Origin of the sequence: Comamonas granuli NBRC 101663 (assembly GCF_000739995.1) — a bacterium.
GTDB classification, from domain to species: Bacteria; Pseudomonadota; Gammaproteobacteria; order Burkholderiales; family Burkholderiaceae_C; genus Simplicispira; species Simplicispira granuli.
The window spans coordinates 54,991-112,176 of sequence record NZ_BBJX01000008.1 but is presented as its reverse complement, the minus strand read 5'-3'; the positions used below and the strand labels follow the sequence as shown (position 1 = coordinate 112,176).

At 70.1% G+C, this 57,186-nt stretch carries 43 protein-coding genes and 1 tRNA gene (2 of these 44 cut by a window edge); 23 read left to right on the top strand and 21 right to left on the bottom strand.

Annotated features, from left to right (window positions below; all coding sequences use genetic code 11):
- Both CGR01S_RS10070 and purN read right to left on the bottom strand, forming a co-directional pair.
- On the bottom strand, positions 1–1,713 hold the 5' portion of the coding sequence (locus CGR01S_RS10070) for a M48 family metallopeptidase (protein WP_042426110.1). It extends 141 nt beyond the left edge of the window; only the first 1,713 of its 1,854 coding nucleotides appear in the window; the start codon lies at positions 1,711–1,713; its stop codon lies beyond the left edge, outside the window.
- Positions 1,714–1,847: 134 nt separating this feature from the next.
- Positions 1,848–2,429, bottom strand: coding sequence for a phosphoribosylglycinamide formyltransferase (purN, locus tag CGR01S_RS10065; RefSeq protein WP_042426108.1), 582 nt, complete (start codon positions 2,427–2,429; stop codon positions 1,848–1,850).
- Positions 2,430–2,449: 20 nt separating this feature from the next.
- On the opposite strand from purN, the gene CGR01S_RS10060 reads away from it, so the two are divergent.
- Genes CGR01S_RS10060 through CGR01S_RS10050 form a run of 3 tightly spaced genes read left to right on the top strand, consistent with a single transcriptional unit; the run spans position 2,450 to position 5,550 of the window.
- Positions 2,450–3,163 (top strand): YceH family protein, encoded by a 714-nt coding sequence (locus CGR01S_RS10060; protein ID WP_042426106.1) that lies wholly within the window; start codon positions 2,450–2,452, stop codon positions 3,161–3,163.
- Positions 3,164–3,208: 45 nt separating this feature from the next.
- Positions 3,209–4,390: an acyl-CoA dehydrogenase family protein gene (locus CGR01S_RS10055; protein ID WP_042426104.1), complete on the top strand. Its 1,182-nt coding sequence runs from the start codon at positions 3,209–3,211 to the stop codon at positions 4,388–4,390.
- Between the two features lie 44 nt (positions 4,391–4,434).
- The gene (locus CGR01S_RS10050; RefSeq protein WP_042426101.1) at positions 4,435–5,550 is read left to right on the top strand and encodes an acyl-CoA dehydrogenase family protein; all 1,116 of its coding nucleotides are present in this window, start codon (positions 4,435–4,437) and stop codon (positions 5,548–5,550) included.
- A 78-nt stretch (positions 5,551–5,628) separates the two neighbouring features.
- On the opposite strand, the gene CGR01S_RS10045 is transcribed toward CGR01S_RS10050, so the two are convergent.
- Positions 5,629–6,186: an HNH endonuclease gene (locus tag CGR01S_RS10045; RefSeq protein ID WP_042426098.1), complete on the bottom strand. Its 558-nt coding sequence runs from the start codon at positions 6,184–6,186 to the stop codon at positions 5,629–5,631.
- Between the two features lie 173 nt (positions 6,187–6,359).
- Here CGR01S_RS10045 and CGR01S_RS10040 point away from each other — a divergent pair, with 173 nt between their 5' ends.
- The 4 genes from CGR01S_RS10040 (at position 6,360) to CGR01S_RS10025 (ending at position 12,746) form a co-directional block, all read left to right on the top strand.
- Positions 6,360–7,394 carry a bifunctional riboflavin kinase/FAD synthetase gene (locus CGR01S_RS10040; protein ID WP_042426094.1) on the top strand — a complete coding sequence of 345 codons (1,035 nt, stop codon included), beginning with the start codon at positions 6,360–6,362 and terminating at the stop codon, positions 7,392–7,394.
- A 98-nt stretch (positions 7,395–7,492) separates the two neighbouring features.
- Complete coding sequence (gene ileS, locus CGR01S_RS10035) at positions 7,493–10,375, top strand: isoleucine--tRNA ligase (RefSeq protein ID WP_042426092.1); 2,883 nt, start codon at positions 7,493–7,495, stop codon at positions 10,373–10,375.
- 2 nt (positions 10,376–10,377) lie between these two features.
- Positions 10,378–10,899, top strand: a complete 522-nt coding sequence (gene lspA, locus CGR01S_RS10030; protein WP_042426090.1) for a signal peptidase II — start codon at positions 10,378–10,380, stop codon at positions 10,897–10,899.
- Between the two features lie 155 nt (positions 10,900–11,054).
- Positions 11,055–12,746, top strand: coding sequence for a Na/Pi cotransporter family protein (locus CGR01S_RS10025; protein WP_042426086.1), 1,692 nt, complete (start codon positions 11,055–11,057; stop codon positions 12,744–12,746).
- A gap of 9 nt (positions 12,747–12,755) precedes the next feature.
- Here the strand turns inward: CGR01S_RS10025 and tsaD are convergent, their stop codons facing one another.
- Positions 12,756–13,811: a tRNA (adenosine(37)-N6)-threonylcarbamoyltransferase complex transferase subunit TsaD gene (tsaD, locus tag CGR01S_RS10020; RefSeq protein WP_042426083.1), complete on the bottom strand. Its 1,056-nt coding sequence runs from the start codon at positions 13,809–13,811 to the stop codon at positions 12,756–12,758.
- A gap of 63 nt (positions 13,812–13,874) precedes the next feature.
- Positions 13,875–15,551, bottom strand: coding sequence for a methyl-accepting chemotaxis protein (locus CGR01S_RS10015; RefSeq protein WP_042426078.1), 1,677 nt, complete (start codon positions 15,549–15,551; stop codon positions 13,875–13,877).
- A gap of 139 nt (positions 15,552–15,690) precedes the next feature.
- Between CGR01S_RS10015 and hpnD the strand changes: the two genes are divergently transcribed.
- A complete protein-coding gene (gene hpnD, locus CGR01S_RS10010; protein ID WP_042426075.1) occupies positions 15,691–16,530 on the top strand; it encodes a presqualene diphosphate synthase HpnD in 840 nt (279 codons plus the stop codon).
- 11 nt (positions 16,531–16,541) lie between these two features.
- The gene (hpnE, locus tag CGR01S_RS10005) at positions 16,542–17,852 is read left to right on the top strand and encodes a hydroxysqualene dehydroxylase HpnE (protein ID WP_042426072.1); all 1,311 of its coding nucleotides are present in this window, start codon (positions 16,542–16,544) and stop codon (positions 17,850–17,852) included.
- A gap of 38 nt (positions 17,853–17,890) precedes the next feature.
- Here the strand turns inward: hpnE and CGR01S_RS10000 are convergent, their stop codons facing one another.
- Positions 17,891–18,799 carry a class I SAM-dependent methyltransferase gene (locus CGR01S_RS10000; protein WP_042426069.1) on the bottom strand — a complete coding sequence of 303 codons (909 nt, stop codon included), beginning with the start codon at positions 18,797–18,799 and terminating at the stop codon, positions 17,891–17,893.
- A gap of 53 nt (positions 18,800–18,852) precedes the next feature.
- Between CGR01S_RS10000 and CGR01S_RS09995 the strand changes: the two genes are divergently transcribed.
- Positions 18,853–19,584, top strand: coding sequence for a ComF family protein (locus tag CGR01S_RS09995; protein ID WP_042426329.1), 732 nt, complete (start codon positions 18,853–18,855; stop codon positions 19,582–19,584).
- Positions 19,585–19,597: 13 nt separating this feature from the next.
- On the top strand, positions 19,598–20,068 hold the full coding sequence (gene trmL / locus CGR01S_RS09990) for a tRNA (uridine(34)/cytosine(34)/5-carboxymethylaminomethyluridine(34)-2'-O)-methyltransferase TrmL (protein WP_042426066.1): 471 nt from the start codon (positions 19,598–19,600) through the stop codon (positions 20,066–20,068).
- A gap of 3 nt (positions 20,069–20,071) precedes the next feature.
- On the opposite strand, the gene CGR01S_RS09985 is transcribed toward trmL, so the two are convergent.
- From CGR01S_RS09985 to CGR01S_RS09970, 4 genes are all read right to left on the bottom strand, one after another.
- The gene (locus CGR01S_RS09985; RefSeq protein ID WP_042426062.1) at positions 20,072–21,019 is read right to left on the bottom strand and encodes a LysR family transcriptional regulator; all 948 of its coding nucleotides are present in this window, start codon (positions 21,017–21,019) and stop codon (positions 20,072–20,074) included.
- Positions 21,020–21,057: 38 nt separating this feature from the next.
- Complete coding sequence (locus CGR01S_RS09980; protein WP_042426058.1) at positions 21,058–21,522, bottom strand: MaoC family dehydratase; 465 nt, start codon at positions 21,520–21,522, stop codon at positions 21,058–21,060.
- 54 nt (positions 21,523–21,576) lie between these two features.
- Positions 21,577–22,194, bottom strand: coding sequence for a nucleotide-binding protein (locus CGR01S_RS09975; RefSeq protein ID WP_042426055.1), 618 nt, complete (start codon positions 22,192–22,194; stop codon positions 21,577–21,579).
- 92 nt (positions 22,195–22,286) lie between these two features.
- Positions 22,287–22,925 (bottom strand): LysE family transporter, encoded by a 639-nt coding sequence (locus tag CGR01S_RS09970; RefSeq protein ID WP_042426052.1) that lies wholly within the window; start codon positions 22,923–22,925, stop codon positions 22,287–22,289.
- An 84-nt stretch (positions 22,926–23,009) separates the two neighbouring features.
- Here CGR01S_RS09970 and CGR01S_RS09965 point away from each other — a divergent pair, with 84 nt between their 5' ends.
- Positions 23,010–23,444 carry a DUF1841 family protein gene (locus CGR01S_RS09965; protein ID WP_042426049.1) on the top strand — a complete coding sequence of 145 codons (435 nt, stop codon included), beginning with the start codon at positions 23,010–23,012 and terminating at the stop codon, positions 23,442–23,444.
- A 185-nt stretch (positions 23,445–23,629) separates the two neighbouring features.
- On the opposite strand, the gene CGR01S_RS09960 is transcribed toward CGR01S_RS09965, so the two are convergent.
- The gene (locus CGR01S_RS09960) at positions 23,630–24,292 is read right to left on the bottom strand and encodes a c-type cytochrome (protein WP_042426046.1); all 663 of its coding nucleotides are present in this window, start codon (positions 24,290–24,292) and stop codon (positions 23,630–23,632) included.
- A 119-nt stretch (positions 24,293–24,411) separates the two neighbouring features.
- On the opposite strand from CGR01S_RS09960, the gene CGR01S_RS09955 reads away from it, so the two are divergent.
- From CGR01S_RS09955 to CGR01S_RS09925, 7 genes are all read left to right on the top strand, one after another.
- On the top strand, positions 24,412–25,266 hold the full coding sequence (locus CGR01S_RS09955; RefSeq protein WP_042426043.1) for an AAA family ATPase: 855 nt from the start codon (positions 24,412–24,414) through the stop codon (positions 25,264–25,266).
- Between the two features lie 100 nt (positions 25,267–25,366).
- Positions 25,367–25,597 carry a hypothetical protein gene (locus tag CGR01S_RS09950; protein ID WP_042426040.1) on the top strand — a complete coding sequence of 77 codons (231 nt, stop codon included), beginning with the start codon at positions 25,367–25,369 and terminating at the stop codon, positions 25,595–25,597.
- A 5-nt stretch (positions 25,598–25,602) separates the two neighbouring features.
- On the top strand, positions 25,603–26,220 hold the full coding sequence (locus tag CGR01S_RS09945; protein WP_042426037.1) for a GNAT family N-acetyltransferase: 618 nt from the start codon (positions 25,603–25,605) through the stop codon (positions 26,218–26,220).
- A gap of 3 nt (positions 26,221–26,223) precedes the next feature.
- A complete protein-coding gene (locus CGR01S_RS09940) occupies positions 26,224–27,411 on the top strand; it encodes a vWA domain-containing protein (protein WP_042426034.1) in 1,188 nt (395 codons plus the stop codon).
- A 5-nt stretch (positions 27,412–27,416) separates the two neighbouring features.
- Positions 27,417–29,279, top strand: coding sequence for an autotransporter assembly complex protein TamA (locus tag CGR01S_RS09935; RefSeq protein WP_042426030.1), 1,863 nt, complete (start codon positions 27,417–27,419; stop codon positions 29,277–29,279).
- A gap of 107 nt (positions 29,280–29,386) precedes the next feature.
- Positions 29,387–33,289 carry a translocation/assembly module TamB domain-containing protein gene (locus CGR01S_RS09930; protein ID WP_042426027.1) on the top strand — a complete coding sequence of 1,301 codons (3,903 nt, stop codon included), beginning with the start codon at positions 29,387–29,389 and terminating at the stop codon, positions 33,287–33,289.
- Between the two features lie 111 nt (positions 33,290–33,400).
- A tRNA-Arg gene (locus CGR01S_RS09925) sits at positions 33,401–33,475 on the top strand.
- A 97-nt stretch (positions 33,476–33,572) separates the two neighbouring features.
- Here the strand turns inward: CGR01S_RS09925 and CGR01S_RS09920 are convergent.
- The 4 genes from CGR01S_RS09920 to CGR01S_RS09905 all read right to left on the bottom strand — a co-directional run bounded on the left by CGR01S_RS09920 (position 33,573) and on the right by CGR01S_RS09905 (position 39,446).
- Positions 33,573–34,667, bottom strand: a complete 1,095-nt coding sequence (locus tag CGR01S_RS09920; protein ID WP_042426024.1) for a M48 family metalloprotease — start codon at positions 34,665–34,667, stop codon at positions 33,573–33,575.
- 26 nt (positions 34,668–34,693) lie between these two features.
- Positions 34,694–35,287 (bottom strand): LemA family protein, encoded by a 594-nt coding sequence (locus CGR01S_RS09915; RefSeq protein ID WP_042426021.1) that lies wholly within the window; start codon positions 35,285–35,287, stop codon positions 34,694–34,696.
- Between the two features lie 146 nt (positions 35,288–35,433).
- Positions 35,434–37,953: an ABC transporter permease gene (locus tag CGR01S_RS09910; protein ID WP_042426326.1), complete on the bottom strand. Its 2,520-nt coding sequence runs from the start codon at positions 37,951–37,953 to the stop codon at positions 35,434–35,436.
- A 5-nt stretch (positions 37,954–37,958) separates the two neighbouring features.
- Positions 37,959–39,446, bottom strand: coding sequence for an ABC transporter substrate-binding protein (locus tag CGR01S_RS09905; protein ID WP_369345549.1), 1,488 nt, complete (start codon positions 39,444–39,446; stop codon positions 37,959–37,961).
- A 124-nt stretch (positions 39,447–39,570) separates the two neighbouring features.
- On the opposite strand from CGR01S_RS09905, the gene CGR01S_RS09900 reads away from it, so the two are divergent.
- Positions 39,571–41,592: a sensor domain-containing diguanylate cyclase gene (locus CGR01S_RS09900; protein WP_042426018.1), complete on the top strand. Its 2,022-nt coding sequence runs from the start codon at positions 39,571–39,573 to the stop codon at positions 41,590–41,592.
- An 18-nt stretch (positions 41,593–41,610) separates the two neighbouring features.
- On the opposite strand, the gene apbC is transcribed toward CGR01S_RS09900, so the two are convergent.
- Positions 41,611–42,702 (bottom strand): iron-sulfur cluster carrier protein ApbC, encoded by a 1,092-nt coding sequence (apbC, locus tag CGR01S_RS09895; protein ID WP_042426015.1) that lies wholly within the window; start codon positions 42,700–42,702, stop codon positions 41,611–41,613.
- A 157-nt stretch (positions 42,703–42,859) separates the two neighbouring features.
- Here apbC and CGR01S_RS09890 point away from each other — a divergent pair, with 157 nt between their 5' ends.
- Positions 42,860–44,107 carry a patatin-like phospholipase family protein gene (locus CGR01S_RS09890; protein ID WP_042426321.1) on the top strand — a complete coding sequence of 416 codons (1,248 nt, stop codon included), beginning with the start codon at positions 42,860–42,862 and terminating at the stop codon, positions 44,105–44,107.
- Between the two features lie 128 nt (positions 44,108–44,235).
- Positions 44,236–46,317 (top strand): methionine--tRNA ligase, encoded by a 2,082-nt coding sequence (gene metG / locus CGR01S_RS09885; RefSeq protein WP_042426012.1) that lies wholly within the window; start codon positions 44,236–44,238, stop codon positions 46,315–46,317.
- A 45-nt stretch (positions 46,318–46,362) separates the two neighbouring features.
- Here metG and CGR01S_RS09880 read toward each other — a convergent pair whose 3' ends face one another.
- Entirely contained in the window at positions 46,363–50,103 is a 3,741-nt protein-coding gene (locus tag CGR01S_RS09880; protein ID WP_042426010.1) for a hypothetical protein, read from the bottom strand.
- A 166-nt stretch (positions 50,104–50,269) separates the two neighbouring features.
- Positions 50,270–52,087: an O-linked N-acetylglucosamine transferase, SPINDLY family protein gene (locus tag CGR01S_RS09875; RefSeq protein ID WP_042426007.1), complete on the bottom strand. Its 1,818-nt coding sequence runs from the start codon at positions 52,085–52,087 to the stop codon at positions 50,270–50,272.
- 195 nt (positions 52,088–52,282) lie between these two features.
- Between CGR01S_RS09875 and CGR01S_RS09870 the strand changes: the two genes are divergently transcribed.
- The gene (locus CGR01S_RS09870) at positions 52,283–53,953 is read left to right on the top strand and encodes a SulP family inorganic anion transporter (RefSeq protein ID WP_042426317.1); all 1,671 of its coding nucleotides are present in this window, start codon (positions 52,283–52,285) and stop codon (positions 53,951–53,953) included.
- Here CGR01S_RS09870 and CGR01S_RS09865 read toward each other — a convergent pair.
- The 3 genes from CGR01S_RS09865 to CGR01S_RS09855 all read right to left on the bottom strand — a co-directional run.
- Entirely contained in the window at positions 53,939–55,543 is a 1,605-nt protein-coding gene (locus tag CGR01S_RS09865) for a methyl-accepting chemotaxis protein (protein WP_052382537.1), read from the bottom strand. The two genes, CGR01S_RS09870 and CGR01S_RS09865, sit on opposite strands and share 15 nt — an antisense overlap.
- A gap of 93 nt (positions 55,544–55,636) precedes the next feature.
- On the bottom strand, positions 55,637–56,749 hold the full coding sequence (locus CGR01S_RS09860; protein ID WP_042426005.1) for an ABC transporter substrate-binding protein: 1,113 nt from the start codon (positions 56,747–56,749) through the stop codon (positions 55,637–55,639).
- Positions 56,750–56,751: 2 nt separating this feature from the next.
- Positions 56,752–57,186, bottom strand: the final stretch of a protein-coding gene (locus tag CGR01S_RS09855) for a TRAP transporter large permease (protein WP_042426003.1). 849 nt of this gene lie beyond the right edge of the window; only the last 435 of its 1,284 coding nucleotides appear in the window; its start codon lies off the right edge, out of view — the gene reads right to left on this strand; the stop codon is at positions 56,752–56,754.

Below are 57,186 nucleotides of genomic sequence, written 5' to 3'. Positions count from 1 at the left end.
CTCCAGCCCAGGCAGGTCCAGGAACAACAGGTAGGCGCGCCGCCGCGGGAACTCGCGCAGGTGCTTGCGCACCAGCCAGGCGCGCGCCACCGGCCGGTGGCGCGCGAGCTGGACCTGCAGCTCAGCCTGCTCGAAGGCGCTCAGATCGTGGCGCACGGCGCGCGTGAAGAAGGCCGTGGCCGCCAGTTCCTCGCCCGCGCGCTCCTCGGCCTCCTGGGCACGCTCCAGGCGCTTGCGCCACTGCTTGTAGGCGCCAGCGTCGTGTTCCATGCCGGGGCGTGCGGTCTCCAGCTCGGCCAGTGCGGTGCGCGCCGCCCACCAGCGGCTGTCGCCGTCGCCGTCCCAGAGCTGGTCCAGGTACTGGAGCTTGCCCTGGCGGTCTGCGTCGGGCAGGCAGGGCTCCAGACCGCGCAAGGCACCGGCATGCCCGGGGCTGCGCTGCAGGGCCTGCTCGTACAGGGGGCGCACGTCGGCACGCGGATCGAGCTGGAGCGACAGGCGCGCCTGCTCCACCAGCGCGTCGGCGCTGCTGTGCGCCTGGGCCGCGCAGAGCTGGTGCACGCGCTCGCGCACCTGCGCCAGCCAGGCGTGGTGCCGCTTCCATTCGCTGGCGTGGTCGCGGCACCACTGCTTGTCGAAATGCGCGATCCAGCGCTTGGCATCGCTGCCCAGCAACTCCAGCGCGCTGCCTTGCGACCAATCCGGCAGAAGGGGCGCCACCTCCAGCGCCTCGATGCGCTCGCGCAGGCCGGGGTGGGTGTCGTCCACGCTGCCCAGACGCTTGAGGGCCTGGCGCAGCGCGTCGTTGGCGAAGGCCTGCTCGGGCATGCGCGCCAGGCGCCTGCGCAGCGAGCGGTACGGCCCCACGGGCAGGGGCTGCGCGGCCGCCTTGCTCCAGTGGCGCGCCCAGAAATGGCGCTCCATCCAGGCGCTGCGCACCTCGATTTCCACCCAGGCCGCAGCCACCACCTCGCGGCCCACCAGGCGCCCGGCGATGCGGTCCGCCTCGTACTCGTCCTGGCGCGCCAGTGCGAAGCTGCGTGCGGCAAAGCGCGGCAAATACCAGCGCATGAAGGCGTTGGACGCCGCCGCCACGATGCCGCCGTCCTCGCGCAGGCCCTGGTGCATGCGCAGCCAGGCTATGCGGGTGCGGTAGATCCAGGCGGCAAAGCGCCCATGGCCGCCGCGCAAATGGCCGTATTCGTGGCCCAGCACGGCCAGCAGGCGCGGGCGGTCCAGCGCCATGAACAGCGGCAGGCCGATGGTGAGGTGGTTGACCGCGCCGCCCAGCAGGCCGTAGCGCGGCTGCTGGCGGATGCAGGCGTTGAACGCGCCGTCCAGGTAGACATGGTGGATGTGCGGGCCCTGGATCTTGCGGCGGATGCGCTCGAGCGCCTCGAACAGGGCGGGCGCGTCCAGCGCCGTGATCTCCACGCCCTCGGGCGGGGCGCTGCGCAGCCACAGCGCCTGCAGGCTGGTCCACAGCAGCGCCAGGCCGCCGATGAGCGCCAGCACCAGCCCGAACCTGAAGCGCCCCTGCAGCAAGGGCGGCAAGGCCCAGGCGAGCATGCCCAGGGCCAGCAGCAGGCCGCCCAGCACCCAGGCGTAGCCCAGGGCTGCAAAGGCCGCCACGCGCCAGCGGTAGGCGCGGCTGTTTTCGGCGCTGGCAATCTCGCTCATGCGCACCAGATGGACGAAATCGGCCTGATCCACGCTCCTGCCCTCCAAGACGCTTGCCGGGCATCCATGCTAACCGGCCCCCACCCCCTGGCGGCCGCGCGCGCCGTCCGCGGCAGTATGGAGAGGACGAAAAATGGCTTGAGCGCCCGTCCAGCCAGCGCTGCAAGCTACATGGTTGATAGCAAATTGGCCACGGCGCGCGGGTAGATCACATGCTCCTGCGTGAGCACCCGGGCCGCCAGGGTGGCGGCCGTGTCGCCCGGCAGCACGGGAACCACGGCCTGCTCGACGATGGGGCCCACGTCCAGCTCGGCCGTGACCTGGTGCACCGTGCAGCCGGCGAACTTGCAGCCCGCGTCCAGGGCGCGCTGGTGCGTGTGCAGCCCGGTGAAGGCGGGCAGCAGCGAAGGATGAATGTTGAGCAGCCGCCCCGCGTAATGCGCCACGAAGCCCGGCGAGAGGATGCGCATGAAGCCGGCCAGCACGACGACGGCGGGGTCGTACCGGTCTATGACCTGCTGCAGCGCGGTGTCGAAGGCCTCGCGGCTGGCAAAGCCCTGGTGCTCCAGCACCTCGGTGGCGACGCCGTGCTCGCGCGCGAACACCAGCCCCTTGGCGTCGGCCTTGTTGCTCACCACGGCCGCCACGCGCGCGCCCAGGCGCTGGCCCCAGTGCTGCTGCTCGGCCGCGCGCACGATGGCCGCCATGTTGGAGCCGCCGCCAGAGATCAAAATCACGATGTTCTTCATTTGCCGCGATTATCCCTGCCATGCCTTTTGACCCCGCATCCCACCCCTTGAGCGCCCTGGAGGCCCGCGTGCTGGCCACGCTGATGGAAAAAGAGCGCACCGTGCCCGACAGCTACCCCCTCACGCTCAACGCCGTGACCACCGGCTGCAACCAGAAGACCGCGCGCGAGCCCGTCATGCAGGTCAGCGACGCGCAGGCGCAGGAGGCGCTCGACAGCCTGCGCCTGCGCTCGCTGGTGTGCGAGAGCAGCGGCGGGCGGGCCACGCGCTACGAGCACAACTTCCAGCGCGTGGTGGGCGTGCCCGAGCAGTCGGCGGCGCTGCTGGGCCTGCTCATGCTGCGCGGCCCGCAGACGGCGGGCGAGCTGCGCATCAACGCCGAGCGCTGGCACCGCTTTGCCGACATCTCCTCGGTCGAGGCCTTTCTGGACGAGCTGCGCGAGCGCAGCGCGGACAAGGGCGGCCCCCTGGTGGTGCTGCTGCCGCGCGCCCCGGGCACCCGCGAGCCGCGCTGGGCCCATCTGCTGTGCGGCCCCGTGGACATGCAGGCCCTGTCGGCCGCCGCAGCCGCATCCAGCCCCGGCGCCGCACCGGCCGGCGCGGCACTGCAGGCGCGTGTGGAGGCCCTGGAGGCCGACGTCGCCGCCCTGCAGGCCACGGTGCGCCGCCTGTGCGCCGAGTTGGGCGTGCCGCCGCAGGCCGAAGCGCCGTTGTCACCACCCGGACAGGACTAAAACGAACGGTCGTGCTACAAATACCGCTTCACTGGAGACAACCGCATGGATCTCGCATTCACCCCCGAAGAGCAGGCGTTCCGCGAAGAGGTACGCGCCTGGGTGCGCGCCCACCTGCCCGCGCACATCGCCCACAAAGTCCACAACGCCCTGCGCCTGACGCGCGAGGACATGCAGGGCTGGGCCAAGATACTCGGCAAAAAGGGCTGGCTGGCCTTTGGCTGGCCCCAGCAGTTCGGCGGCCCGGGCTGGACCGCCGTGCAAAAGCACCTGTTTGAAGAAGAATGCGCGCTGGCCGGCGCCCCGCGCATCGTGCCCTTCGGGCCGGTGATGGTGGCCCCGGTCATCATGGCCTATGGCACGCCCGAGCAGCAGCAGCGCTTCCTGCCCGGCATCGCCAGCGGCGAGGTCTGGTGGAGCCAGGGCTACAGCGAGCCCGGCTCGGGCTCCGACCTGGCCAGCGTCAAGACGCGCGCCGAGCGCGTGGGCGACAAGTACATCGTCAACGGCCAGAAGACCTGGACCACGCTGGGCCAGTATGGCGAGTGGATGTTCAACCTGGTGCGCACCAGCAACGAGGGCAAGCCGCAGACGGGTATCTCCTTCCTGCTGATCGACATGAAGAGCCCGGGCGTGACGGTGCGCCCCATCAAGCTGCTCGACGGCGAGTGCGAAGTCAACGAGGTGTTCTTCGACAACGTCGAAGTGCCGGTGGAAAACCTGGTCGGCGAGGAGAACAAGGGCTGGACCTACGCCAAGCACCTGCTCTCGCACGAGCGCACCAACATCGCCGACGTCAACCGCAGCAAGCGCGAGCTCGAGCGCTTGAAGCGCATCGCCAAGACCGAAGGTCTGTGGGACGACACGCGCTTTCGCGACCAGATCGCCCTGCTCGAAGTCGACATCGTGGCCCTGGAGATGCTGGTGCTGCGCGTGCTCTCCATGGAAAAGAGCGGCAAGAACCCGCTGGACATCGCCGGCCTGCTCAAGATCAAGGGCAGCGAGATCCAGCAGCGCTACTCCGAGCTGATGATGCTGGCTGCCGGGCCGTTTGCCCTGCCCTTCATCGAAGAGGCCATGGAGGCGGGCTGGCAAGGCGACTTCCCCGGCGGCGTGGTGGCCAACGCGCCCCTGGCATCGACCTACTTCAACCTGCGCAAGACCACCATCTATGGCGGCTCCAACGAAGTGCAGCGCAACATCGTCGCTCAAACCGTCTTGGGCTGATTTCGCGACAGGAGCCCCAGCAGGGCAGCATCAGGAGTAAGAACATGGATTTCGATTTTTCCGACGACCAGCAGTCCCTGCGCGATGCCGTGCGCAAGTGGGTGGGCAAGGGCTACAGCTTCGAGCGCCGGCGCGCCATCGTCGCCGCGGGCGGCTTTGACCGCGCAGCCTACGGCGAGCTGGCCGAACTGGGCCTGACCGCCCTCACGGTGCCCGAGCAGCACGACGGCCTGGGCCAGGGCGCGGTGGACGCCATGGTCGCCATGGAGGAGCTGGGCCGCGGCATCGTGCTCGAGCCGCTGGCGCAGACCTACGTGGCCACCCGCGTGCTGGCGCAGCATGCCCCCGCAGCCGTGCAGGCCGCCTGGCTGCCGCGCATGGCCAGCGGCGAGGCCCTGGTGGTGCTCGCCCACCAGGAGCGCAAGGCGCGCTACCGCCTCGACGTTTGCGAAGCAAAAGCGGTGCAAACGCCCGCAGGATATGCGCTGACAGCTAGCAAAAGCATAGTTCCCGCCGGTGACCAGGCCGACGCCTTCATCGTGCCCGCGCACTGGGACGGGCGCATCGCCCTGTTCCTCGTCGAGCGCGCCGCCAGCGGCGTGGCCGCGCGCGGCTACGGCACGCAGGACGGCAGCCGCGCCGCCGAGCTGGTGCTGGACCAGGCCCCCGCCACCCTGCTCACCACCGACGGCCTGGCCGCGCTGGAGCTGGCTGTGGACACCGGCATCGCCTGTGCCTGCGCCTACGCCGTGGGCGTGATGGACCAGACCGCCACCGTCACCTTCGACTACCTGAACCAGCGCAAGCAGTTCGGCGTGCCCATCGCCAGCTTCCAGGCCCTGCGCCACCGCGCGGCCGACGTGAAGATGCAGCTTGAACTGGCGCGCTCCATGAGCTACTACGCCAGCCTCAAGCTCGGCGCCCCCGCGGCCGAGCGCCGCCGCGCCCTGGCCCAGGCCAAGGTGCAACTGGGCCAGTCCATACGCTTCGTGGGCCAGCAGTGCGTGCAGATGCACGGCGGCATCGGCGTGACCGACGAGTACATCGTCAGCCACTACTTCAAGACGCTCACCCAGCTCGAAATGACCTGGGGCGACACCCTGCACCACCTGGGCGAGGTATCGGCACGCATGCAGGAGACGGCCGGCGTGTTTGCCTGACGGCGCGCCATGCCCCCACCAACGCGGCCCCCGGCCGCGTTTTTTCATGGATGCGCGCGCCCTGGGGGCGTCTCACCATCAATGCAACAGACGCGAAGACTTGGGCACATGCGCCATCAGGAATTGCATCTGGTCGGCCAGGATGCGCCGGTTGCGCAGGATGAAGTCCTCCCACAGGCTGGGCACATAGGGCGCGTACAGCAGGGGCATGTGCGCCTGCTCGGGCGTGCGCGGGCCCTTGCGGTGGTTGCACGGGCGGCAGGCCGTGACCACGTTCATCCAGTGGTCCCGCCCCCCCTTGGCGCAGGGGACGATGTGCTCGCGCGTGAGCAGCTCCTCGGGAAAATGCCCGCCGCAGTAGGCGCAGACCTGGCGGTCGCGCACGAAGAGCTTGCCGTTGGTGAGGCCGGGCTGCAGCTCGAAGGGGTTGATGACCGGCACACCGCGGGTGCCGATGATGCTGTTGACCGCGATCACCGACTGCCGCCCCGTGAGGGCGTTGTGCCCGCCGTGGAACACGGCGATCTCGCCCCCGGACTCCCAGCGCACCTCGCCGGCGGCGTAGTGCAGCACCGCCTGCTCCAGCGAAATCCACGCCTGGGGCAAGCCCTGGGCGGAGAGCTTCAAGACCTTCACGACACGCCTCCTCGTACAAGCCACGGGCAAGGAATCGATGCAAATGCCTGGCGCCGCGCCTGCCCGGACCGGGGGCCGGCGCGGCTGCGTCACAATATACGCTCATTTCCTGTCCCATCGATGTCCTGCGCTGCAGGGCCGCGCGCCAGGCGCTACAAAAAAGATACCGCCCCATGAAGATCTTCCGCGGATTCCGCCACCCGGACATCGCCCCCGCGTGCGCCCTCACCATCGGCAACTTCGACGGCGTGCACCGCGGGCACCAGGCGATGATCGCCCTGCTCAACAGCGAGGCGGCGCAGCGCGGCGTGCCCAGCTGCGCGCTCACCTTCGAGCCGCACCCGCGCGACTACTTCGCCCAGGCGCTGAACAAGCCCGAACTCGCCCCGGCGCGCATCGGCACGCTGCGCGACAAGCTCGCCGAGCTGGCGCGCTGCGGCGTGCAGCAGGCCGTGGTGCTGCCTTTCGATGCGCGCCTGGCCGCGCAGTCGCCGCAGGCCTTCATCGACGAGGTGCTGGTGCGCGGCCTGGGCGCGCGCTACGTGCTGGTGGGCGACGACTTCCGCTTCGGCGCGCAGCGCGCGGGCGACTATGGGCTGCTTGACGCCGCAGGGCAGGCCCAGGGCTTCGACGTGGCGCGCATGAACAGCTACGAGGTGCACGGCCTGCGCGTCTCCAGCTCCGAGGTGCGCGCCGCGCTGGCCGCCGGCCGCCTGCAGGACGCCGAGCAGTTGCTGGGCCGCCCCTACGCCATCAGCGGCCATGTGGTGCGCGGGCGCCGGCTGGGACGCAGCCTGGGCGAGGCCCGCCAGGGCGCGGGCGACGGCTTTCGCACCCTGAACCTGCGCTTTGCGCACTGGAAGCCCGCCGCCAGCGGCATCTTCGCCGTGTGGGTGCACGGCCTGCACGAGACGCCCCTGCCCGGCGTGGCCAACCTGGGGGTGCGCCCCTCGCTGGACGCGCGCGACGTCAACGGCGGCCGCGTGCTGCTGGAGACGCATTGCCTGGAGTGGCCGCGGCATCTGGGGCCCGAGGGGGGCTACGGTAAAATCATCCGCGTGGAACTGCTGCACAAACTGCACGACGAGTTGAAGTACGACAGCCTGGACGCCCTCACCCAAGGCATCGCCCGGGACTGTGCGGATGCGCGCGCCTGGTTCGCCGCCCACGCCGAAACCCGCCGCCAGACCACGCGCGACCGAATTTGACGGGGTCGCCTTCGCCCCGTCCGGCAGGCTCCGCCCTGCCCTCTCTGCATCCGTGTTGCCGGCCCGGCGCCCGCAACCCCCGATTGGAAGGTTTCACCATGTCCGAACCGACGAACGCCAAGAACGCCCCCGCGAGCGGCTACCGCGCCACGCTCAACATGCCCGACACGCCGTTCCCCATGCGCGGCGACCTGCCCAAGCGCGAGCCGCAATGGGCCCGGGAATGGGACGAGAAGGGCGTCTACAAGAAGCTGCGCGCCGCGCGCCGCGGCGCGCCGAAGTTCATCCTGCACGACGGCCCGCCCTACGCCAACGGGCAGATCCACATCGGCCACGCAGTGAACAAGGTCCTCAAGGACATGATCACCAAGGCGCGCCAGCTCGAGGGCTTCGACGCGCTCTACACCCCGGGCTGGGACTGCCACGGACTGCCGATCGAGAACGCCATCGAAAAGCTGCACGGCCGCAACCTGCCGCGCGACGAGATGCAAGCGCGCGGCCGCGCCTTCGCCACCGAGCAGATCGCCCAGCAGATGGCGGACTTCAAGCGCCTGGGCGTGCTCGGGGAGTGGGACAACCCCTACAAGACCATGAACTTCGCCAGCGAGGCGGGGCAATTGCGCGCGCTCAAGAAAGTCATGGAGCGTGGCTTCGTCTACCGCGGCCTCAAGCCCGTGTACTGGTGCTTTGACTGCGGCTCCTCGCTGGCCGAGTTCGAGATCGAATACCAGGACAAGAAGAGCCAGACGCTGGACGTTGCCTTCAAGGCGCACGACCGTCAGCAAGTATTTGACGCTTTTGGAGTTAAGGACTCATCAAAATATCAAGCCAAAGACATTTTTATCGTCATCTGGACTACTACAGCTTGGACCATCCCGGCAAACCAGGCCCTGAATCTGAATCCTGAACTTGAATACTCGCTGGTTGATACCGAACGTGGTCTTCTAATTCTTGCGTCATCGCTGGTCGCATCGTGCCTCTCAAGATACGAGCTTGACCAAGATGGAAAATTTGGCATCGTCGCCTACACCCAGGGCGAGAAGCTCGCGGGCATCGAGTTCGAGCACCCGTTGCACGACGTGCACGAGGGCTACAAGCGCCTCTCGCCCGTGTACCTGGCCGACTACGCCACGGCCAGCGACGGCACGGGTATCGTGCACTCCTCGCCTGCCTACGGCGTGGAAGACTTCAACTCCTGCGTGGCGCACGGCCTGGAGTACGACGACATCCTCAACCCCGTGCTGGGCAACGGCCGCTACGACGAATCGCTGGCCCTGTTCGGCGGCATGAACATCTGGAAGGCCTGCCCCATCATCATCGAGGCGCTGCAGGCCGCCGGGCGCCTGATGGGCACCACCACCATCACGCACAGCTACCCGCACTGCTGGCGCCACAAGTCGCCCGTGATCTACCGCGCCGCGGCGCAGTGGTTCGTGCGCATGGACGAGGGCGAAGGCGTGTTCACCGACCCGGCGCAAAAGCCCGCCCAGACGCTGCGCCAGATCGCGCTGCAGGCCATCGAGCACACGCATTTCTACCCCGAGAACGGCAAGGCGCGCCTGCGCGACATGATCGCCGGCCGGCCCGACTGGTGCATCTCGCGCCAGCGCTCCTGGGGCGTACCGCTGCCCTTCTTCCTGCACCAGGATTCGGGCGAGCTGCACCCGCGCACCATGGAGATCATCGACCAGGCGGCAGACATCGTCGAGCAGGGCGGCGTCGAGGCCTGGAGCCGCGTGCGCACCGAGGACATCCTGGGCGCGCAGGACGCCCAGGTCTACACCAAGAGCACCGACATCCTGGAGGTCTGGTTCGACTCCGGCTCCACCTTCTGGCATGTGCTGCGCGGCACGCACGCGGGCATGCACCACGACGAGGGCCCCGAGGCCGACCTCTACCTCGAAGGCCATGACCAGCACCGCGGCTGGTTCCACAGCTCGCTGCTGCTGGCCAGCGCCATCTTCGGCCGCGCACCCTACCGCGGCCTGCTCACGCACGGCTTCACGGTGGACGGCCAGGGCAAGAAGATGAGCAAGTCGCTGGGCAACACCGTCTCGCCGCAGGAGGTGAGCAACAAGCTCGGCGCCGAGATCATCCGCCTGTGGTGCGCCGCCACCGACTACTCGGGCGACCTGGCCATCGACGACAAGATCCTCGCGCGCGTGGTCGACGCCTACCGCCGCATCCGCAACACCCTGCGCTTTCTGCTGGCCAACGTGAGCGACTTCGACGCCGCGCAGGACGCCGTGCCCTTCACCGACATGCTGGAGATCGACCGCTGGGCGCTGGCGCGTGCGGCGCAGCTGCAGCAGGACATCCTGGCGCATTACCAGGTGTATGAATTCCACCCCGTGGTGGCCAAGCTGCAGCTCTATTGCTCCGAGGACCTGGGCGGCTTTTACCTGGACGTGCTCAAGGACCGCCTCTACACCACGGCCCCCAAGAGCCTGGCGCGGCGCAGCGCGCAGACCGCGCTGTACCAGATCACGCACGCCATGCTGCGCTGGATGGCGCCCTTCCTCTCCTTCACCGCCGAGGAGGCCTGGAAGGTGTTCGGCCACTCGGCGTCCATCTTCCTCGAAACCTTCCAGACCCTGCCCCAGGGCGACGAAGGCCTGCTGGCCAAGTGGGAGCGCATCCGCGCGCTGCGCGACGCCGTGAACAAGGAGATCGAGAACGTGCGCGCGGCCGGCACCGTGGGCTCCTCGCTGCAGGCCACGGTGCGCCTCACGGCGCCGCCGGAAGACCACGCCCTGCTCGCCAGCCTGGGCGCGGACCTGAAGTTCGTGTGCATTGTGTCCGCTATTGAATTGGTAGCTGGTGACGCTTTACAGATCAGCGTTTTAGCCAGTTCCGATACCAAATGCGAACGCTGCTGGCACTACAGCGCCGACGTGGGCCAGAGCGCCGCGCACCCGACGCTGTGCGGCCGCTGCGTGAGCAACCTGGAAGGCCCCGGCGAGAGCCGGACCTGCGCCTGAGCATGGCGCGCACCACCGCAGCGGGCGCACGCGCCAGCGTCTGGCCCTGGCTGGGCTGGGCGCTGCTCATCCTGCTCCTGGACCAGTTCACCAAGACACTGATCCTGGGCTACTACCAGCTCGGCGACGCCACGCACGTCACCAGCTTCTTCAATATCGTGCGCGCGCACAACACCGGGGCGGCGTTCTCCTTCCTGGCTTCGGCCGGAGGCTGGCAGCGCTGGCTGTTCACCGGCATCGGCGTGGCGGCGGCGGTGTTCATCGTCTGGCAATTGCGCCAGCACCCGGGGCAAAGGCTTTTTGCGTTCGCGCTCTCGAGCATCCTGGGCGGCGCCGTGGGCAATGTGCTGGACCGGCTGCTGCACGGCTACGTGGTGGACATGCTGGACTTCCACTGGGCCTTTCTGGCCGGCATGTTCCCGGGCGGGCATTTCCCGGCCTTCAACATCGCCGACGCGGGCATCACCGTGGGTGCGGCCTGCCTGGTGCTCGACGAGCTGCTGCGCGTGCGCGGCACACGCTGAGGCCGCACGCCCAACAACCCCAGGTCGTGTGCCAGCATAGGCGGCGCGCCGGGCAGGCACCGCCATTTACCGGTATGCTGTAAGGTTTTCCATCGCCAGCGCGCCCGCGGCCCTGTGGCCCGGCCCGCCCCCGTCCAGGAGACCCCGCACCCCCCATGAAGCACCTGCTCAACCTGTTGGCCGCCATTGCCCTGCTCGTCTGGGGCACCTACCTCGTGCGCACCGGCGTGCTGCGGGTGTTTGGCGCCAAGCTGCGCGGCCTGCTGGCGCGCAGCATGGGCAACCGCTTCACGGCCGCGCTCTCGGGCATCGGCGTGACCGCGCTGGTGCAGTCGAGCACGGCCACGGCCCTGATGACCTCGTCCTTCGTGGGCCAGGGCCTGATCACCCTGCCCGCGGCGCTGGCCGTCATGCGCGGGGCCGACGTGGGCACGGCGCTCATGGCGGTGCTGTTCTCCACCGACCTGTCCTGGCTCTCGCCGCTGTGCATCTTCGTGGGCGTGGTGCTGTTCCTGGCGCGCCAGGAGAGCACCACGGGGCGCGTGGGGCGCGTGCTCATCGGCCTGGGGCTGATCCTGCTGGCGCTGCGCCTGGTGATGGAGGCGAGCGAACCCCTGCTGGCCGCGCCCATGGTGCGCCAGCTCCTGGGCAGCATCACCAGCGACCTGCCCACCGAGCTGGCCGTGGGCGCCACGCTGGCCGTGGTCTCCTACTCCAGCCTGGCCGTGGTGCTGCTCATCGCGGCCATGGCGGCCGCGCATGTGGTGCCCATCGAGGTGGCCTTCGGCCTGGTGCTGGGCGCCAACCTGGGCAGCGGCCTGCTGGCCGTGCTGACCACGCTCAAGACCCCGGCCGAGGTGCGCCAGGTGACCCTGGGCAACATGGCCTTCAAGGTGCTGGGCGTGGCCCTGGTGGCGCCCTTCATCGGCCTGTGGCTGCGCCATGCGCACCCCCTGATCGGCGACGCCGCCGCCAGCGTGGTGCTGTTCCACCTGGGCTACAACGTGGTCATCAGCCTGGGCTTCATCGGCCTGACGCAATGGGTGGCGCAGGCCATGGCGCGACTCATCCCCGAGCAGGACCCGGCGCGCAAGAGCCCACTGCGCCCGCACCACCTGGACCCCTCGGCGCTGGCCATGCCCTCGCTGGCCATCTCCTGCGCCGCGCGCGAGGCCCTGCACCAGGCCGACCTGGTCGAGACCATGCTCGTGGGCATGCACACCGTCATCCGCACCGACGACCTCCAGCTCTCGGCCGAGCTGCGCCGGCTCGACGATTCGGTGGACGAGCTCTACTCGGCCATCAAGTACTACCTGACCAAGCTCTCGCGCGCCGAGCTCGACGAGCGCGAGGGCCGGCGCTGGACCGAGATCATCGGCTTCACCATCAACATGGAGCAGATCGGCGACATCATCGAGCGCGTGCTCATCGACATCGAAGACAAGAAGATCAAGAAGGGTTTTCAGTTCTCCGAGGCCGGCATGCAGGAGATCAGCGAGCTGCACGCCCGCCTGCAGGGCAATCTGCGCCTGGCCATGGGGGTGTTCCTGAGCGGCGATGTGCGCGACGCGCAGCGCCTGCTCGAAGAGAAGGTGCGTTTTCGCGACCTGGAGCGCGACTACGCCACGGCACACCTGGAGCGCCTGGCCGACCGCTCGGTGCAAAGCATAGAGACGAGCTCGCTGCACATCGACCTGCTGAGCGAGCTCAAGCGCATCAACTCGCTGCTGTGCTCCATGGCCTACCCCATCCTGGAGACCGCGGGCGTGCTCGCCCCCAGCCGCCTGCGCACCGAAGACGCCGCACCCGCGCGGCGCTCCGCGGGCGCACCGCGCCCGCCGGCCTGAGCCGCAGTCTCAGCCGCCGATGGCGTCCAGGGGCCAGCGCGGCTTGACGTCGAAGGCGTAGTCGCGGCGCGGCTGCTCCAGTCCGGCCTGCAGGCGCATGGCCGCGGCCAGCGCGATCATGGCGCCGTTGTCGGTGCACAGGTGCAGCTCGGGGTAGTGCACGCGCACGCCGCGCCGGGCGCAGGCCGCATCGAGCTGCTCGCGCAGCAGGCGGTTGGCGCCCACGCCGCCGGCCACCACGAGGCGCGCCAGGCCCGTGGCGTCCAGGGCCTTGAGCGATTTCTTCACCAACACCTCGACGATGGCCGCCTGCGTACTCGCCGCCAGGTCGGCGCGCGGCTGCTCGCAGGGCGCGCCCTCGATCTTGCGCGCCTGGGTGAGCACGGCCGTCTTGAGGCCGGCAAAGGAGAAGTCCAGGTTGCCGCTGTGCAGCAGCGGGCGCGGCAGCGCATAGGCCGTGGGGTCGCCAAACTCGGCCAGACGCGCCAGCGCCGGCCCGCCCGGATAGCCCAGGCCCAGCAGCTTGGCGGACTTGTCGAAGGCCTCGCCGGCCGCGTCGTCGATGGTTTCGCCCAGCAGGGTGTAGCGGCCCACGCCGTCCACACGCATGAGCTGGGTGTGCCCGCCCGACACCAGCAGGGCCACGAAGGGGAATTGCGGCGGATCGCTGCTCAGAAAGGGCGAGAGCAGATGCCCCTCGAGGTGGTGCACGCCCAGCACCGGCTTGCCCAGGGCGCAGGCCAGCGCCGCGGCTACGCCCGCCCCCACGAGCAGCGCGCCCGCCAGGCCGGGGCCGCGCGTGTAGGCCACCACGTCCACTTCGGCCAGCGTAGCGCCGGCCTCGGCCAGCACGGCGTCGGTGAGCGGCAGCACGCGGCGGATGTGGTCGCGGCTGGCCAGCTCGGGCACCACGCCGCCGTAGGGCTGGTGCATGTCGATCTGGCTGTGCAGGGCGTGCGCCAGCAGCGCGGGCACGCCCGCGCCCTGCGTGCGCACCAGCGCCACGCCGGTTTCATCGCACGAGGACTCTATGCCCAGCACGCACTGTTCTGCTTGTCCGACCATGGTGGCGCCCAGTGTAGGGCCTGCGCCCTTCCCGCATGCGGGAAGGGGTAAGCCGCAGAGTGCTTACTGTCCCAGGGCGCGCGGCTGCGCCGCGCCCAAGGCGGCGGCCGCGGACGGCTGCCCGCCCGCCGCCACGGGGGCTGCGGCCTGGGCAGTGCGCAGCTTGGCGCCGCGCTCGAGCTGGAAGGTGCCGGCCAAAGCGGCCAGGTGGCGGGCCTGGTCCTGCAGCGCGCTGGACGCGGCCGAGGTCTCCTCGACCAGGGCGGCGTTCTGCTGCGTCACGCCGTCCAGGTGCGCCACGGCCTGGTTGATCTGCGACAGGCCCAGGGACTGCTCGCGGCTGGCCGAGGCGATCTCGCCGACGATGTCGGCCACGCGCTGGATGCCGTCGACGATTTCCTGCATGGTGGCGCCGGCCTGGGCGACCTGCTCGGTGCCGATGCCGACCTTCTCCACCGAGTCGGTGATGAGCGCCTTGACCTCCTTGGCGGCCTCGGCGCTGCGCCCGGCCAGGGAGCGCACCTCGCTGGCCACCACGGCGAAGCCCCGCCCCTGCTCGCCCGCACGCGCCGCTTCCACGGCGGCATTGAGGGCCAGGATGTTGGTCTGGAAGGCGATGCCGTCGATCACGCCGATGATGTCCACGATCTTGCGCGAGGAGGTGTTGATGGCCTCCATGGTCTGCACCACCTGCCCCACCACGGCGCCGCCGCGGTGCACCACGCCCGTGGCCGCCGCGGCGAGCTGGCTGGCCTGGGCGGCGTTGTCGGCGTTGTGCTGTACGGTGCCCGAGAGCTGCTCCGTGGCCGAGGCCGTCTGCTCCAGCGCGCTGGCCTGCTGCTCGGTGCGCGAGGACAGGTCGAGCGTACCCGTGGCCACCTGCGTCGCGGCGCCGGCGATGGTGTCGGCACCCTCGTGCACCTGGCTGACGATGCGGTTGAGGTTGCTGCGCATGGTCTCCATCTGCGTGAGCATCACGCCGATCTCGTCCTTGCCCTCATGCGCGATGGGGTGGGCCAGGTCGCTGGCGGCAATGGCCGCAGCCGCGGCATTGGCCGCCCGAAAGCCGCGCACCATGCGCGCCAGCAGCAGGAAGCCCAGCGCCGACCCGGGCAGGCCCAGCAGGAAGGTGGCGATGAAGAAGATGATCAAACCGATGTCATAGCGCCGCTGGCCCTCCTTGTAGGACGCATCGGCGCGCTGCACCTGGTAATCGCGAAAGCGCTGCACGCTGCGGATCACCGCCTCGCCCTCGGTGCGCCCTGCGGCCAGGAAGGCGGCCATCACCTCCGGGCTGAACTGCCCGGCCTGCACGGCCTTGGTGGCCTCATCGAGCTTGGCCACCCAGGCGTTGCGTGCGGTATGGATGTCGGCCGCGATCTTCTTTTCCTCGGGGTCGGTGATGGCCGCATTGATGGACTGCACGGCCTGCAGCACCTTTTCGCGGTTGGCCGCCACGGCCGCCAGGTGCTCATCGACCGGATGCTGGTGGATGGCCGCCAATGGGCTGTCGGGCGCATGCTGGAACGCCAGCAGCACCTGCAGGCGGTTCTGCACCGTCAGATCGGCCAGGTCGTTGGCGCGCAGCGCCAAGGCCATGGAATGGTCATGCAGGGTCTTGAGGCTATCGCGCGCCGAATACAGGCCCCAGTAGCTGACCGCAATCACCGCCGCGCCCGACAGCCAGAAAAAGCTCAGTACCAGGATGAATCGCTGGGTGATCCGCAGGTTGTTCCACATAGCATCAAGGCAAAAGACTTATAAGTCTCAAATGGTAACCGCTGCCGTCCGCGCTCCGGACACCCCAGCGAGGCGCTGGGTCTTTGTGCGCAGCCGGCCCCGCCGGCGCAGGCGCGGGGGCATGGGACAATCGTCCCCCATGACTCCGGACCAGTACGTCGAGCAACAGGCCGCCGCCTCGGGCAGCAGTTTTTATTACGCCTTCCTGTTCCTGCCGCGGCCCCGGCGCGCGGCCATCACGGCCTTTTACGCCTTTTGCCGCGCCGTGGACGACGTGGTCGACGAAGTCGCCGACGCCAGTGTGGCGCAGCGCAAGCTGGCCTGGTGGCAGGGCGAAGTGGCCCAGGCCTTCCGCGGGCAGCCCACGCACCCGGTCACGCAGGCGCTGATGCCGCACGTGGACACCTACCAGATCGAGCCGCGCCACCTGCTGGCCGTCATCGAAGGCTGCCAGATGGACCTGGAGCAGACGCGCTACCTGGACTACCCCGGCCTGCAGCGCTACTGCCACCTGGTGGCCGGCGTGGTGGGCGAGGTGGCGGCGCGCATCTTCGGCCAGACGCAGGAGGCCACCACGCGCTACGCCCACACGCTGGGCCAGGCCCTGCAACTGACCAACATCATCCGCGACGTGGGCGAGGACGCCATGCGCGGGCGCATCTACCTGCCGGTGAACGAGCTGCAGCGCTTCGACGTGAAGGCGCACGAGATCCTGCAGCGCGAATACTCCGAGCGCTTCACCGCCCTGATGCGCTTCCAGGCCGAGCGCGCGCACCGCCTCTACGACGAGGCCCTGGCCCTGCTGCCCCTGGCCGACCGTCGCAGCCAGAAGCCCGGCCTGATGATGGCCAGCATCTACCGCACGCTGCTGCGCGAGATCGAGGACGAAGACTTCCAGGTGCTACACCAGCGCATCAGCCTCACGCCACTGCGCAAGTTCTGGCTGGCGTGGAAGATGCAGGCCCTCGGGCGCATGTGAGCGCAGGCACCATGCGCATTGCCCTCATCGGTGCCGGCTGGGCCGGCCTGGCTGCGGCCCTGGAGCTGGTCGCCGCCGGCCACCAGGTCCGCATCTTCGAAGCGGCCCGCAGCGTGGGCGGGCGCGCGCGCGGCCTGCCGCTTGCGCGGCCGGACGGCACGGCGCTGCTGCTGGACAACGGCCAGCACATCCTGATCGGCGCCTACACCGAGACCTTGCGCTGCATGCAACTGGCCGGCGTGGACGTGCCGGCCGCCCTGCTGCGCCTGCCGCTGGCCCTGTGCCAGCCCGGCGGCAGCGGTCTGCAACTGCCCAGCGCCCCGGCGCCCTGGAACGCCCTGTGGGGCATCGTGCGCGCGCGCGGCTGGCGCTGGAGCGACAAATGGGCGCTGCTGCGCACCGCCCGCGCCTGGCAGCGCGCGGGCTTTGCCTGTGCAGAGCACGCCAGCGTGGCCGACCTGTGCGCCGAGCTGCCCGCGCGGCTGCGCGAGGATTTCATCGACCCGCTGTGCGTGGCCGCGCTCAACACCCCGGCAGCGCAGGCCAGCGGCCAGGTGTTCCTGCGCGTGCTGCAGGACAGCCTGTTCGGCGCACGCGGCGGCAGCGACCTGCTGCTACCGCGCCAGGACCTGGGAGCGCTGTTCCCTGATGCCGCCGCACGCTGGCTGCAGGCGCGCGGCGCCCACCTGGAAACCGGGCGGCGCGTGCAGGCCCTGGCCGCCGCGCCCCAGGGCCAGGGCTGGCTGGTGGACGGCGCAGCCTTCGACGCCGTGCTGCTGGCCACCGCCAGCACCGAGGCAGCGCGGCTGGTCTCGCAGTGCGCGCAGACGGCGCCCGGCGCGCTCATCGTGCCGCTGTGCGACTGGGCTGGCGCCACCCAGGCGCTGCGCTTCGAGTCCATTGCCACGGTCTATGTGCAGGCCGTGCCGGGCGCCGGCGGGCGCACGCTGGCGCGGCCCATGCTGGCACTGCCCAGCCACGCCCAGGCGCCGGCGCAGTTCGTCTTCGACCGCGGCGTGCTGGGCGGGCCGCCGGGCCTGCTGGCCTTTGTCGTGAGCACCAGCCAGGGCGAGCGCGCACGGCTGGAGCACCAGGTGCTGGCCCAGGCGCGCAGCCAGCTCGCCCTGCTGCAGGCCGAGGTGGTGCAGACGGTGGTGGAAAAGCGCGCGACCTTCGCCTGCACCCCAGGCCTGCGCCGGCCCGGAGCGGCCATCGCCCCCGGCCTGTGGGCCTGCGGGGACTACATCGCCGGCCCCTACCCGGCGACGCTGGAAGGCGCGGTGCGCAGCGGCGTGCAGGCGGCGCGGGCACTTGCCGGGTGAAAGGGGACACCGGCACGCCGCGGCGCAGGCCTCTGCGCTCAGCGCTGCCGGTTGCCGCGCAGCATGGCGCGCATGTCCTGCAGCGAGACGGCGGACTCATCCGCCACCGGCACGCCCGGCTTGCGCGGCAGGGGCTTGTAGGCGTGGCCGTAGATGATCTCGAAGGTCAGCGCCAGTTGCCCGCCATGCTCGGGCCGCGCCAGGCGCTCGGTCAGGGCCTGCTCCAGGCGCTGCTTCCAGCGGCGTCCGCGCAGGCCGGCAAAGCGGCCGGGGTGCAGGTTGCCGCCGAGTTCGCGCAGCTCCTGCAGCAGGCGCGCGGCGCTGGGGAAGGTGAGCGTGATGTGCTCCATGTCCACCACGGGCTCGGCAAAGCCGTGTGCCAGCAGCATGTCGCCCCAGTCGTGCATGTCGGTGCAGGCATGGGCCGGCGGCGGCCAGCCCAGCGCGGCGTAGAGCGCGTGCAGCTCGCGCAGCGTATCGGGCCCCAGGCACGAGAACATGAGGTAGCCATCGGCGCTCAGCGCCTGCTGCCATTGGGCGATGAGCGCCTGCGGGTCGGCCGCCATGTGCAACTGCATGTTCGCCCAGAGCATTTGCACGGCGCCGGGGGCGGGCGCCTCGAAACGCACGGCGCCGCCCTTCCAGCGCTCTGCGCTCCACCACGCCGGAATCAGCGCCTGCGCGGCGAAGGCCTGGCGCCGGGGCGTGGTCTCGACCACGTGGCACGGCGCCTGCGGATAGCGCGCGCGCAGCAGGGCGTGCGCCTGCAGGCCGCCGCGCACCGGCTCCCAGTGGCACCAGGCCGCGGGCGCCTGGCGTATCCACTGCAGGCGCTGCTCCATGCGGCGCGCCACCTCCTCGTGCAGCCAGGGGGAGGTGGCGGGGGCAGCGCGGTGCCAGCGCAAGGCGGCAGCCGGGTCGATGGTGGGCGGTCGTTCGGTGGTCATGGGGGCACGGGGGGCGCAGCAGCGCCATGGTTTGCCCTATATTGGACACGATCATGCATACCCCTGATGCCCATGGGTGGCGCGCTGCCGGGCAGCGCGTGCTGGCGCACCTGCCGAGCCAATGCGCCATCTGCCGCGCCTGGCCGGCACAGCGCGTGTGCGATGCCTGCGCGGCCCGCTTTGCGCAGCCGCGGCCGCGCTGCACGGGCTGCGCCCTGCCCCTGCCGGCGCCCGGCCTGCGCTGCGGCGCCTGCCTGCAGGCCCCGCTGGCGCTGCAGACCTGCGTGGCCGCCGTGGACTACGCCTGGCCTTGGGACGGCATCCTCGCGCAGTTCAAGTTCCACGCCGACCCGGGCTGGGCGGCCATGCTCGCGGGGCTGATGGCCAGCACGCCCTGGGCCGGGCCGCTGCTGGACGCCGCCGATGTGCTGGTGCCCGTGCCGCTGTCGCGCGAACGCCTGCGCGCACGCGGCTTCAACCAGTCGCTGCTGCTGGCGCGCCAGCTGGGCGCGCGCAAGACCGATGCCGCCCTGCTGCTGCGCCTGCACGACACCCCGGCGCAAAGCGGCCTGGCGCGAGCGCAGCGCCTGCGCAACCTGGCCGGAGCGCTGGCCGTGGAGCCGCTGCGTGCCCCTGCGCTGCAAGGCCGCCAGGTGCTGCTGGTGGACGACGTGATGACCACGGGCGCCACGCTGCAGGCGGCCGCGCTGGCGCTGCGCCAGGCGGGGGCGGCGCAGGTTTCGGCCCTGGTGCTGGCGCGCACGCCGCCGGCCGGGGCGGACTGAGACAATACGCGGCATGTTCCACATCGTTCTGGTCGAACCCGAGATCCCGCCCAACACGGGCAATGTGATCCGCCTCGCGGCAAACACGGGCTGCACGCTGCACCTGGTCGAGCCGCTGGGCTTTTCCATGGAAGACCGCCTGATGCGCCGCGCCGGGCTGGACTACCACGAGTACGCCACGGTGCTGCGCCACGCCGACTGGAACGCCCTGCTGCAGTCGCAGCAGCCCGAGCGCGCGCGCATGTTCGCCCTGACGACCCAGGGCACGGGCCAGGTCTACGGCACGCGCTTTGCGCCGGGAGACTGGCTGGTGTTTGGCGCCGAGTCGCGCGGGCTGCCGCCGGCGCTGCAGGCGGCGTTTGCGCCGCAGCAGCAGTTGCGCCTGCCCATGCAGCCGGGCCAGCGCAGCCTCAACCTGTCCAACGCCGTGGCGGTGACGGTGTTCGAGGCCTGGCGCCAGAACGGCTTTGCCGGCGCGGCCTGAGCCTCATCCGGCCGGCGCCGCCGCGACGCGCCGCTGCGCCACGGCCTGGGGCACCTGCTCGGTGACGAAATCGAGAAAGGCCTTGGTGCGCGCGGGCACCATGCGCCGCGTGGGCAGGGCCGCGTACACGGTGTAGCGCGCGAACATCCAGTCGGGCAGCAGGTGCACCAGCGCGCCGCTGGCCAGGTAGGGCTCGACCAGCAGGCGCGCCATCACCGCCACGCCCACGCCGTCGAGCGCGGCGCGCAGCAGCAGCTCGGTGCTCACGGACTGCAGCACCACCTGCGGCATGTCCACCTCCTGCGCCGGGTGTGCGCCCTGCACGTGGCGCAGGTGGAGCTTGCGGCCGAACTGCGTGCGCGCCGCCACGCCGCTGTCGCGCAGGTACTGGTGCCGGGCCAGCTCGGCCGGCGTGCCCGGCAGCCCGGCGTGCTGCAGGTAGGCAGGCGCGGCCACGACGATGGCCTCGCCCTGGAACAGCGGGCGCGCGACGATGTTGCCGTCATAGTCCTCGGGCACGACCATGAAGGTGAGGTCGAACTCCTCCACACGCGCCGTGGCCTGGTTGTCGGTGGCGATGTCCAGCAGCAGGCGCGGGTAGCGCGCCCGCCACGGCGCCACCAGCGGCGCGAGGAAGTGCGTGGCGAGCACCGGCGTGGCCAGCACGTGCAGGTGGCCGCGCAGCTCGCGCGCGCTGGCCGCGGCGCTGGCCTCGGCGTCGTCGATGTCGAAAAGGATGGCGCGCACGCGCTCGAGGTAGCGCTGGCCCGCGTCGGTGAGCGCCAGCTTGCGCGTGGTGCGCTGCAGCAGGCGCGTGCCCAGGTGCTGCTCCAGGTCGGCCACCAGGCGCGTGACCACGGGCGGCGACATGTCGAGCGCGCGCGCCGCCGCGGCAAAGCTGCCCTCGTCCACGACGCGGGCGAACACCCGCATGGCCTGCAGGCGGTCCATGGCTCAGGCCCCCGCGGCCGCGGTGTGCGGCAGAGGCGTCAGGCGGGCGCGCCGTAGACGCGCGAGAGCGATTCGGCCACGCAGGCGGGCTTTTCCGAGCCCTCGCGCTCCACGGTCACCAGCCACTGCAGTTGCAGGCCGTCGGGCGGCAGCGACTCGGTGGCCTGCAGCAGCAGGCGCGCACGCAGGCGGCTGCCCACGGGCACCGGCGCGGTGAAGCGCACGCGGTTGAGACCGTAGTTCACGCCCATGCGCGCGCCCTCGATGTGGATGCCCATCTCGAAGAAGCGCGGAATCAGCGACAGCGTGAGAAAACCATGCGCAATGGGCGCGCCGAACGGCCCGGCCTTGGCGCGCTCGGGGTCCACATGGATCCACTGGTGGTCGCCCGTCGCCTCGGCAAACTGGTTGACCTGCTCTTGCGTGATGGTGATCCAGTCGGTGACGGCCACTTCCTGGCCTACGCTGGCGCTGACTTCGGAGTAGGAGCGAAAGGTTTTCATGCGGCCAATGTAGCGCCGCCCCCGCGCCCCGCTTGTCGGGCAGGTGACAGCGCCTCATGCGTCCAGCCACTGGCCAATGCCCTGCCACTGCTCCAGGTCGCGCGCCACGCGGCCCGGCGCCAGGTCGAACAGCGTGAGGCCGTGCGCCGCGAGCTGCACGTAGTTCTGCGTGCTGCGCAGCGCCCCCAGCACGGGCAGGCCCAGGGTGGAGACGAAATGCTGCCACTGCTCGGCCGCGCGCGTGCGCTCATCCACGCGCATGCCCACGATGCCCACCTGCAGGCGCCCGGCGCGGCGGTGCGCGGCCAGCTCATCGAGGAAGGCGCGCGTGGCGTAGATGTCGAACAGGCTGGGCTGCAGCGGCACGATGACCTTGTCGGCGAGCTTGAGCGCGTCGCTCAGGCGCCAGCCCTGCAGGCCTGCGGGGGTGTCGAGCACGGCGTGCGTGCAGGCGCGCGGCGGCCGCGTGATGAGGTCGGCCCCCGCATCCCACAGCGCAATGGCACGCGCCTGCGGCGGGCGCAGGCCCAGCCACAGGCGGGAGGACTGCTGGCGGTCGGCATCGCCCAGGGCGACCGCATGGCCCTGGCGCGCCCAGTAGCCGGCCGCCTGCGTGGCCAGCGTGGACTTGCCCACACCCCCCTTGGGATTGGCGACGACGAGCACCGGCATGGTTCACCTCCTGGCGCCAGCGCGCCACTGTGCATCAAACAGGCCTCTAACGCTTACCCAGCAAGCGCCAGCAGCTATCCAACCTATAGCATTCAAACACTTTGCGCACTGCGCCGCACAAAGAACAGCCCGGCCCCCACGGCCATGAGCAGGCCGCCGAAGACGCGGTTCTGCATGCGCAGCGCCCGCGCGCTCTGCAGGAAGCGGCGCAACTGGCTGGCGCCCGCGGCATAGCCGTGCATGACCACCACGTCCACCGCCACGGAGGTGGCCGCGAGCACCAGGAGCTGCGTCCACAGCGGGCGCGCGGGCGTCAGGAACTGGGGCAGCACGGCGACCATGAAGACGATGCTCTTGGGGTTGGTGGCGTTCGTCAGAAAGCCCGTGAGGCAGCGCCGCTGCCAGGTGCCGCTGCCGTCCTCCCCCTGCGCCTGCTGCGGCGCGGCGGCGCCTGCGCGCCATTGGCTCAGGCCCACCCAGATGAGGTAGCACGCGCCCAGAACCTTGACCACGCCGAAGGCCGTCTCCGACGCCAGCAGCAAGGAGCCCACGCCGGCCCCGGCGATCACCAGCACCAGCAACAGGCCGAGCTGCAGGCCCAGGATGGTGGCCCCGGTCTTGCGCACGCCGTAGTTCAGGCCATGGCTCATGGAAAGCACGGCCCCCGAGCCGGGCGAAACCGCGATCAGGCAGGAAGCGGCGAGAAATGCGAGCCAGGTATGGAGGTCCATGGTGTACGCGGGAAATGCGATGCTGCGAGCCGGACATCTTAGCAACCCCGCCCCGCGCGTGCTGCAACGCACTACACTGCCCGCATGTTCCAGCCCAGCCAAGCCGACGTCCGCCGCTTCTTCTGTGCCACACACGCCAAGGCACTGGCGGGCAGCCCCATGGAGGCCATAGAAACCCTGGCCAGCCTGTGGATCGCCGAGCACCCCGAGTACCACGCCGAGCTGGCCGACGTGGACGCCGCCCTGGCGCGCAACTACGACGAGGCGCCGGGCCGCACCAACCCGTTCCTGCACCTGTCCATGCACCTGTCGATCAGCGAGCAGTGCAGCATCGACCAGCCGCGCGGCATCCGCCAGGCGGTGGAATTGCTCGCCAGAAGGCTGGATTCACTGCACGACGCGCACCACGCGGCCATGGACTGCCTGGGCCAGATGCTCTGGGAGGCCCAGCGCGCCGGGCGCGCGCCCGACGGCGAGGCCTACGTGGCGCAGGTGCAACGCCTGGCCACGCGGGACTGAAACGCTATTCTTTCAATAGCTGCTGGCGCCCTGTCTGCGGGCGCCACAGGCCTCAAAACCGCGTATCAGCGATCTGGGGCACTGCACCCCACCCACGCGGCATGAAACGGGCCCAGGCCAGGGCAAGCCCGCCGCGAAGGCTGCGTTCCCCTGCGCGCAGCGCCTGAAGGGCGGTGCGCTTGCTTTCAGCGGAAACGCGACTGCGGCACCACGCGCAGATCGCCGTCGAGCTTGCCGATGTACTGCGCCAGGGCCTTGAGTTCGGCGTGGGTGAACTGCGACGCCACCCCGCCCATGACCGGGTTGCCGCGCCCCACGTAGTGCTGGCCGGGCTGGGCCTGGTAGGACTTGAGCGCCACGTACAGGTAGTCCGCGTGCTGGCCAGCGATCTTGGGGTAGGAGGGGTCGATGGGCTTGGCGAAGTTGTCGCCATGGCAGGAGACGCAGGCGCCCTTTTGCAGCAGCGCCGCCACCTGCGGGCTGGGCTGGCGGCTGGGGGTGGCGGGCGGCTCGGCGCCCTGGCCCTGCTGGGCGTAGAAGGCCGCCAGGTCGGCGATGTCCTGCGCGCTCAGGCTCACGGAGATGCCGCGCATGGTGGGGTGCTTGCGCTCGCCCTTCTGGTAGGCCTGCAGCGCGGCCACGAGGTAGCCGGCGTTCTGCCCGGAGATCATGGGCACACGGTGCACCTCGGGAAAGCTGGACTGGTAGCCCACAATGCCGTGGCAGCCGATGCACATGGCGTTTTTCTGCTCGCCAGCCTGGGCGTTGCCCGCGATGTCCTGGGCATGGGTGGCGGCGGTCCCGCATGCGACAGCCAGAGCGGCCAACGTGAGAAGCGTCTTTTTCATTTTGCGAGCACAATCTTCGTGGATGGAAACCCCGGGGCCGTGCCCTGGAGTCGCGGCGCTGCAAAGATTATAGCCAGCACTTGTCAAGTCTATTTGTCAACGAAACTGCATTAAATTTCATGAAATTCCAAGGCTCCCAGAATTACGTCGCCACCCAGGACCTGATGCTGGCGGTCAACGCCGCCATCACGCTCAAGCGCCCCCTGCTCGTCAAGGGCGAGCCCGGCACGGGCAAGACCATGCTGGCCGAGGAAGTGGCCCAGGCGCTGGACATGCCGCTCCTGCAGTGGCACATCAAGTCCACCACCAAGGCGCAGCAGGGCCTGTACGAATACGACGCGGTGAGCCGCCTGCGTGACAGCCAGTTGAACGACGAACACAGCAGCGAGCGCGTCAAGGACATCCGCAACTACATCGTGCAGGGCGTGCTGTGGCAGGCGTTCACGGCCGAGCGGCCCGTGGCGCTCTTGATCGACGAGATCGACAAGGCCGACATCGAATTCCCCAACGACCTGCTGCGCGAGCTCGACCGCATGGAGTTCTACTGCTACGAGACGCGCGAGCTCATCCGTGCCAAGCACCGCCCGCTGGTGTTCATCACCTCGAACAACGAGAAGGAGCTGCCCGACGCCTTCCTGCGCCGCTGCTTCTTCCACTTCATCAAGTTCCCCGAGGCCGACACCATGCGCCAGATCGTGGACGTGCACTTCCCCACGCTCAAGAGCGAGCTGCTGAGCGCGGCCATGAAGACCTTCTACGACGTGCGCAACCTGCCGGGCCTGAAGAAAAAGCCCTCCACCAGCGAGCTGCTCGACTGGCTCAAGCTGCTGGTGGCCGAGGACATCCCGCCCGAGGCGCTGCACAGCGGTGACCAGAAGATCGTCGTGCCGCCGCTGGTGGGCGCGCTGCTCAAGAACGAGCAGGACGTGAGCCTGTTCGAGAAGCTGGTCTTCATGAACCAGAGGAATCGATGACCCCCACGCTCCGCCGTTGCACGGGTCGCTGCCCCCCAGGGGGGCTGGCCCGCCTTGGGGCGGCCCGGCGGCGGGCCGGCCGCAAACCTGGACTGATCCCATGACCACAGCAAACCGATTATTGATGGAAGGCCTCACCGACGCCGCAGGCTTCCTGGGCGGCGCCCTGGCGGGCTACTGGCTGGGCCTGTTGCTGGGCCTGGACATCTTCCACGAAGGCTACGGCACGGCCAGCCTGCTGGGCATCGTGCTCGTGGGCCTGGGCGGCGGCGGCGGGCTGCAGGCGGCGCGCCGCTGGCGCGCCGCGCGCAAGCCGCAGGACGCGGAGTAACCGCCATGGCCTTTGTCGAGCCCGTCGTGCTGCAGGACCGCGGCGTGCGCCTGGAGCCCCTGGCCCTGGCGCACGAGGCGGGCCTGGCCGCCGCCGCCGCCGATGGCGCGCTGTGGCGGCTGCGCGTCACCTCCGTGCCCGAACCGCAGGACACGCGCGCCTACATCGAGACGGCGCTGGCCATGCGCGAGCAGGGCAGCCGCTTCGCCTTTGCCGTGCTCGACGCCGCCACGGGCCGCGTGCTGGGCACGACGAGCTACCACGACATCCTCCCCGCCGTGCGCCGCGTGGAGATCGGCTACACCTGGTACGCCGCGAGCGTGCAGCGCACGCATGTGAACACCACGGCCAAGCTGCTGCTGCTGGGCCATGCGTTTGACACGCTGCAATGCCATGTGGTGGGCTGGCGCACGGACAACTTCAACTTCGCCTCGCAGCGCGCCATCGAGCGCCTGGGCGCGCGCAAGGACGGCGTGATCCGCGGCCATGCGCTGCGCCGCGACGGCACCATCCGCGACACCGTGATGTACAGCATGCGCGCCGGCGAATGGCCCGAGGCCCGCGCGCAGCTGCTCTATCTTTTGCAGCGCCATACGCAGGATGGACGGGCGCTGGAGACCTGAAACATGCTGATCGACTTTTTCTACACCCTGCGCGCGGCCAAGCTGCCGGTGTCCGTCAAGGAGTTCCTGGGCCTGCTCGAAGCCCTGCAGGCCGGCGTGGTGGGCCCCAAGTCAGAGGACGCCTGGAGCCTGGACGACTTCTACTTCCTGGCGCGCACCGCGCTGGTCAAGGATGAAAAGCACTTCGACAAGTTCGACCGCGCCTTTGCCGCCTACTTCAAGGGCGTGGAGATGCTGGCCGACTTCACCAAGGAGATCCCGGCCGACTGGCTGCGCCAGGTGCTGGAGCGCGAACTCAGCCCCGAGGAGAAGGCCGCCATCGAGAAGATGGGCTGGGACGAGCTCATGGAGACGTTGAAAAAGCGCCTGGAAGAGCAAAAGGGCCGCCACGAAGGCGGCAGCAAGTGGATAGGTACGGGCGGCACCAGCCCCTTCGGCCACGGCGGCTACAACCCGCAGGGCGTGCGCATCGGCGGCGCTGGCAAGAACAAGAGCGCCGTCAAGGTCTGGGAGCAGCGCGCCTACCGCGACTACGACGACCAGCAGGAGCTGGGCACGCGCAACATCAAGGTGGCGCTGCGCCGCCTGCGCAAGTTCGCGCGCGAGGGCCACGAGCTCGAACTCGACCTGCCCGACACCATCCGCAGCACGGCGGCCAACGCCGGCTACCTCGACATCAAGATGGTGCCCGAGCGCCACAACAACGTGAAGGTGCTGCTGCTCATGGACGTGGGCGGCACCATGGACGAGCACATCCAGCGCGTCGAGGAGCTGTTCTCCGCCGTGAAAAGCGAGTTCAAGCACCTGGAGTTCTACTACTTCCACAACTGCGTCTACGACTTCATGTGGAAGAACAACCGCCGCCGCTTTGCCGAGAAGTTCCCGACCTGGGACATCATCCGCAAGTACAACAAGGACTACAAGCTGATCTTCGTGGGCGACGCCACCATGAGTCCCTACGAGATCCTGCAGCCCGGCGGCAGCGTGGAATACAACAACGAGGAAGCGGGCGCCGAGTGGCTGCAGCGCCTCACGCACGCCTTCCCCAAGTTCGCCTGGATCAACCCCGAGCCGCAGGGCGTGTGGCAGTACCGCCAGAGCATCAGCATCATCCAGCAGCTCCTGGGCCACCGCATGTACCCTTTGTCACTCAAAGGCCTCGAGGAAACCATGCGGCTTTTGTCAAAATAGCCTGCATGACCCCACCCCACGCGGCGCCGGCCCGGTGGCCGGCGCTGTGGTTTCTGCTGCTGGCCCTGGCCCTGGGCACGACCACCGGCTGCGCGCTGCGCCGCGGCGCAGCGCCTGCGGCGCCCGCCGAAGACGCCCCCAGCCCCGCCTTCACCCTGCAGGTGGACGCACATGACGAGTCCCTGCGCGCCTACCTGCTGCGCCACCTGGAACTGCAGCGCTTTCGCCACCTGCCGGACCTGCAGGCCAGCGAGCGCGAGCGCCTGGCCACCGCCGCCGAAGGCAATGCGCGCGAACTGCTGGCCACGCTGGGCTACTTCAGTCCCGCCATCCGCATCACCACGCAGCCGGCGCCCGCGCCCGGCGCCCTGCCCGCCATCACCGTGCAGGTCACGCCCGGGGCGCGCACGCAGGTGGCCCGCGCCGACATCACGCTCGAAGGCCCCGCAGACGATGCGCAGCGCGCGCACCGCCAGGCGCAGATCGCCGGCGCCTGGAGCCTGCCGCCGGGCACGCCCTTCACCCAGCAGGGCTGGGACGCAGCCAAGGCCGAGGGCCTGCGCCAGCTCCAGGCGCGCAGCTACCCCACGGCGCGCATCGCCGACAGCCGCGCCGACATCGCCGCCGACCCGGCCCAGGCACACCTGAGCGTGCGCTACGCCACCGGGCCCGCCTACCGCCTGGGCGCACTGCAGGTGCACGGCAGCACGCGCTACGACCCGCTGGGCGCCGAGCGCATCGCCCGCCTGCCCGCGGACGCCGACTACAGCGCGGCGCTGCTGCTCGACGCCCAGCAGCGCCTGGCCGCCAGCGGCTACTACGACTCCGTCTTCCTCACGCTGGACACCGCGGCGCCCGACCCGCAGGCCGCCCCCGTCATCGCCCAGGTGCGCGATGCGCCGCTGCAAAAGCTGGTGCTGGGCGCGGGCCTGTCCACCGACAGCGGCGCGCGCCTGTCGCTGGACCACACGCACAACCGTCTGCCGGGCCTGGGCTGGCGCGCGCTCAGCCAGGTGGCGCTGGACCGCACGCAGCAGCGCCTCTCCAGCGCCTGGAGCGGCCTGCCGCAGGCCAATGGCTGGCGCTGGTTTGCCAGCGCGCTGCTGCAGCGCGAGGCCACGGGCAGCTACGACGTGAACAGCACGCGCCTGCGCGCCGGCAGCACGCGCGAGGACGAACGCATCACCCGCAGCCTCTACCTGCAGAGCGACACCGCCAGCAGCCAGGGCCCGGGCGCACCGCCGCGCAGCAGCGCGCTGAGCCTGAACCACGGCTGGACGGCGCGCCGCTTCGACCAGGCCACGGCGCCCACGCGCGGCTGGGGCCTGGCCCTGGAGAGCGGCCTGGGCAGCACGCTGCACCCGCGCTACGACCCCTTCGCGCGCCTGCTGCTGCGCTGGCAGGGCTTCGTGCCTCTGGCCCGCGTGGACCTGGGCGAGAACGTGCAGCGCCGCAGCCGCCTGGCGCTGCGCCTGGAGGGCGGCGCCGTGCTGGCGCGCAAGGCGGCGGACATCCCCGTGACCCAGCTCTTCCTGACCGGCGGCGACACCACCGTGCGCGGCTACGGCTACCGCAGCATCGCCGCGCGCGACCAGGCGGGCACGCTCTACGGCGGGCGCTACCTGGCCGTGGGCAGCCTGGAGTGGCAGCGCCCGGTCACGCTGCGCGGCAACCGCACGGACTTCGAGAGCGCCGTGTTCATCGACGCCGGCGCCGTGGCCGACACCCCGGGCGCCCTGCGCGCGCGCGTGGGCCTGGGCGCAGGCCTGCGCTGGCGCAGCCCCGTGGGCCCGCTGCAGGCCGACCTCGCCTGGGGCGTGCAGTCGCACCAGTTGCGCCTGCACCTGCGGCTGGGTTTCAGTTTCTGAAGCTATCAAAACATGAGCTTCTCGCGCTTCATTCACAAGCAATTCAGGTACTTTTTATTTTCAATCCTTTGAGAATCAAGCGCCAGCCGCTCTCTTTTTGAAAGCACATGCCCCCGCACGACCCACCCCGCCCTGCTGCCCCGCCCCGCCGCCCCTGGCGCCGGGCGGCGCGCGCTGCCGCGCTACTGGCCCTGGGCCTGCTCGCGCTGCCCGGGGGGCTGTGGTGGTGGGCGGGCACGCCGGGCTCGCTGGCCACGCTGCTCGCCTGGGCCGCGCGCGCCCTGCCCGCGGACCAGACCCTGGAGGCTGAGGGCGTGGACGGCACGCTGCGCGCGGGCGGGCGCATTGCCGCACTGCGCTGGCGCAGCCCCACGCTGGAGCTGCAGGTGCAGGACGCCGAACTGCGCTGGCAGCTCGCGCCGCTGCTGCAGGGCCGCCTGCAGTTCAGCACGCTGCAGGCCGCGCGCCTGACCCTCACGCCGCAGGACGCACCGCCCGCCGCCAGCACCGCGCCGCCCATGCCGCCGCAGCAACTCACGCTGCCGCTGCCCGTGGAGCTGCCGCTGCGCGTGCAGCGCATCCATTGGGCCGGCGCGCGCCCGCTGGAGCTCGGCGGCCTGGCCGCGCACTACCGCTATGACGGCAGCCAGCACCACCTGGACATCGCCACCCTGGACATCGCGCAGGGCCGCTACGCCCTGCAGGCCACGCTGCAGGCGCACGCGCCCCTGGCGCTGCAGGCGCGCGTGCAGGGCCGCGTCGCGGCCGCCGTGCCCGGCGCCGGCCCCGCCCGGCCCTGGGAGGCCGAGGCCCAGGCCCAGGGCACGCTGGCCGGCGCCGACGCGCAGGTCGCCGTGCAGGCGCGCGTGCGCAGCGCAGCACAGGCCGCGGCGCCCGTGCACGCCGACCTGCAGGCGCACATCGCCCCCTGGGCCGCGCAGCCCCTGCGGCAGGCCCAGGCCACGCTGCAGGCCCTGGACCTGGCCGCGCTCTGGCCCCAGGCGCCCGCCACGCAACTGGACGGCAGCGCCCGGCTGGCCCCCGCGGACGGCGACGGCTGGCAGGTCGAGGCCGACCTGCGCAACGCCCGCCCCGGTCCCTGGGACCGCCAGCGCCTGCCCCTGGCCGCGCTGCAGGCCCAGGCGCACCTGCAGGACGGCACCTGGACCCTGGAGCACGCCCACCTGCGCGCCGGCGGCGGCAGCGCCACGGCCCAGGGCCGCTACACACCCGCACGCCAGGCGCTGCAGGGCCAGGTGCAGGTGCGCGGCATCGACCCGGCGCAGTGGCACAGCCAGTTCCCGTCCGCCCCGGTGAGCGGCAGCGCCAGCGCAGCCCTGCAGGCCGATGGCGGCGTGGACTTCAGCGCCGACCTGCGCAGCCCCGTGCCCGCCGTGCGCCGCGCCGGCGCGCTGCACCTGGCGGCCCAGGGCCGCTGGCAGGGCACGCAGCTCAGCCTCGCCCGGCTGGAGCTCACCGCCCTGCAGGCCCGGCTGCAGGCGCAGGCCCTGCAGATCGACACCGCCGCCCCCCAGGCCCGCGGCCGCGTGCAGGCCCGCGTGCCGGGCGCCACGCTGGCGCTGGACGGCAGCATCGCCGCGCACACCGGCAGCGGCGCCCTGGACCTGCAACTGGCGGACGCCGCCCTGGCCCAGCAGTGGCTTGCCGCCCTGCCCGGCCCGCTGCTGCAGGGCCTGCCCACCCCCCTGCTGGCCACGCGCCTGCAGGGGGGCGCCACGCTGCAGGCGCAGTGGCAGGGCGGCTGGCAGGCCCTGCAGCAGCCCTGGCAGGCCGCCGCCCGCCCCCCCGGCAGCGCCACGCTGCAGGCGCAATGGAGCAGCCCGCGCCTGCGGCTGCAGCCGCCAGCGCCGGCCGCCGCCATCGAGCTGCTGGAGACGCGCGCCAGCCTGCGCGCCACCCTGCCCCGGGCCGAGGTGGAGATCGACGGCGCGCTGCGCCAGGGCGCGCAGCAGGCGCGCCTGCAACTGCGCGCCAGCGCCACGGCCCAGGGCGCCGGCCGCTGGCAGGCCGAGCTGGACGCCCTGCAGGCCCAGGCCGCGCCCGCCGGCGCGCGCGCCCCCTGGCGCCTGGAACTGGCCGGGCCGCTGGCCCTGGCGCTGCAGACGCAGCCGCGCCTGCAGGTGCAGGCGGGCGCGGGCGCAGCGCGCCTGCACGCGCCCGCGCCCGCCGGCAGCAGCGCGCTGCTGCGCTGGAAGCCCCTGCAGTACGCCCAGGCCGCCGACGGGGCGCCGCAGTGGCGCAGCCAGGGCACGCTGCAGGGCCTGCCGCTCGCCTGGGCTGACGCCTGGGCCCCGGACGGGGGGGCGGGCGCGCTCGCACGCCTGGGCCTGGCGGGCGACCTGGTGTTCGACGGCCATTGGGACATCGCCGCGGCCAGCAGCCTGCGCGCCCGCATCAGCCTGCAGCGCGCCAGCGGCGACCTGCGCCTGAGCGCCGCCGACGCCGCCGCCACCAACGCCGTAAGCGCGCCCGCCGCCACGGCCGGCCTGCGCCAGGCGGCGCTGCAGATCGAGGCCGACGGCGACGCACTGCTCGCCCGCCTGCACTGGGACAGCGAGCGCGCAGGCCGCGTGCAGGCCGAGGCGCGCACGCGCCTGGAGCGCAGCGCCAGCGGCTGGCTCTGGCCCGCCGGCGCGCCCCTGGACGGCCAGGTGCGCGCCGACCTGCCGGACCTGGGCGTGTGGACCGCCTTCGCCCCGCCGGGCTGGCGCGTGCGCGGCAGCCTGCAGGCCGACGCGCGCCTCTCGGGCACGCGCAGCGCACCGCGCTGGAACGGCCAGCTCGCGGCCGACCAGTTCACCGTGCGCTCGGTGCTCGACGGCGTGGACCTGCGCGACGGCCGCCTGCGCGCCCGCCTGCAGGGCGAGCGCCTGGAGATCACCGAGCTGCTGTGGCGCGGCGGCCCGGGCAGCCGCGCGCGCATCCCGGGCTACAGCGGCAACCGCACGGCGGCCCCGGCCGACGGCGGGCGCCTCGCCGGCACGGGCCAGTTGTCCTGGGCGGACGGCCGCATCGCCCTGGACCTGCGCGCCCAGGCGCAGGCCCTGCAGTTGCTGGTGCGCGCGGACCGGCAGCTCAGCGTCTCGGGCGACCTGCACGCGCAGTTGCAGGACGGCCAGTTCACGCTGCGCGGCGCGCTGCGCGCCGACCGCGCCACCCTGCTGCTACCCGAGGCCGGCGCGCCCGCGCTCGGCCCGGACGTGGTCGTGCACACCAGCGCCGCGCCGCGGCAGGGCGGCGCGCCCGCGGCGCCGGGCCGCGTGGCGCCCGCGCGCGCCCCCGACATCGCGCTCACGCTGGACCTGGGCCCGGACTTCGCGCTGCAAGGCCACGGCCTGACCACGCGCCTGAGCGGCCGCCTGGAGCTGCAGCGCAGCGGCGCCGCGCAGGCGCCGCCGCGCGTCACCGGCGAGGTGCGCACCGAGCAGGGCCGCTACCGCGCCTGGGGCCAGGAGCTGGACGTGGAAAGCGGCCTGCTGCGCTGGAACGGCCCCTACGACGACCCGCAGCTCGACATCCTGGCCCTGCGCCCGCACATCCGCGTGCGCGCGGGCGTGCAGGTCAGCGGCACGGCCCGGGCGCCGCAGGTGCGCCTGTACGCCGACCCCGACCTGCCCGACGCGGAAAAGCTCTCCTGGGTCGTGCTGGGCCGCAGCGCGGCCGCCGGCGGCGCCGAGGCCGCCCTCATGCAGCAGGCCGCGCTGGCCCTGCTGGGCGGCGGCAGCGACCCGGGCAGCCGCATCGCCCAGCGCCTGGGCCTGGACGAAGTGGGCATCAAAGGCCCGCAGGCGGGCAGCGAGGCCAGCAGCGCCGCCCTCACGCTGGGCAAGCGCATCTCGCAGGACTTGTACCTGAGCTACGAGCGCAGCCTCTCGGGCGTCATGGGCACGCTGTACATCTTCTACGACCTGTCCCAGCGCCTGACCCTGCGCGGTCAGACCGGCGAGCAAAGCGCCATCGACCTGGTCTTTACCGTGCGCTACGATTGAGCATCAAAATGGGCTGCAGCGCTTACCGGACAAGCGCAGGCAGCTATACAAACAAGAGCATCCGGCAGCCGCACCGCCGGCCCGCGCCCTGCCCTTACAATGCTCGGCCACCTCCCCGTAGTTCAATGGATAGAACGAGTGCCTCCTAAGCGCTAGATACAGGTTCGATTCCTGTCGGGGGGACCACGCCCAGGCCGCACCGTTGCAAGAACGTGCGGCCTTTTTCTTTGCCCGCAGCAGGCACGGACCGCGGAGGCTGCCCGGCGCTGCGGCGCCCGCGCCTTCACGGCAGGCGCGCGAACGGGTCCACCAGCGCGGCCAGCGGCACCGCGCCCGGGGCACCGCCCCCGCCGTGGGACGCTGCAGGCTCGGGCGCAACGCTGACCGGGTGGGGCGTGAGCGGGGCCATGCTGCGGCCGTAGATCCGGCGCACGCGCTCGGCCAGGCTGGGGTGGCTGTCGAGCCAGCGCTCCAGGCCGTGGGCGCCGCCGGCCTCCACCAACAGCATGTGCTGCACCGAGGGGTGGCCCAGGCCCATGCGGTCGGGGTTTTCCGCGTAGCCGGGCGGGGTGTTTGCGCACTGCGCCATGACCTTGCGCAGCACGCCGCCCAGGCCGTCCTTGCTGCGCGTCCATTGCACGGCGCGCGCGTCGGCCAGGAATTCGCGCTGGCGCGAGACCGCCGCCTTGAGCAGGCGCCCGGCGAGCCAGCCGGCAAACCCGGCCAGCATGATGGCCGTGCCGAACCACCACGACAGGCCGGCGTGCTCGCGCATCTCTTCGCCGAAGTTGTGCACCAGCTCCAGGCCGAACACCATGCCCGCCAGGCGCATCTTCAGGCGCGTGTCGCCCTCGTGCAGGTGCGAGAGTTCGTGCGCCACCATGCCCTGCAATTCCTCGCGCGTGAGGTAGTCGAGCGCGCCCTGCGTGACGGCGAGCACCGCGTCCTGCGCGTCCCAGCCCGCGGCAAAGGCGTTGATGGCATCGGCGCGCGGCAGCAGCATGACCTGGGGGCGCGGCATGTGCGCGGCGATGCACAGCTCCTCGACGACGTTGGCCAGGCGCTGCTCGGCGTGCGAGACGGCAGGGCGCAGCTCGCGCGCGCCCACGCGCCGCGCCAGCCGGACGCCGCCGGCGCGCAGGTTGGACGTCTCCACCCACCAGCCGCCCAAGATGAGCAGAAAGGACACACCCACGTTGGCCGCGAGAAAGCCCGCGGGAAACGGCAGGTGCCCGGGCAGCAGCAGCGCCATGAGCCACCAGGCCAGCACCAGCGCGCCATGCACGGCGGCCACGAGCAGCAGCACCGCCAGCGCAAAGGCCAGCAGCAGGCGGCGCGTCTCGGCGCGGGCGCTGTGCTGCTGGTCCCAGAAACGCATGGCCGGCGCCGCCGCGTGGGGCTGCGTCAGAACCGGACCTGGGGCGCGGCGCGCTCGGCCTCGCTGCGCGTGGCCTCGAGCATGGGCGCGGGCGCAAAGCCCAGCAGCCGCGCCACGATGAGCGCGGGGAAGCGGGTGGCGGCGTTGTTGAAGTCCAGCACCTGGTCGTTGAAGGCCTGGCGCGCAAAACCCAGGCGGTTTTCCGTGCTGGTGAGCTCCTCGCTGAGCTGGCGCATGGTGGCGTCGGCCTTGAGCTCGGGGTAGTTCTCGGCCACGGCCATGAGGCGCCCCAGGCTGCCGCCCAGCGCCCCTTCGGCCACGGCCAGCGCGCCCATGGCGGCCGCGCTGGTGGGCGCCGTGCGCGCCGCGGCGGCCGCCCCCTGGGCCTGGCCGCGCGCCTGGATGACGGCCTCCAGCGTAGCGGCCTCGTGCTGCAGGTAGCCGCGTGCCACTTCCACCAGGTTGGGGACCAGGTCATGGCGGCGCTTGAGCTGCACGTCGATCTGGCCGAAGGCGTTGGCGATGCGGTTGCGCAGCTCCACCAGCCGGTTGTAGGCCGCGATGGCCCACAGCACGGTCGCCGCCGCCACGCCCACGATGATCCATCCGCTTGCCGTCATGGTTTCCCTCCTTGTTGGGTCTGTGCCCCCGCCGGGCGCTGCTGCAGAGAGCCGGCCCAGCCGGCCGTGGCGGTCGGCATATTTTGGAGCATTTTGGGCCTCTAGCGCTTATCCATCAAGCGCTGGCAGCTCCTGAAGCCATAGCATCATTCGGCCGCCTTGCGCAGTGTCTCCACCACCGGGCGCTGCAGCACCTCGCGCAGGCCCCACCAGCCCGCCAGCAGCGCCAGCACGGCGCCCGCCAGGCTGCCGGCCAGCGGCACCAGCGCGGGCGCCGTCCAGGCGAAGTCGAACACGTAGCGCGCCAGCGCCCAGCCCACGGCCACGGCGGCGCTGCTGGCGAGCAGGCCGGCCAGCAGGCCCACGCCCGCCAGCTCGGCGCGCTGCACCTGGCGCAGCAGGCGGCCCGGGGCGCCCAGGGCGCGCATGATGGCGTACTCGCGCGCACGCTCCTCGCGCGTGGCGGTGACGGCGGCAAACAGCACCACCAGCCCGGCGGCCAGGGTGAAGCCGAACAGGAATTCCACGGCGCGCACCACCTGGTCGAGCACGTTCTGCACCTGCAGCAGCGTGGCGCCCATGTCCACGTTGGTGACGTTGGGAAACTGGCGCACGAGGGCGTTGTCGAAGCCCGCCTGCGCAGGCGCGCGGTAGGCGGCCAGGTAGGTGAGCGGCGCATCGGGCACCTGGGCCACGGGGAACATGACGAAGAAGTTGGCGCGCATGGAGGCCCAGTCCACCTTGCGCAGCGAGGTGATGCGCACCTCCTGCTGCACGCCCGCCATGTCAAAGCGCAGGGTGTCGCCCAGCTTGAGGCCCAGGGTCTGGGCCAGGCCCTCTTCCACGCTCGCGGCCCCCTGTTCGCCCGGCGTCCAGCGGCCGGCGACGACCTGGTTGTGCGGCGGCTGCTGCTCGGCGTTGGAGAGGTTGAAATCGCGCTCCACCAGGTGCTGGGCGCGCTCCTCGCGGTAGCTGTCCGGGGCGATGGGCTGCCCGTTCACGGCCACGAGGCGGCCGCGGAACATCGGGTACCAGTCGTAGCGGCGCACGCCGGCCTCGCCGAGCATGTGGCGGAAGGCCTCGGCCTGATCGGGCTGGATGTTGATGACGAAGCGGTTGGGCGCGTCGGGCGGCGTGGCCTGGCGCCAGCTTGCGATCAGGTCGGTGCGCAGCAGCACCAGCAGCACCAGCGCCAGCAGGCCCACGGCCAGGCTGCTGACCTGCACCACGGCAAAGGCCGGGCGCGCCGCCAGTTGCCGCGTGGCCAGCACCAGCCAGCGCGGCGCGGTGGCCTCGCGCACGCTGCGGCGCAGCAGCCACACGGCCAGCCAGCCCAGCACGGCGAACAGGGCCACGGCCGCGGCAAAGCCGCCCACGGCGATGAGCCCGAGCCGCACGTCGCTGCTGACCACGAGCAGCAGGGCGGCAAAGCCCGCCACGCCCAGGCCCAGCACGGCGGCCGAGGCCGGGCGCAGCGCGCCCAGCTCGCGCCGGATCACGCGCAGCGGCGGCACCTGGGCGAGCTGCAGCACCGGCGGCAGGCCGAAGGCCGCCAGCAGCGTGCCCCCCACGCCCAGGCCCAGCGCCGCGGGCCACAGCCCCGGCGCGGGCAGGCTGGACTCGACCAGGCCCGCCAGCAGTGCCACGAACACGTAGTGCACGCCCCAGCCGAGCAGCACGCCCGCGGCGCTGGCCGCCAGGCCCACGAGCAGGAACTCCAGCGCGTAGCTCAGGGCAATGGCGCGCTGGCCCAGGCCCAGCACGCGCAGCATGGCGGCGGCATCCAGGTGGCCGGCGGCAAAGCCGCGCGCGGCCAGGGCCACGGCCACGGCGGCGAGCAGGGCCGCGAGCAGGGCCACGAGGTTGAGGAATTTCTGCGCGCGCTCCAGCGTCTGCTTCATCTCGGGGCGGCCCGTCTCCAGCGACTCCAGGCGCACGCCGCGCAGGCTGCCGTGCGCGAGCTGCTGCTCGGCCCAGGTGCTGAAGCTGCGCACGGCGCGCGGCTCGCCCGCCACGGCAAAGCGGTAGGTCAGGCGGCTGGCGGGCTGCACCAGGCCGGTGGCGGCCACGTCGGCGGCGTTGACCATGACACGCGGGGCAAAGGCCATGAAGCCCGCGCCGCGGTCGGGTTCGAGGACGATGATGCGCGCAATGCGCAGCGCGGCATCGCCCAGCAGCAGCTCGTCGCCCATCTGCAGGCCCAGCGCGTCGAGCAGGGGCGCGTCCACCCACACCTCGCCGGGCGCCGGAATGTCGCGCGTGCTGCGCCCCTCCTGGCCTGGGGCGTCGGCCACGCGCAGGCTGCCGCGCAGGGGGTAGCCGGGCTCCACGCTCTTGAAGGCGACGAGGCGGCTGGCCCCGCCCCGGGCGTCGCTGGCGCGGCCCATGGTGGGAAAGGCCACGGTGGTGACGGCGGCCAGGCCCAGGTCGCGCGCGTGCTGCACGAACGCCTCGGGCGTGGGGTTGTCGCTGGCGACGACGGCGTCGCCGCCGAGGATTTGCAGCGCATCGCGCTGCAGGCCGCCTTCGAGCCGGTCGGCGAAAAAGGCCACGGAACTGAGCGCCGCGACGGCCAGGCAGACCGCCACGGCCAGCAGGCGCAGCTCACCGGCGCGCCAGTCGCGCCACAGGGTGCGCCAGGCCAGGGAGAACACGGAGAGGGGCATGGCGTTCACTCCCACCACATGGCGCCGATGTCGTGCGCGGTGATCGGGTAATTCATCCACACGCCGCGCAGGCCCTTGCGCGCCACGGCGGCGTTCTGCGGCGCAAAGATCCAGACGTTGGCGGCATCCTGCGCCAGGTGGCGCTGCAGGTCGGCAAACAGCATCTGGCGCTCGCGCGCGTTGCTGCTGGCGGCATGGCGTTCGGCCAGGCTGCGGAAGTCGGCGCTGTCGTAGCCGAAGTAGTACGTGGGGTCGGTGTAGATGAGGTAGTCCAGCGGCTCCACATGGTTGATCAGGGTCATGTCGAAATTCCCCTTGAAGGCCCCCGCGAGCCATTGTGCCCACTCGACCTGCTCCAGGCGCACGATGATGCCGACCTTGGCCAGGTCCGCCGCGACCACCGGCCCGCCCATGCGCGCGTAGGGCGTGGGCGGCAGCGTCAGGGTCAGCCGCAGCGGCAGCGTGACCTCTGCCTCGCGCAGCAGGGCGCGTGCGCGCTCGGGGTCATAGGGGTACATGCCCGCCAGGTGCACGTAGCCCTGGTCGGTGGGCGAGAAGTGGCTGCCGATCACGCGGCCGCGGCCGTCGAGCACCTTGCGAATGAAGGCCTCGCGGTCGATGGCGTGCGTGATGGCACGGCGCACGCGCACATCGCCCAGCGGCGCGCGCCGCTGGTTGAGCGCCAGCAGCCCCTTGCTGGCCGACGAGCCGATGAGCACCTGGTAGCGGCTGTCGCCCTGGAAGCGGGCAATGTCCTGGGTGGCCAGGTTGAAGAACACATCCACCTCGCCGGCCTGCAGGGCGGCCGACTGCGCGGCCATGTCGTGGATGAAGCGGTAGCTGGCGCGCTCGATGTGCACGCGCGCGGCGTCGCGGTAGGTGTCGGCCTTGAGCAGGGTGATGCTGTGGCCGCGCGTGCGCTGCGCGATGCGGTAGGGCCCCGTGCCCACCGGCTGCGTGGCCGCCTGGCCGGCCGTGGCCGGGTGCAGCACCACGGCCGGCGGTTCACCGAGGCGAAACAGCAGGCTGGCGTCGGGGCGGTGCAGGGTGAGCACTACGGTGTGCGGATCGGGCGTGGCAATGTCGGCGATGTTGTCGAACAGCGCCTTGCGCGCCTTGTTGGTGGACTCGGGCGCCGCGGCGCGCTCGAAAGAATAGCGCACGGCCACGGCGTCGAAGGCCGCGCCATCCTGAAAGCGCACGCCCTGGCGCAGGCGGAAGGTGTAGACCTTGCCGCTGGCGTCCACGCTCCAGGAATCGGCCAGCAGGGGCACGACGGCGCCGCTTTCCTCGATCTTGGTCAGGCCCTCGAGCACGTTGTAGTGCACCACCTCCCCGATGGCGGCGGCGGCCCCCATGGTCGGGTCCAGGGTATCGGGTTCGAGCGAGATGTTGATGGTCACGCTGCGCGGTGCCGGCTGGGCCTGCGCGCCCGGGGCCAGCACCAGCAGCAGGGCCAGGGCGGGGGCCCAGAGGCTGTGCAGAATCTTCACGGGAATCACCTTGTCAGAGCAGGCGGCTGGCGGTGGCTGGAGGGTTTTCCACGACCGGCGGCCCTGCCACCAAATGCAGCAAAGTGTGACATAGTACCCAGCGCACGCCCCGCCGCGAGAGCACATGCCCTTCTCCAGCCCTTCTTCGCCACCCCCGCTGGCCCGATCGCCCTGGATCTGGGGCCTGCTGGCGCTGGTCGTGCTGGCCCTGCTGGGCGGCATTGCCTGGGGCTTGCAGGTGACCTACCAGGCGCGTGCGCAGGAGCACCGCCACCAGATCGAACGCGAACTGCTGGCTATCAGCCAGTTGCAGGCGCGCAGCGTGGGCGAATGGCGCGAGCGCCGCCTGCTCGACGCCATGGCCCTGTCGGACGACGCGCTGTTTGCCCGTGCCGTGGCCGACTGGCTGCATGCCCCGTCCATGGCCCGCCAAACCCTGGTGCGCGAGCGCCTGCGCATTCTCGAGGAACGCGCCCGCTACAGCGCCGTGTACCTGGTGGACACGGCCGGGCGCCTGCTGCTGGCACCGGACGGCCCGCGCCCGGGCCACCTGCCCGACCCCGAGCAGCAGGCGCTGCAGCAGGCGCTGCAGCAGGCCCAGGCCATGCTGGTGGAGCCGCGGCGCGACGCCATCTTCGCCTTTCCATTCCTCGGTGTGATTGCGCCGCTGTTCGACGGCATCGAGCCCCTGGGCGCCGTCTGGCTGGTGACCGACGTGCGCACCACGCTGTACCCGCTGCTGGAGTCCTGGCCCACGAACAGCCGCACCGCCGAATCCATGCTGGTGCAGCGCAGCGGTGACGAGGTGCTCTACCTCAGCCCCCTGCGCCACCGCAACGAACCGCCGCTGACCGCGCGCCTGTCCATGGCGCAGACGGACAACACCGCCGTGCAGGCCGTGCGCGGGGGGCGCGGCATTCTCTACGGGCGCGACTACCGCGGGGAGAACGTGCTCGCGGTGGTCAGTGCCGTGCTCGACTCGCCCTGGTTCCTGGTGTCGGAAGTGGACATCGCCGAGGCCTTCACCGACGTGCAGGCGCGCGAATGGTGGTCGCTGGGCCTGCCCATCGGCCTGGTGCTGCTGCTGGGCGGTTTTCTCACCGCCTTCTGGCAATGGAACGCGCGCCGGCGCGAGCGCCGGCTGCAGCGCGAGCTCGAACGCCACCTGCGCTGGCTCGATACCGCGCAAAAGGCAGCGGCGGTGGGCTACTTCGCCTATGACACCGAAAGCCAGGAATTCATCATTTCGCCCATGGTCAGCCAGATCTACGGCCTGCCCGCCGACGGGCGCATGGGACTGGACCAATGGACCGCCCTGCTGCACCCGCAGGAGCGCGCGCACATCCTGGCCGTGCACGGCCAGGCCATGGCCGAGCGCAGCCCCTTGCGCATGCAGTACCGCATCCTGCGCGCCAGCGACCAGCAGGTGCGCTGGGTCCAGGTCTGGGCGGAATACGAGAAGCCCTCGCAGGCCGAGAAAGGCAGCGCCCCGCGTATGACGGGCACGGTGCAGGACATCACCGAGCGCAAGCTCACCGAGGAGCAACTGGCCGGCTACCGCAGCGCCCTCGAAGCCCAGGTGCGCACCGACCCGCTCACCCAGGTGGCCAACCGCCGCGCCCTCGACGAAGCCGTGGCCAGCGAATGGAGCCGCGCCGCGCGCAGCGGCTCAGCCCTGTCGCTGCTGATGGTGGACGTGGACCACTTCAAGGCCTACAACGATCACTACGGCCACGTGGCGGGCGACCACTGCCTGCGGCAGGTGGCGCAGGCCCTGTCGTCCGCGGTCGGGCGCGCGGGCGAGGTCGTGGCCCGCTACGGGGGCGAGGAATTCGCCGTGCTGCTGCCGCACACCGACCTGCCCGCGGCCCTGGCGATGGCCGAGCACATGCGCGCCGCCGTCAGCGCCCTGGCGCTGGAGCACCGCGCCGCCGGCCCGGGCAACCGGCACGTGACGGTGAGCATCGGCGTGACCTGCCTGCACCCCCAGGAGCTCATGGCCTCTGGCGCCTTCCCGGAGGCCGCCGAGGCTGCGCGCGCCCTGTTCTACCAGGCCGATTCGGCCCTCTACAACGCGAAAAAGGCCGGGCGCGACACCGTGATGGCCTGCCCCGCGACCTGGCAGCCGCTGGAGCCCGCCGCCTGAGGCGCCTCATGGGCGATCTCAGGTCGAGCGGCTGATGGTGATGCTCGGAATCTTGGCGGAATAGTCCTTGGACTGCAGCGCGATGCGCGCGGCCACGTCGCGCGCCACCTGGAGGTAGATCTGCGCCACCTCGCTGGCGGGTTGTGCCACCACCGTGGGGCGGCCGCTGTCGGCCTGCAGGCGGATGTTCAGGTCCAGCGGCAGGGCGCCCAGGTAATGCATGCCGCGCTCCTGCGCCAGGCGGCGCGCGCCGCCCTCGCCGAAAATGTGTTCCGCATGCCCGCACTGCGAGCACACGTGCACGGCCATGTTCTCCACGATGCCCAGGATGGGCACGCCCACTTTCTCGAACATGGTGATGCCCTTCTTGGCATCGAGCAGGGCGATGTCCTGCGGCGTGGTCACGATCACCGCGCCGGTGAGCGGCACGCGCTGCGAGAGCGTGAGCTGGATGTCGCCCGTGCCGGGCGGCATGTCCACGATGAGGTAGTCCAGGTCCTTCCAGTTCGTCTGGCGCAGGAGCTGCTCCAGCGCCTGCGTGGCCATGGGGCCGCGCCAGATCATGGCCTGGTCCGGCGTGACGAGAAAGCCGATGGACATGACCTGCACCCCGTGGTTGACCAGCGGCTCCATGGTCTTGCCGTCCAGGCTGTCGGGCTTGCGGTCTATGCCCATCATCATGGGCTGGCTCGGGCCGTAGATGTCGGCGTCGAGCAGGCCCACGCTGGCGCCCTCGGCCGCCAGGGCCAGGGCCAGGTTGGCGGCGGTGGTGCTCTTGCCCACGCCGCCCTTGCCCGAGGCCACGGCCACGATGTTCTTCACCCCGGGCAGGAGCTGCACGCCGCGCTGCACGGCGTGGGCCGTGATGTGCGTGCGGATGTCCACCGCCACCTCCTGCACCCCGGCCACCGTGCGCGCCGCGGCTGCCAGGCGCGCGCGCAAGGCCTCGTGCTGGCTGCGCGCGGGATAGGACAGCTCCACCTCGAAGGCCACGGCCGCGCCCTGGATGCGCAGGTTCTGCACCGCCTTGGTGCTGACGAAGTCCTTGCCCGTCAAAGGATCCGGCACCGCTGCCAGCGCCGCCAGCAGGTTCTGTTCATTGATCGCCATGGTCTGATGTATCAAGTAGGGGACAGCGAAGTCTAGCGAAGCACCCCACAACCCCACTGGCATTGCGCACTTGCGCGCCACTGTGGCGGGCATGCCGCATGCGGGTTTCCCCCACGCGGCCCGGCGCCGCGCGCTGGCGCACACTGGCAGCCACACCATGCCGTCGACCGCCGCCCCGCCACCGCACCGCCCCGCCACCGGCCTGCTGCTCACCGGCGGCGGGGCACGCGCCGCATACCAAGTGGGCGTGCTCGAAGCCATTGCCGACCTGCGCCTGGTCTGCGGCGCCGGCAAGGAGCCCAACCCCTTCCCCATCGTCACCGGCACCTCGGCCGGCGCCATCAATGCGGCCGCGCTGGCCTGCGGCGCCGACCAGTTCGACCGCGCGGTGCGCCGCATCGCACGGGTGTGGAGCAACTTCCATGCGCACCACATCTACCGCGCCGACTCCATCGGCGTGATGCGCAGCGGCGCGCGCTGGCTCACGCTGCTCTCGCTCGGCTGGGTGCTGGTGCGCTGGCGCCGCATGCGGCCACTCTCGCTGCTGGACAACACGCCCCTGACCAGCCTGCTGGTCAAGCTGGTGCCGCTCGTGCGCCTGCCGCGCCTGTTCCAGCAGGGACACCTGCAGGCGCTGGCAGTCACCGCATCGAGCTACAGCTCGGGCGAGCACGTCACATTTTTCGAGGCGGGCGAACGCCTGGGGCCCTGGGTGCGCTCGCAGCGCCGCGCCGTGCGCGACCGCATCACGCACGAGCACCTGCTGGCCTCGGCGGCCATCCCCTTCGTCTTTCCGGCCACGGCCATCGACATCGACGGCCACACCGAGTATTTCGGCGACGGCTCCATGCGCCAGTCGGCCCCGATCGCGCCGGCCATCCACCTGGGCGCCGAGCGCGTGCTCGTGGTGGGCGCGGGCCGCATGCACGAGCCGCAGAACGACCGCTCGGCCGCCGCCTCGCAGGGCTATCCCTCGCTCGCACAGATCGCGGGCCACGCGCTGTCCAACATCTTCCTCGACGCCCTGTGGGTGGACGTGGAGCGCATGCAGCGCATCAACCAGACGATCTCGCTGATCCCGCCCGAGGCGCGCGCGCACAGCAGCCTGCGCCCCATCGAGCTGCTGGTGATCGCCCCCTCGCAGCGCCTGGACGCCGTGGCCGCGCGCCACCTGGCCGAATTGCCCACGCCCGTGCGCGCCATGCTGGGCGCGCTGGGCGTCTCGGCCAAAAGCCCGGACGTGCGCAGCGCCGCCCTGGCCAGCTACCTGCTGTTCGAACAGGGCTACACGCGCGAGCTCATGGCCCTGGGCCGGGCCGACACGCTGGCGCAGCGTGCCGCCGTGTGCCGCTTCTTTGGCTGGCAGGATACGGGCGCCGAGTTGCCCCAGCGCCCGGCCACGTGATCCGCACGGCGCGCGGCCAGCGCGCGCCGCCCTGGGCCTTTGCCCGGGCCGGCCCGCCGGCAGCGCGACCCAGCCCGTAAAATTGACCGTTTCGCCAGCCAGGCGAGCCTGCTTCGAGAGCCGCATCCATGCCCGCACGCAAACTCTTTGTCACCACCGCCCTGCCCTATGCCAACGGCCATTTCCACATCGGCCACATCATGGAGTACATCCAGGCCGACATCTGGGTGCGCACGCAGCGGCTGCTGGGCAACGAGGTGAACTTCGTCGGCGCCGACGACACGCACGGCGCGCCCATCATGATCGCCGCCGAGAAGGCCGGCAAGACGCCGCAGCAGTTCGTGGCCGACATCGCCGCCGGCCGCCAGCAGTACCTCGACGGCTTCCACATCCAGTTCGACAACTGGCACAGCACCGACGCCCCGGAAAACCACCAGCTCGCGCAGGACATCTACCGCGACCTCAAGGCCAACGGCCTGATCGAGACGCGCACCATCGAGCAGTTCTTCGACCCCGAGAAGAACATGTTCCTGCCCGACCGCTTCATCAAGGGCGAATGCCCCAAGTGCCACGCCAAGGACCAGTACGGCGACAACTGCGAGGTCTGCGGCGCGGTGTACGCGCCCACCGACCTCATCAACCCCTACTCCGCCCTCTCGGGCGCCAAGCCGGTGCTCAAGCACTCGGAGCACTTCTTCTTCAAGCTGTCGGACCCGCGCTGCGTGGCCTTCCTGGAAGACTGGACGCAGGACGGCCGCCTGCAACCCGAGGTGGCCAACAAGGTGCGCGAATGGTTCACCGTGCGCACCAACCCCGACGGCAGCACCAGCGAGGGCCTGGGCGACTGGGACATCTCGCGCGACGCGCCCTACTTCGGCATCGAGATCCCCGATGCGCCGGGCAAGTACTTCTACGTGTGGCTCGACGCCCCCATCGGCTACCTCGCCTCGCTGAAGAACCTTTTGACTAAGCGCGGCCAGGACTACGAGGCCTACATGGCCGACCCGCAGCTCGAGCAGTACCACTTCATCGGCAAGGACATCGTCACCTTCCACACCCTGTTCTGGCCCGCCACGCTGAAGTTCAGCGGCCGCAAGGTGCCCGATGCGGTGTTCGTGCACGGCTTCCTCACGGTGAACAACGGCGAAAAGATGAGCAAGAGCCGCGGCACGGGCCTGGACCCGCTCAAGTACCTGAAGCTGGGCATGAACCCCGAGTGGCTGCGCTACTACCTGGCCACCAAGCTGTCGGCCCGCAACGAAGACATCGACTTCAACGCCGAAGACTTCATGGCGCGCGTCAACGCCGACCTGATCGGCAAGTACGTCAACATTGCCAGCCGCGCCGCCGGTTTCATTGCCAAGCGCTTTGGCGGCCAGCTCGGCGAGGTCTCGGCCGACGGCGACGCGCTGCTGGAGCACCTGCGCGCAGGTGCCCCCGCCATCATCGAACTGCTGGCCGAGCGCGAATACGGCAAGGCCCTGCGCGAGACCATGCTGCTGGCCGACCGCGTGAACGCCTACGTGGACCAGAACAAGCCCTGGGAACTGGCCAAGCAGGAGGGCATGGAAGGCCGCCTGCAGGACGTGTGCACCACCTGCATCGAGGCCTTCCGCCTGCTCACCATCCTGCTCAAGCCCGTGCTGCCGGCGCTGGCCGCGCAGGTCGAGGCCTTCCTGAAGGTCGCGCCCTTCACCTTTGCCGACGCACAGACCGCGCTCGGCAAGGGCCATGGGATCGGCGAGTACAAGCACCTGATGCAGCGCGTGGATGCGAAGCAACTGGAGGCCTTGTTTGAGCCTCCAGCCCAGGCGGAGCAAGCGCAGGCAGCTACCGAAACCGTAGCTCCCGGCGGCGAGGAGCTGGCCCCGACCATCACCATCGACGACTTCGCCAAGATCGACCTGCGCATCGCCCGGATCGTCCACTGCGAGGCCGTGGAGGGCTCGACCAAGCTGCTGCGCCTCACGCTCGACGTGGGCGAGGGCCGCACGCGCAACGTGTTCTCAGGCATCGCCAGCAGCTACCAGCCCGAGCAGCTCACGGGCAAGCTCACCGTGGTGGTGGCCAACCTGGCGCCGCGCAAGATGAAGTTCGGCGTGTCCGAGGGCATGGTGCTGGCCGCCAGCCATGCGGACGAGAAAGCCAACCCCGGTATCTACGTGCTGGAGCCCTTCCCCGGCGCGCAGCCGGGTATGCGGGTGCGCTGAGCATGAACCCCAGGCCTGGCGCCTGGGGTTCATGATTCCACGGGATCAGGTCAACCCCAGGTCGGTGCCGTACTGCGCAGGAGTGAGGATGCCCTTGATCACGTCCTTTTGGTCGGCGGTGAGATTGGTTGCAAAACCCTGCAGCGCGTTTATTTGGGCAGTACCGGCGGTCGCGAGCGCAGCGATTTGGGACAGTGTGAGCTGCGAAACATTGGCCCCATCGATCGCACCGAGCTGAGTGGTGGTCAGATCGTCGATCTGGTCCGGGCTCAACGCGCGAACCTGCGATGCCGTCATGGCGCCGATCTGCGTAGCATCCAGGTTGGCAAGCCCCGCCACCAAGCCTTGAAGCTGCGTGTTCTGCACCTTCGTGATATCAAGAGCAGCGAACTCTGTGGCACCAAGATTGTTGAGTTGCGTATCGGTCAGCGAGCCCACTTGCGAGGCGGTGAGCTGACCGATCTGCGCCGCGCTCAGCATATTGATGCCTATCGAATTCAACGCAACAACCTGGGCGTCGGAGAGCTTGGCGATATCTGCAGCGAGATCGCGGACCAGAGTATTGGCCGAGGGCGCGCCCGTGCCATCGTCGAGCTTCTGCTGGAGTTGCGCTGCCGTCAGTGCCTGCAGCTGTTCGTCGCTCAAACCCTTGTTTGCAGTGGTGACCTTGGCCAGTGTGACCTTGGTCATGTCGAGATCGGCCACCTGAGCGGTGCTCAAATCGCGCAGCTCGCTCAGCTTGGGCAAGATGTAGCCGATCTGGTCCTTGTCCAGCGCCTGGATCTGGTCAGAACTGAGCATATCGACCTGTTTCGAGGTCAGTTTTTGCAGTTGCGTTTGGTCGAGCGCCTTGATCTGGTCCGGCGTCATATTGGCGATATCCGCGGCAACCATCACGTCCCGGAGTACGTTCAACTGACTGCCATTGAGCGAGCGCAGTTGCGCCTGTGTCAGGGCGGCGAGTTGCTGGGTGGCCATGCCGGAGAGCTGGTCTGTGCTCAAGGCTGCGACCTGGGTGGTGCTCAGATCCTTGATCTTGGTTGCATCCAGCTTGCCCAGCACGCTGCCCAGCTCTGGGGCACCTAGGGCGCGCAGTTGGGTGCTGGTCATGTTATTCACCTGGGTTCCGGTCAGGAACTGCAGTTGCTCCGACTTGAAGGCTTGGATCTGGGCCGTCGTCAGGGCCGCCAGATCCTCGGTTTCAATATTGGCGATCTGGCCCGCCGTCAAGGCCTTCAATTGGTCCGCGCTCAAGGCACGCGCCTGGCTGGCGGTCAGTTTCTCAATCTGGGTATAAGAGAAGGCTGCCAGCTGGCCGGTCGTGAAGGCGCGCACCTGCGCGGTAGTCAGCGCCGCGACCTGATCAGTATCCAGCGCGCTAATTTGCGCTGCGCTCAATCCCTGGATCTGGGCCGACTGGAACTTGGCGAGTTTGGCCGCGATGTCCTGCGACTCCAGCGCCTTGACCTGGTCTGCGGTCAGCGCGGCCACCTGAGCATCGGTCAGGGCCGCGACCTGGGTGTCTTTCAGGTTGCGAATCTGCTCCGTGGAGAGTAATTTCAGTTGTGCGGTGCTGATCGCCTGGATCGCGGTATCCGTAATGCCCTGCAGGGCGCTCGAGGTCAGCTGGTTGAGCTTGGTTGCGGTGAGCGATGCCACCTGGGCAGAACCGAGCTTTGCCGTCTGCGCGCCGGACAGGGCGGCGAGCTGGGCATTGGTGAGCTGCGCCAACTGCCCGGTGGTCAGCTTGGCCATGTCGGTATCCTTGAGCGCGGCGATCTGCGTATCGGACAAACTCCCGATCTGACCGCTCTGGATCTTGGTGATCAGCTCCTGGACGTCCTTGTCCTCCAGAGCCTTGAGCTGGCTGGCATCCAACACCTTGACTTGCGCTGCGGTCAGTTTGGCTGCCTGGGAATCCTTCAAGGCCGTGATCTGTTCCGCGCTGAGCTTCTCGACCTGCTCGGTCTTGAGCGCGGCAATGGCCACGTCCTGCAGGGCGCCGATTTGTTCGTTGCTGAGCTTTTGCAACTGGTCAGTCTTCAAGGCCCGGACCTGCGCTGTGGTCATGGCATCCAACTGCTGCGTGGTGAGCGCGGCAATCTGGTCGGTCGAGAGCGCGGCCACCTGGGCCGTGGTGAGCGCCTTGAACTGCGTGCTCGTGAGGGATTGGACCTGGTCGGTTGTCAGCGCGGCGACCTGGCTGGCTGCCAGGGTAGGGACGAGCTTGGCCACCTCGTCATAGGCCATGAGCTTGAGCTGGTCAGCACTGAGCTTGCCCACAGCGGCCTTGTTGAGCTTTTCGACCTGGCCCACCGTGAGGGCCTGGATCTGCGTGGAGCTCAGGGTCTGAATTTGGTCCGTAGTCAAGGCGGCCACCGCGCGTGTGGAGAGCGCGGCGATCTGCTCGTTGCTGAGCGCACCGATACCATCGGTTGTCGCCCCCAACGTCTTGACTTGCGCGGCCGTCAGTGCATTCACTTGGTCTGTGGAGAGCGCCTTGATGTGATCGGAGCTGAATTGACCAATCTGGGCATTGGACAGCGCCGCAATGGCTGCCGTGGACAGGGCCGCAACCTGGTCCGAAGCCAGGGCCTTGATGCCGTCAGTGTTGGCTTTGTTGGCAACCAGCATGCGCACCTGCCCCGACGTCATGGCGCCAAGCTGCACATCCGTCAAGGCACCGAGCTGCGCGCCCGACAGGTAGCTGATCTGGGTAGTGGTCAGCGCCTTGATGGCCGCGCTGCTGAGCGATGCGATCTGGTTGCTGCCCAGCGCTGCGATCTGGGTGGAGCTCAGCGCTGCGGCCTGCGTGGGCAGCAGGGCGCTCAATTGCTCGTCGGAGAAGCTGCTGACATCGGTACCCAGGGCGCCGATCTGCGCGCCGCTCAGGGCCTTGAGGTTGTCGGTGGACAGAGCGGCTACCTGGGTATTCGTGAGCGCGGTGAGTTGCTGATTGGTCATCGCGCGCACCTGGGTGGCTCCCAGGTTGCGGATTTGTGTATCAGACAAACTGGCCACCTTGATGCCCAGAGCCTTGATCTGCGTTCCACTCAAGGCCTGCAGCTGGTCGTTGCCCAGCAAGCCTATCTGGTCGTTGCTCAGCCCGGCCAATTGCTTGGCTGACAGCATGGACACCGCACTACCCAGGGCGTCAATGGCGTTCAGCTGCGTGGCCTTGAGCGCCTGGACCTGGCCGGAGGTAAGTGCGCCCACCTGGGCGGGACTCATGGCGCGGATTTGCTCTTCCGTCAACGAGCCCATTTGCGTGGCCGTCAAGGCGCGGATCTGGTCGGTGGTGAATGTGTCGATGATGTCGAGCTGTTCACCTTTGAGCGCCTGGACCTGCAAGTTGTTGAGCTGACCGCTGGCGTCGTCTTTTTCGATTTGCCGAAGCTGGTCGGCAGTCAGCGCGGCAATCTGCGCCGTGGCGAAGGCCGCAAGCTTGCTGGCATCACCCCGGAATTGGTCGATCTGGTCATACTGCAACGCCGCCATCTGCCCGGCGGTCAGCGCCTTGAGCTGGGTGGACGATAGCCCACCCACCTGATCGGAGGTGAGGCCATAGCGAACCTGATCGGCCGACAGTGCCTTGAGGGCCGTGGCGCTCAGGTTGACGATGGTGCTGCTGTCCAGGCCACTGACCTGCTCGGCCGAAAAAGCCTGGATCTGTGTCGCTGTAAGTTTTTTGACCTCATCACTATTGCTGGAGATGCTGGCGATGTCCGCCTTGGACAGTGCGGAAATCTGATCCAACGACAGACCGGAAAACGAGGTAATCGCCATAGCTTTGCTCCTTCAATACAACCAAGCAGAACGCCAGCGGGCAAGCTCTGCGTCCAGGATTCGACAAATTCTTATCGGCGGCGCTGCAAACTTCTTAAGGGTTTGCGTCAAAATGTTCAATAATGTTACAAAATATATCAATAGACGGTAGAGCACCTACTGGTTTTTAGGTATGCACCGCTAGCCGCTGGAATTCGACCTCTAGGTGGCGCACGAAGCGCGGCGTATCGAACAGCACGCCGTGCTCGCGCGTCTGCTGCAGGTGCGCACACAAGCGCCTGCAGTCCGCGGGCGACTGGGCCAGGGCCACTGCCTTGTCTTCATAGGCCTGCAGGTCCGCCGTGATCAGCTCGGGCAGGCCAGCGGCCGTCAGCAAGGCGCCCGCCATGCGCGAAGCGAAAGTCTGGCCGCTCATGGTGAGCACTGGCAGCCCCATCCAGAGCGCATCGTTGGCCGTGGTGCCGGCGTTGAACGGGTAGGTATCGAGGAACAGGTCGGGCACGGCCAGGCGGGCCAGGTAGTGCTCGGGCAGGAGCCGCGGGGCAAACAACAGGCGCTCCCCAGACACGCCATGTTCCAGTGCGGTGCGCCGCAGGTTTTCCTGCGCCCAGACGTTGTCTGCCAGCAGCCACAGCACGCTGCCCGGCACGCGCTGCAGGATGCGCATCCAGGTCGCGAAGACCTCCGGCGTGAACTTGTAGTTGTTGTTGAACGAACAGAACACGAATGCATCAGGCGGCAAGCCGCAATCGGCGCGCGAGGGCACGGGGCCCACGGGGCGCTGGCGGTCGCTCACCTGGTAGATGTCGGGCAGGTAGAGCGGCTTTTCCGAGTAAAACGGCTGTGCGGACTCGGGAACGAGGTAGCGGTCGGCAATGACGTAATCAATGAATGGCAGCCCGGTGGTGGCCGGCAGGCCCAGGTAGGTGATCTGAATGGGCGCGGGCCGGTAGGCCAGCATATTGGCCCGGGCACCCAGGGTTTGCCCTTGCAGGTCCACCAGGATGTCGATTTCGCATTCGCGGATGCGCCGGGCCGCAGCCTCATCGCTCAGCGTATGGATGCGCTCGAAGTGGTCCATGGCCGCCTCGACACGCTGGCGCAGCGGCGAGCGGTCCTCGCGGCTCCAGTCGAAGCCATAGATCTCGAACTGCTCTCGGTCGTGGAGCTCGAACAGCTCGACAGTCAACATGGCCACCGGATGCAGGCAAAAATCAGACGAGCAATAGCCAATGCGCAGTTTGCGATGGCGGTAGGGCTTGGTGGGCGCCAAGCGCGGCACGTCCAGCTTCAGCGAGGTCGCCACATAGTGACGCGCCGCCGCCAGTTGCATGGCCGGGTCTTCGGAGAGGGCAATCATCGCCATGGCCGAGGTGTGCTGGCGCTGCAGGTCCGGCGTGAGCGCACCCAGGGGCTCATAGACCGGCCAGATGCACTGCTTGGCGCGCAGGAACACCCAGTGGTGGATCACCTTGGGCTGGTCGGGCTCCAGGCGCAGGCTGCGCGTGAGTGCCGCCAAGGCCTCGGCGTAGCGGCCACTGTCTTCGTAGTGGCGCCCGAGGTTGTTGAGCGCCAGCAGCAGCAGGGGCCTCTCCGTCTCGTCGTCAGGGGCGGCATTGTTTTCGATGTGCAGCCACTGCGCGATGGCCGCGTCGCTCTGGCCCAGCTGCTCGTAGACCAGGCCCAGGTTGAAGCGCGGCTGCAGAAAGCGGGGGCTCAGTTGCAGGGCACGGCTGTAGGCCTCGCGCGCACCCTCGAAATCCCGCTGATTGAAAAGAATGACGCCCAGGTTGAACCAGGCCAGATGATCGTGCGTGGTGCGGTTGCGCCGCAGCCAGGTATGGTAGAGCACGGCGGCCAGGGGTTCGCGGCCCTGCGCAGAGAGAAGGTCTGCCGCTTCCAGCAGTTGCAGGAGGTTGAGCTGCCGGTCCCAGGCATGCTGGACCAGTGCGCCGAAATCGAAGGCAGAGACTGCTTTTTTCATGGATAGGCCGGAGAGTGGGATGGGTAAGGGTTCACCGGAGCAGGCGACACGCGCCCGAATGCAGCGGCAGCGCGGCAATATCGCCACGGCCCAGCATAGCCGCGGGCACGCCTGCTCGAATGCGGGAAAACAACCGGTTTGTGCAAGCTATTGCCCGCATGTCCCGGCCTACGTGCGCGTTTCATAATGCAACGCATGGCCTTCTCTTTCCGCCCCCGCACCCTGGAAGCCCTGCGCCACTACAGCCGCGCGCGTTTCTGGGCCGACCTGGGTGCCGGGGCGACGGTGGGTATCGTGGCCCTGCCGCTGGCCATGGCATTTGCCATCGCCAGCGGGCTCAAGCCCGAGGCGGGGCTGTGGACGGCCATCATCGGCGGCTTTCTGATTGCGCTGCTCGGCGGCACCAACGTGCAGATCGGCGGACCGGCCGGGGCGTTCATCGTCATCGTGTACGGCATCGTCGAACGCTACGGCGTGAGCGGGCTGCTGCTGTCCACTGCGGCCGCGGGCGTGCTGCTGTTCGTGCTCGGCATGCTGCGCCTGGGCACGCTGGTGCGCTTCGTGCCGGTGGCCATTGTCATTGGCTTCACCAACGGCATCGCCGTGCTCATTGCACTGTCGCAAATCAAGGACGCACTGGGCCTGGCCATCGACAAGATGCCGGGCGACTTTGTCGCGCAAGTCCAGGTGATCGCACAGCACCTCGCCAGCACCAACCCCTACGCGCTGGGCCTGGCGGCAGCCTGCCTGGGCGGGCTGTTCCTGTGGCCGCGCCTGTTCGCGCATGGCTCGCCCGTGCTGCGCCTGGCCGAGGGGCAGACGGTGCGCAGCTTCGCGCGCATCCCGGCGCCGGTAGTGGCCCTGGTGTCGCTCACGCTGTGGGCACACGCCCTGGGCTACCCGGTGGAGACCATTGGCACGCGCTTTGGCGGCATTCCGCAAGGCCTGCCGGCATTGGCGCTGCCCGCCCTCACCTGGGACACCGCGCGCCAGCTCGTGATGCCCACGCTCACCATTGCCGTGCTGGGCGCCATCGAGTCGCTGCTGTGCGCGCGCGTGGCCGACCAGCTCGCCAGCGGCCCCTGGCACCGCAAGCACGACCCCAACCAGGAGCTCATGGCTCAGGGGCTGGCGAATGTTCTGGTGCCGTTCTTTGGCGGCATGCCGGCCACGGGCACCATTGCACGCACGGTCACCAACCTGCGTGCCGGGGCGACCTCGCCGGTGGCGGGCATGGTGCACGCGCTCACCCTGGGCGCCATCGTGCTGCTGGCCGCGCCGCTGGCCCTGCACATCCCGCTGGCGGTGCTCGCGGGCATCCTGCTCTACGTGGCCTGGAACATGGGCGAATGGCACGAGTTCGTGCGCCTGAGGCATTTCAGCAACCACTACCGCCTGCTGATGCTGGGCACCTTTTTCCTGACCGTGGTGTTCGACCTCACGGTGGCCGTGGAGGTCGGGCTGGTGCTGGCCTGCGTGCTGTTCGTGCGGCGCATGAGCGCGCTGTTTCGCGCCGAGCCGCTGCCCCGGGAGGCCGCGGCCCCCACCGCCCGCCTGGGCTGGAGCCTGCACGGCGCGCTGTTCTTCGGCGCGGCGTCCAGGATCGACCCCTTGGTGGAAGCCATAGAGGCTGCGCCACAGGGTGTGCAGGTGGAACTGGACATGCGCGACCTGTTTGCCCTGGACACCACCGGACTCGACGGCCTGGAGCAAATCCTCAAGGCCGTGGTGCAGCGCGGCGGCTACCTGGCACTGCACCACCCGCAGGAACAGGTGCGCTCCTTGATGGAGCGCTCGGGCTTCAGCGCCAGGCTGGCAGAGCAGACACCGCCTGGGCCGCGCGGGGACGCTTCAGGACAGGCGTAGCGCCGGCACAGCGGGCGGCCGGGGCAAACCAGCCGCAACGCCCGCATCCACCTGGAACACCGCGACTGCCTGCACGAGTTCCTGCGCCTGGGTGCTCAGTCCCGTGGCTGCCGCGGCAATCTGCTCCACCAGCGCGGCGTTTTGCTGGGTGACCCGGTCCATGTGCGCGATCGCCTCGCCGATCTGTGCCACGCCTGAGCGCTGCTCGGCGCTGGCGCCGCTGATCTCGCCCACCAGGGCCGTCACCCGGCGGATGGACTGCACCACCTCCTGCATGGTGGCGCCGGCCTTGTCCACCAGCTCCGTGCCCTGCTCCACGCGCTGCACGCTGCTGGAGATCAGGCCCTTGATCTCACGCGCGGCCTCGGCGCTGCGCCCTGCCAGGGCGCGCACCTCGCTGGCGACCACGGCGAAGCCCCGCCCCTGCTCGCCGGCGCGCGCCGCCTCGACGGCGGCATTGAGAGCCAGGATGTTGGTCTGGAAGGCGATGCCGTCGATCACACCGATGATGTCGGCGATTTTCCGGCTGGACGTGTGGATAGCGCGCATGGTGTCCACCACCTGCCCCACCACAGCGCCGCCGCGCTCGGCAACGGCACTGGCCTCCCGTGCCAGGGTGCTGGCCTGCTGGGCGCTGTCCGCGTTGTGCACCACGGCGCCGCTCAGCTCCTGCATGGCGGCCGAGGTTTCTTCCAGTGCACCGGCCTGGGCCTCGGTGCGGTGCGACAGATCCATATTGCCTTGCGCGATCTCGGTGCTGCCCCCCAGCACGCTGTGCGCGCTCTGGCGCACATGCGTGACCACGCGCGCCAGCGCGCCCTGCATTTCCTGGAGGGCCAGCAGCAGTTGCGCCACCTCATTGCGCCCCTGCGCCTCGATGGGCTCGCGCAGCTTGCCCGCAGCCACCGCGCGCGCGACACGCACGGCCTGGCGCAAGGGTCCGGTGATGGAGCGCACGATCCACCAGGCCAGCACGCCGCCCAGCACCATGACCACCAGCGTGGTGGCCAGCAGCATGCCGCGCACGCGGTTGGCGGCCTGCTCCGTGGCGCCGGTGGCCTGGCCCAACTGCTCTTGCTGCTGTTGCAGCAGGGCGTCCATGGCGCTGAAATAGGCCTGCTGGGCAGGGTGCATCCGGTCCAACAGCAGATCCTTGGCCTCGAAGACCTGGCCCGATCCTGCCAGGTCCTGCGTTTCGTTCTGCAGCGGTTCGTACGCCTTGCGTGCGGCCTGCACCTGCCGCAGCGCCGCCTGTGCGGCGCTGTCGCCTGCCAGGAGCTTTTCCAGCTCGGCAAAGCGCTCATCAATGCGCTTTTGCACGCGCCCTATGCGCTGCGCCTCGGCCATGATGGCGGAGCTGTCGCGCATCAGAATCATGTTGCGCACGCTGCTGGAGATGGCCTGCACGTCTTCCTTGATGGCACTGCCCACCACCATGCGCGGAATGCGCGCATTGGCGACGTCCCCCAGCAGCCCGCTCATGGTGGCCACCTGCACCCAGACCACCGCCACCATGGCCAGAATCATCAGGCCCAGCAGGGCAAAGCCCAGCTCCAGCCGGGTCGATATCCGCAAATCGTCGATGCGCATGGCGTCGTCCTCCTGGCAGTGTCCACTGCCTGCTGTGGGCGCATCTGCCGGGCCTTCGCCAGGCCGCAGACCGCCGGTCCCCGATGCAAGTGGTCAGCGCCGGAAGCGCCCGCCGGTGCCGATGATGGAGAGGTCGGCAAAGTCCAGCCCGGTGTGGTCGCCGGGGCTGTAGTCCAGCGCCAACCCACCGAGGTCCACGCGGCCCAGGTGGTCCAGCGCCTGGTGCAGGCTGGCGCGGCTGGGCTTGGGGCCGGCGCGGCGCAAGCCCTCGACCAGCACCTTGGCGGCGGCGAAGCCTTCGAGCATGGCCGGGCTCACCTCGTCCACGCCCTGGGCCTTGGCCAGTTGGGTGGCCTCCTTGACCACACCGAACCCCAGGCTCGCAGGCATGACCTGGCTGACGATCACCCCCTTCGCCTGGTCGCCCAGCAGCTTGACGAAACCGCCCGAGGCGTTGTTCGACAGCGTGAGGTACTGCCCGCCCACCCGGGCCGCCTTGAGGCTGCGGATGCCCTCCACCACCGCCGTACCCGAGCCGATGATGAGCACGGCCTGCGGATCGGCCGCCTGCAGCGTCGGCAGCAGCGGGGCAAAGTCGGGCTGGGTGCGGTCGAACTTGGCCACGGCCACGGGCTCCAGCCCTGCCGCATGGAGTCCGTTGCGCGCGCCCTGCAGGCCGTCGGCGCCAAAGCTGTCGTCCACGTGCACCACGGCCAGGCGGCGCACACCGATGGAGGTGAGATGCGCCATGGCACGCTCGGCCTCGCGCTGGTAGGTGGCGCGCACGTTGAAGATGTAGGGCTTGACCGGCTGGTGCAGCACCATGGCCCCGGTGGAAGGGCCGATGAGCGCCACATGGTGCTGCTCCAGCACGGTGTTGATGGCCTCGGTGTGCGGCGTGCCCCGGCTCATGAACAGCGCCAGCACGCCGCGCTCCTCGATCAGCGTGCGGGCATTGGCTTGGGCTTTCTTGACGTCAAAACCGTCGTCCAGGGTGATGATCTCGATTTTTTCGCCGCCCACGCCGCCCTTGGCGTTGACATGGTCCAGGTAGAGCTGCGCCCCGTGCATGGACTCCTTCACCGTGGCCGCCACCGCCCCGGTGACGCCCACGGTCTGCCCGATGCGCAACTGCGCGCAGGCGGCGCTGGCAGCCAGGGCCAGCGCCCACGCCAGCGCCAGGGGCTTGACGTGCAGCGCTGCCATGCCTACAGCATCCCCAGCAGGCGCGGGAACCACAGGCTCAGGCCCGGCCAGTAGGTCACCATCACCAAAAAGCCCAGCATGGCCAGCAGCCAGGGCCAGACGGCGATGGTCAGCTCGGTGATGCCCATCTTGGTGATGCCCGAGGCCACGTAGAGGTTCAGGCCCACGGGCGGGTGGCACATGCCCACCTCCATGTTCACCACCATGATGATGCCGAAGTGCACGGGGTCTATGCCCAGCTTCATCGCCACTGGGAACAGGATGGGCGCGAAGATCAGCATGATGGACGAGGGCTCCATGAAGTTGCCCGCCAGCAGCAGGATCACGTTCACCGCCAGCAGGAAGGCGATCACACCCAGGCCATGGCCCAGCATCCAGTCGGCCAGGGCCTGCGGGATGTTCTCGTTGGTCATGATGAAGCTGAACAGCACCGCGTT

Excerpts from the sequence above, each read along its gene's own strand:
- purN (WP_042426108.1), bottom strand. The coding sequence starts at position 2,429 with ATGAAGAACATCGTGATTTTGATCTCTGGCGGCGGCTCCAACATGGCG.
- CGR01S_RS10060 (WP_042426106.1), top strand. The coding sequence starts at position 2,450 with ATGCCTTTTGACCCCGCATCCCACCCCTTGAGCGCCCTGGAGGCCCGC.
- CGR01S_RS10055 (WP_042426104.1), top strand. The coding sequence starts at position 3,209 with ATGGATCTCGCATTCACCCCCGAAGAGCAGGCGTTCCGCGAAGAGGTA.
- CGR01S_RS10050 (WP_042426101.1), top strand. The coding sequence starts at position 4,435 with ATGGATTTCGATTTTTCCGACGACCAGCAGTCCCTGCGCGATGCCGTG.
- CGR01S_RS10040 (WP_042426094.1), top strand. The coding sequence starts at position 6,360 with ATGAAGATCTTCCGCGGATTCCGCCACCCGGACATCGCCCCCGCGTGC.
- ileS (WP_042426092.1), top strand. The coding sequence starts at position 7,493 with ATGTCCGAACCGACGAACGCCAAGAACGCCCCCGCGAGCGGCTACCGC.
- lspA (WP_042426090.1), top strand. The coding sequence starts at position 10,378 with ATGGCGCGCACCACCGCAGCGGGCGCACGCGCCAGCGTCTGGCCCTGG.
- CGR01S_RS10025 (WP_042426086.1), top strand. The coding sequence starts at position 11,055 with ATGAAGCACCTGCTCAACCTGTTGGCCGCCATTGCCCTGCTCGTCTGG.
- tsaD (WP_042426083.1), bottom strand. The coding sequence starts at position 13,811 with ATGGTCGGACAAGCAGAACAGTGCGTGCTGGGCATAGAGTCCTCGTGC.
- CGR01S_RS10015 (WP_042426078.1), bottom strand. The coding sequence starts at position 15,551 with ATGTGGAACAACCTGCGGATCACCCAGCGATTCATCCTGGTACTGAGC.
- hpnD (WP_042426075.1), top strand. The coding sequence starts at position 15,691 with ATGACTCCGGACCAGTACGTCGAGCAACAGGCCGCCGCCTCGGGCAGC.
- hpnE (WP_042426072.1), top strand. The coding sequence starts at position 16,542 with ATGCGCATTGCCCTCATCGGTGCCGGCTGGGCCGGCCTGGCTGCGGCC.
- CGR01S_RS10000 (WP_042426069.1), bottom strand. The coding sequence starts at position 18,799 with ATGACCACCGAACGACCGCCCACCATCGACCCGGCTGCCGCCTTGCGC.
- CGR01S_RS09995 (WP_042426329.1), top strand. The coding sequence starts at position 18,853 with ATGCATACCCCTGATGCCCATGGGTGGCGCGCTGCCGGGCAGCGCGTG.
- trmL (WP_042426066.1), top strand. The coding sequence starts at position 19,598 with ATGTTCCACATCGTTCTGGTCGAACCCGAGATCCCGCCCAACACGGGC.
- CGR01S_RS09985 (WP_042426062.1), bottom strand. The coding sequence starts at position 21,019 with ATGGACCGCCTGCAGGCCATGCGGGTGTTCGCCCGCGTCGTGGACGAG.
- CGR01S_RS09980 (WP_042426058.1), bottom strand. The coding sequence starts at position 21,522 with ATGAAAACCTTTCGCTCCTACTCCGAAGTCAGCGCCAGCGTAGGCCAG.
- CGR01S_RS09975 (WP_042426055.1), bottom strand. The coding sequence starts at position 22,194 with ATGCCGGTGCTCGTCGTCGCCAATCCCAAGGGGGGTGTGGGCAAGTCC.
- CGR01S_RS09970 (WP_042426052.1), bottom strand. The coding sequence starts at position 22,925 with ATGGACCTCCATACCTGGCTCGCATTTCTCGCCGCTTCCTGCCTGATC.
- CGR01S_RS09965 (WP_042426049.1), top strand. The coding sequence starts at position 23,010 with ATGTTCCAGCCCAGCCAAGCCGACGTCCGCCGCTTCTTCTGTGCCACA.
- CGR01S_RS09960 (WP_042426046.1), bottom strand. The coding sequence starts at position 24,292 with ATGAAAAAGACGCTTCTCACGTTGGCCGCTCTGGCTGTCGCATGCGGG.
- CGR01S_RS09955 (WP_042426043.1), top strand. The coding sequence starts at position 24,412 with ATGAAATTCCAAGGCTCCCAGAATTACGTCGCCACCCAGGACCTGATG.
- CGR01S_RS09950 (WP_042426040.1), top strand. The coding sequence starts at position 25,367 with ATGACCACAGCAAACCGATTATTGATGGAAGGCCTCACCGACGCCGCA.
- CGR01S_RS09945 (WP_042426037.1), top strand. The coding sequence starts at position 25,603 with ATGGCCTTTGTCGAGCCCGTCGTGCTGCAGGACCGCGGCGTGCGCCTG.
- CGR01S_RS09940 (WP_042426034.1), top strand. The coding sequence starts at position 26,224 with ATGCTGATCGACTTTTTCTACACCCTGCGCGCGGCCAAGCTGCCGGTG.
- CGR01S_RS09935 (WP_042426030.1), top strand. The coding sequence starts at position 27,417 with ATGACCCCACCCCACGCGGCGCCGGCCCGGTGGCCGGCGCTGTGGTTT.
- CGR01S_RS09930 (WP_042426027.1), top strand. The coding sequence starts at position 29,387 with ATGCCCCCGCACGACCCACCCCGCCCTGCTGCCCCGCCCCGCCGCCCC.
- CGR01S_RS09920 (WP_042426024.1), bottom strand. The coding sequence starts at position 34,667 with ATGCGTTTCTGGGACCAGCAGCACAGCGCCCGCGCCGAGACGCGCCGC.
- CGR01S_RS09915 (WP_042426021.1), bottom strand. The coding sequence starts at position 35,287 with ATGACGGCAAGCGGATGGATCATCGTGGGCGTGGCGGCGGCGACCGTG.
- CGR01S_RS09910 (WP_042426326.1), bottom strand. The coding sequence starts at position 37,953 with ATGCCCCTCTCCGTGTTCTCCCTGGCCTGGCGCACCCTGTGGCGCGAC.
- CGR01S_RS09900 (WP_042426018.1), top strand. The coding sequence starts at position 39,571 with ATGCCCTTCTCCAGCCCTTCTTCGCCACCCCCGCTGGCCCGATCGCCC.
- apbC (WP_042426015.1), bottom strand. The coding sequence starts at position 42,702 with ATGGCGATCAATGAACAGAACCTGCTGGCGGCGCTGGCAGCGGTGCCG.
- CGR01S_RS09890 (WP_042426321.1), top strand. The coding sequence starts at position 42,860 with ATGCCGTCGACCGCCGCCCCGCCACCGCACCGCCCCGCCACCGGCCTG.
- metG (WP_042426012.1), top strand. The coding sequence starts at position 44,236 with ATGCCCGCACGCAAACTCTTTGTCACCACCGCCCTGCCCTATGCCAAC.
- CGR01S_RS09880 (WP_042426010.1), bottom strand. The coding sequence starts at position 50,103 with ATGGCGATTACCTCGTTTTCCGGTCTGTCGTTGGATCAGATTTCCGCA.
- CGR01S_RS09875 (WP_042426007.1), bottom strand. The coding sequence starts at position 52,087 with ATGAAAAAAGCAGTCTCTGCCTTCGATTTCGGCGCACTGGTCCAGCAT.
- CGR01S_RS09870 (WP_042426317.1), top strand. The coding sequence starts at position 52,283 with ATGGCCTTCTCTTTCCGCCCCCGCACCCTGGAAGCCCTGCGCCACTAC.
- CGR01S_RS09865 (WP_052382537.1), bottom strand. The coding sequence starts at position 55,543 with ATGCGCATCGACGATTTGCGGATATCGACCCGGCTGGAGCTGGGCTTT.
- CGR01S_RS09860 (WP_042426005.1), bottom strand. The coding sequence starts at position 56,749 with ATGGCAGCGCTGCACGTCAAGCCCCTGGCGCTGGCGTGGGCGCTGGCC.